Genomic DNA, 57671 nt, shown 5'->3' with positions numbered 1-57671 from the left:
ACGTTACGGTGGCAAGGTGCTTGGGATCTGCGGTGGTTATCAGATCTTAGGTCAGTCGATCGACGATCCAGATGGGATCGAAGATTACGCGGGCAGCAGTGAAGCCTTGGGTTTACTGCCATTAGTGACCGAGCTTACTAGCACAAAGGTGCTACAGCAGGTAGAGGGAAGCCTAAGCTTGCTTGGTGAAACTGCCAGTATTGTGGGTTATGAGATCCACTGCGGCCGCTCACGCCAGCTAATGCCGCTTGAGCAGCCATTAAGTCTTTGGGCTAAAAATGGTGAGCGAGTTAACCTTGAACAGCAGCATAGCCAAAGCGAGGGGATGTTATCCAGTGATGGCCAAATCATGGGGACTTATCTACACGGATTATTTGATTCGCCCGAGGCATGTCAGTTGATCCTTAAATGGGCGGGTATGGAGCAGGCCGAGGTGGTTGATGTTAATCAAGTGCGTGAACAGCAGCTCAACCGACTCGCCGATGTGCTTGAGCAGCACTTAGATCTCGAACGTCTGAATCAGATCTGGGATCCCCGTTAGGGATTGGGCTAACGTTAGGCTTAATAACGAGGTGAGTGCATACAGAGTATCGTGAATAAGTCGAAAAATGTATTTATAAGAGCTAAACAGGCCAAAAGCGCTTAATGCTGTAAAAAACCTCTTTTTGACTGAAAGTTAAACGTAACTTGTGTGCTAACTAAACAATTAAAATATGATGTGCGGGCGTCATAAATGTAATTGCTCAAAGCCTCGCCATTACTGAGTTTGGCTTGTGTTTTTAAACGTAATAAATGAATGCGCTTTTTGTTGGTGTAAGTGTTTTTTTTAGATGGTAATAGCTGAGCGTTTTTAAATAACTTAGCAAATTAGATTCGTGTTTAAGGGATAAAATAGGGATGTAATATGACGGATAATAAGTCGGCCGAGGCAGCGAAAGCGGAGCGCCATAAAGCGCGTCAGCAGCGGATTAAAGAGGGTGTGGATGCCAAGATCGATCGCGCGCAGGAAGAGAAAGGGATCTTATTAGTCCTGACCGGTAACGGTAAAGGCAAGTCAACATCAGGTTTTGGCACTGTCGTTCGCGCAGTCGGTCATGGCAAGAAAGCCGCCGTGGTGCAGTTTATTAAAGGCAACTGGGACTGTGGTGAGCGCACCTTGCTAGAAGGCGCTGGCGTCGAGTTTCATGTGATGGCAACAGGCTTTACCTGGGAAACCCAAGACCGTGAAAAAGATACCGTCGCAGCGCTGCAAGCTTGGGAGGCTGCGGAGAAGTTACTTAAAGATGACAGTATCGATCTGGTGATGCTCGATGAGCTAACGTATATGATTAGCTATCACTATCTAGAGGTAGAGCGAGTGCTTGAGGCGCTTGATAATCGCCCGCCAATGCAGCATGTGATAGTGACGGGCAGGGCGTGTCATCGAGCTATTATCGAGCTGGCCGATACGGTGAGCGAGGTGCTCCCGATCAAACACGCATTTGATAACGGTATCAAAGCCCAGCCCGGCTTCGACTACTAAATTTCGTCCTGTTTGAAATGATGACTGCATTGTCTTCGTTTTCCTACCCCATCACATACTACTCGTATGTGATGGGGCTAGGAAAACTCGACGGCTTTGTCCTGATTCCAAACAGTTTGAAATTACTTTCTTCCTGCTAGCTTTTGTCGCGTTATTGTCGGTGCAGGTTAAGTTTAGAGGAGAGTTCACTCTATCTATCGGCGCTTAGAATGAGTCGTATGCACAGGGGCAGGCTGTTACTGGAAATTTTACAGCTTAGCCATAACTTCGAATGCTGTGAAATATCGCTGGAGAGGTGGAGTTTTCACATCATCAACCAGCTTTTTCATCTTTGCTGTTGTCGGCCTTTCCGTCTTGGCTTGAGTCGTCTTAGCTCGTACCGTCTTAGATTTAACCTATTTTCAAAAAGGATTTTAATGAACAGAGTTACCCAATTATTTATGTTGCTGACGGCATGCGCCTTACCGTCGGCTTTTGCGCTTGCTGATAACGCTGCGCCCGCTAAACGTATTGTTGCGCTTTCGCCACATTCGGTTGAAATGCTGTATGCGATTGGGGCGGGTGAGTCGATTGTAGCCACTACCGACCATGCTGACTTTCCTGAGGCCGCACTGCAAATTCCACGTATTGGCGGTTATTACGGCATTCAGATCGAGCGGGTGCTGGAGTTAGAGCCTGATCTTGTAGTGGTATGGAGTGGTGGCAATAAGGCTGAAGATATTGCACGCATCAAAGAGTTGGGCTTTCGTGTGTTTGATAGCAATCCGAGTACGCTTGAGCTGGTGGCCGATGAGCTCGTCTCTCTTGGTGAGCTAACGGGTCATCAAGCTCAAGCGACAAAGGTTGCCGATGATTACCGACAGCAGCTTAGTCAGCTGCGCAGTGACAACAGTGTTAAACCTGGGGTCAGTGTGTTTTATCAGTTATGGTCTACGCCACTTATGACTGTCGCTAAGAACAGCTGGATCCAACAGATCATCGGTGTATGCCATGGTGATAATGTATTTGTCGATGCAGCTAATGATTACCCACAAGTCAGCCTAGAAACTGTGGTACTGAAACAACCTGAAGTTATTCTGCAAAGCCAAGATGAAGGCAACATCATAGGCGTGGATTGGAGCCTGTGGACAGAGATCCCAGCCGTTAAAAATGAGCACATCTACCAACTCAACGCGGATCTTTTACATCGCGCCGCGCCTAGGGCTTTGCTTGGCGTTGAAGCACTTTGTGAAGCGTTAGATAAAGTGCGTTAAACGTTAGCGACTCAGTTCGCAAGCCTGTTCGATTCAGGCTTGCTGCACCACGAAACTACTCCATGAACGCCTATAATCCACTATATTTTTTGGTAAGTACCTTTCGTAGCTAGATAATTAAAGTCATGCTTTAAACTTATTTGTGATCTTATTCACGTTTATTTTTGGAGTCTAGTTCTACCATGCTGCAACTAGGTGTATATCACTAAGATTTAGCGTATCCCCCGAGTTAAAAGCCTGCCAAGCATCACTAAGCATTAGATTACACCAAGAAATAATCACCTTAATAGGTAGTCATATTTTTATAGATGACCGATAATTGAGGTTGCATCACCAATTTGCATTATTGTATTGGTTATTGAGCAAGCTATTTCAACAGGAGTCGAACAGTTAATTCGTGACTCTGAATTCTTAATGTAAACTCAGTTTAATCACTTGATTGTTAAAGGATATAATATGGAAAACCCAGTAAATACTATGCTGACTAAAGGCTGGAAATGGTTTGTCATTGTTGGCGTGATTGTTACCCTTGCCGGCTTTTTTGCTATAAGCCTACCAGTTGCTGCGGGAATGACGATTACTACCATTATTGGCGCAATCTTTTTGGTTATTGGTCTGGTGCAGCTATATCACACCTTGAGTATCCCAAAATGGAAAGCCAAGTTTTGGTACGTCATTAGTGCTCTGTTTTATCTTATTGGTGGCATACTCATTCTCGCCGAGCCCTTTGTTGGTCTATTTACCATTACGGTAATGATGATCACTATCATGATGTTTAACGGGGTGACGAGGATGTTTTTTGGCTTCAATAGCCGTGGCCATTTAGAGGGATGGCGCTGGATTGTGTTCAGTGGTTTGTTGTCTACAGCTATTGCGGTTTACTTTTTTACTTTAATGAACAATCCTGAATTTTCACTATCTCTTTTAGGGATCTTCATGGGTGTCTCTTTCATCTTTGAAGGGATTAGTTTTATCTTCATCGGGGTACAGATGAAAAATGTTGCCGCTAAATAGTCATTTAAGCTGACGTGGCGTTAGCACAGCTAGACGTATACTAGCTGTGCTTTTTATCGCGCTATGTTTGTAACAAAAGTATTTTCCTTTCGCTGTAGCTGATACTTTTACGGCTCTCTTCGTCTTAGCTTTAATCTGCTCTTCCTAGGACCTAGGTTCTGCAATTACCCATACCTAGCATCGGTTTTCCTAGGACCTTCTATTAAACCTGCTTTTCCAGCCTTTACTTGTATCGTCCTTTCCTAATCCATTATTCTATGTTTTAGTGCTAATTCAATCTTGCAGTCAAAAATGTTACTGCTAACTAATGATTAAATAAAACAATAAGAAAGGATCCCAACTATGACCACGCTACTCATCTGCCTGCTTATCACCATGTTGCTACCTTACGCTGCAAAAGGTCCTGTCGCGGTGGCAATGGCTAAGCTTGGAGGTTATGACAATAGCCACCCCCGTGATCAGCAAGCTAAACTCACAGGCTTTGGCGCTCGAGCCGTTGCGGCACATCAAAACGCCTTCGAGTCGCTGCTGATTTTTGGGGTGTCAGTTTTGGCTGTGATAGCCACAGATAAGATCAATGGCATAGCTGAAACAGCAGCAATCGTGCATGTGATAGCAAGAGTTGCGTACCAACTGTTGTACCTGATGGATAAAGGCACGCTACGCTCACTGTCGTGGTTTGTGGCAATTATTGCCTCATTTACCGTGTTTTGGCAGGCGGTTTAAAGAAGGAGCTAGGTTTGAAAGAAGATACTAGGTTTGAAAGAAGGTACTAGGTTTGAAAGAAGGTACTAGGTTTGAAAGAAGGTACTAGGCCCTAGGAAAAGCAGGTCCTAGGAAGAGTAAAGACGGTAGAAGCTGAGACGGAAGGGCCGGAAAAGCTAAGAAAGGGCAAAGGTAGTAACTTTTTGCTTTTGTTCTTCCTAGCAGGGCGTAGTCCGTCCTCGTAGCGAAGCGTCCTAGAACCTATTTTTAAGTAGGTTAGGCTTTAGCCCATCAATGCCTAGAACGCCATTCTAGGCAAAATCGATCAAAACGGTAGAAGCAGAGACGGTAGGAGCTAAACCAAAGATTTGGAAAAGACGGAAAAGAGTGGAAGGTTAAAGCTTTTTCGTCAGGTCGAAGACCGTTCGTCTTAGCTTTTCCTACTCTTTACCGTCTTAGCCTTATTCGGCGGTAGAACCTATCGCTTCATATCTGGGTACTCAAACTCGTGACACTGGTTACAGTAAACCTTGCTCTCTTTATGCTCCATATGGCAGTAAGTACAAGGTAGGTCCGTGCCGTAGTGTAGGCTGTCGTGTGGGTTTGGCTCTACGTCATGGCCTGCATCTGCTGGGCGCTTAGTGAGTTCGGCAATGTCTTCCACACTGCCGTGGCAACTTTCACACACACTCGCATCAGGGATTGTTTTACGCTTTGCATCACCGTGGCACGCACTACATTCAACTTTACCGTTGTCACCTGTCATGATCTCTTGGTGGTGATCTTTAATTTTCATTGCGTTGGCTGCCGGAATTGACATCAGCATAACCATACAGATAGCCGTTAATACTCTTAACATCTTTAATCCTACTCTTTACTTGGGGCGATTGTGCCCGATAACTGTTGATACATAACTTTATTAATTAAAATCTTACTCTTTGAGTGACACCGCTTTCCTTAGCCTTGTGCACTCGACTTGCAGCAATAGGCGGGAGTGGTACCTATCGCTGCAAGGGAGAGCAAGTGGGGCTCATCTCTTGCAGCCCTTATGGGGTTAGAGCTGAGTAATAAAGTCGTATGACGCCTTAATGTCTGGTGTGAATGGGCGGTCAACATCAACAAATGGTACTTGCTTACGGAAAGCGTCATACATAGCTTGGGTCGCTTCGCCTTGCTTGATGTTCTTGTCTGCAAGCTTGCGAAGATCGATAGCCTGAGTCGAGTGCATCAGCTCTAAGCCGTACATCACGTTGGTGTTATCAACAATTTGGATGAGTCTGTCAGAAGCCAACTTCAAGTTAGTGAAGGTATCTTCGATGTTGCCAGCGATTTGAATACCGTCGAACGATACTGGATTTGCCAAGGCTTTATTACGTACCTGCATATCAACGAAGGTCTTTTGGATTGCACCAAATGCGTGGCCATTGTTACCCGGTGCGCTTAGGAAGCGAGGCAGACGAGTAAAGTGGTCATCCGATAGGTGGATGGTGCGCATGGCGCTGTTATGTGAAACGTGGGTCAGCGCGATGCTGAGTTGCTGCACGGCAAGAGCAACAGGTAGTGGCTCAAAGTTGGTGGTAGGGAATACGCCGCCTTTGCCCTCAACTAGATACTTAGATACCTGAGAGTTATTGCCATAGTCTTTGCCTGCACCCAAAATTACACCTGGGTTATCATCTGAGTGGTTGATTTGGATATCAATCACTTCGCCTAAGTCTGCTAGAGATTTGTACGCGCTAGCTAGGGTGTAGGCCGTGGTGCGGTAACTGAGTGGATCTTGCAGTGGACGAGCGCTGTTGGCATCCCATAAGTAGCTACCAGACAAGCTATTGATAACATCGGTCGTCGCTTCTTTAAGGTATGGGAATGGGCGAATGTCATTGGTCTGTGGCAAGAATGGCGATATGTTACCGTTTAGACCTTCAAGACTTAAGCCAAATACCGTTGGTGACACCTCTAGCAGGTGCTTAGCATCGCGATATCCCTTCATCGCATAAGAGACGCCAACAGAGTTGTTCGACAGAATCGATAATGCATCTTTACCAACAGGCGCTAGAGGCTCAATACCCGCTTTTTTCATCGCCTTGGCGCTGTTCATGCGCTCGCCCTTGTAGATAACGTCCCATTCACCAATCATGGCTAGACCGACATGAGAAGCAAGAAGGATATCAGCTTCACCAACGGTACCCTTAGATGGGATGATTGGTGAGATATCGTTATTTAGGTAAGCTTGATAAAGCTCGGCAACATAAGGCTGTACGCCAGTGTGACCCGATAAAATAGTGTTTAAGCGTACCGCTAGTGCGACACGGGTTAAACGTACAGGCATGGCTTCACCCACACCAGCACTGTGAGCACGAAGCGTGCTGTAGTTGAATGACTCTGAAGCCTTTAGTACTTCGGCGCTGAGTTCACCATTAGCATCAAATAGCTTGTGATCTTTGTTTAGGCCGACACCGACCGTTAGACCGTAAACTGGCTTACCTAGGCGCGCCGCTTCCATCAATAGCTCGTGAGCTTTTACTAGAGTGCTAGCTGATTGCGGGGCAATTTTAACTTCGGCGCCATCGGCGATAGCCCAAGCTTGGTCCTGTGTAAAGTGTTTACCATCGAGTACCACAGTGTCTGCAGCCATGGCATGAGTCGCAGTGAGTGCGAAGGCGAGTGATGTTAATACCGCATTTTTAGTTGTTTTCATCTTCATTCATTCCGTAAGTTTTTGCAGCTCAGTGCTAGGCACTAAGCAAGGCGAATTTGATTTCTATTTGAGCTAAGCGAGATTTAGTTTTATTGACTGGCTCTGTGCACAATGACGACCCGCGTTGCGTCCGGTTACGACCCCTTCCGCTACCGCGCAAGCGCCTAAACGGCTTGCACCATGAATACCGCCAGTAGCTTCACCGGCTGCATATAGTCCAGGGATTGGTTTGTTAGTGACAAGGTGCAGCACTTCCGATGCGGTGTTAACCTTAACGCCGCCCATGCAGTAGTGAACCTTTGGCCACATACGCACGCCATACCAAGGACCCTTATCAAGTAACATGGCCTTTTGCATCGGGCGACCAAACTCACTGTCGTTGCCGTTAGTGACTGATTCATTCCAGCGAGCAACCTGATCTTTTAGTGCTTTTGCTGGCATGTTGTAGATTTTTGCTAGTTCTTCTAGGCTGTCGGCTTTCTTAATGACGTTGTATTTCAGACCCCAATCCAAAGTTTGCGCGTCTTTAGCACCTTCGGCATTAGTAAAGCCGATAGGGTAAACTGGGTTACCTTCAGCATCGCGGCGAGTCATAATGGCATCGGCGCGAGCTTTACGGTCGGCAAGCTCGTTAAAGAAGCGCTCACCGGTACGTACGTCAACTACAATGCCGCTAGGGTAGGTCGCAATCGTGTTGAACTGCGACGCGGTACCGAAACCTTTCTCGTCAGGAGATGCCCATGGACCTAGTTGGATTTGGTCTAAGTGGATTGGGTTTGCACCCAGTAGCATCATCTGCTTTAGTGCTTCAGATGTTGCGCCTGCATGGTTAGTTGAATCCAACTGATTCGTGTATTCAGGCTGCTGCATTTGGCGGTACTCAATATCGTTACCAAAGCCGCCAGTTGCCATGATGATGCCTTTACGGGCACCGACTTTAACCATTTTACCGGTGCGTTCTTTCGGGAAGTAATAGCCTTGGCGCACATCGATACCGATAACGCGGCCACTGTCATCTTTAATGAAACCTTCGAGCTTGGCTTGGTTGCGCATTTCAATGCCGCTTTTCTTTGCCGCTTTAATCAGTGGGCGAATAATGCCAGCGCCTGAACTTTGTACGGTTTGTAATACACGTGGAATAGAGTGACCACCAAAATGTTGTACGAAAGGCTTCCATTCAACACCATGATCGATAAGCCATTCACAAGACTCTGCCGTGCCATTACACACAAGCTTTAGCATCTCTACATCATTCATGCCGCGGCCAGACTCAAGCATATCGGCGACCATGACGTCGACAGAATCTTCGATACCTTCTTTCTTCTGCAAAGGCGAGCCTGCAACCGCCATCGCACCACCGTTGATGGTAGAGTTGCCGCCAAAGACTGGCATCTTGTCGATAACCATGACGCTTGCGCCAGCTTCTTTTGCCTGTAGTGCGGCAGACATACCCGCAAAGCCACTGCCGACAACGATAATATCGACAACTTCGTCAAACTTTGCTTCATCTTGAGAGACACAAGCGGCATTTGCTGACAGAGCAACCGTGCTGCCTAGGCCTGCTACGGCCATCGCTGCACCGCCTTTTAGTAGTTGGCGTCGGCTAGGACTTGCCAGTTCTTTTTCGTTCATCTATCTGTTCCCCTATGTGTATTTTTAATTATCTTTTTGAGCTATTTTGCTCTAACTCATACCTATAAAGTTGCAGCGATTGTGCCAACTACCTAATTAGCGATATAAATCAAATGATTTATGAACAGGATCCTGAAATCACGAAATATCATGGTTTGCCGTCATGATATTTCGTGGTCATCCCGACATATCAACAATGAAGTAGGCTTATAATTAAACTTTAAAATAGTGTTTGGTACTGATTGTGTAAAAAGTGATGAGCAATTAACTATAATGCGGGAGTTGTGTATTCGATATAAGTAGAGTTGATTTTGGTTATTAATGGATATGTTAGCTAATTAATTTCATTAGTGGTAGGGGTAGTGCAAGTTTAAATAAAATAATCTATAAAAACATATTGGTTATTTATTGAGTGGGTTTTTGTTAGGGTGGTTTTTCCGTGTTATTATTAGTCAATGTTGAGAACGTTATTTATGCGTTATGGAACAGTAATAGGCGCGGGTTTTAAATTGGTTTTTCACTGACGCTTATAACTAGGTTATAGGTGGAATACTTACTTGTGTTGGGGGGCTGCCGTACAAAGCTCTTACTAATCACCTGATTACTGGCTGCGTTGATTGATACCGAAAAATGCTGTTGCTAAGTAACACTTTACCTTTAATGCTATGCTTAAATCATCACATGTCGCAGTGAATTTTATAAGTTTCTCACATATTAAACCCTATCGGTGAATAGCTCACACATCCGGATTTATTTTTAAATTACTCACATATCTCCCCTGTTTTGTAAAAGCATTCACATATTCCTGTTTAGTTTTATATAGCTCTCACATTCTGGAGTTGTCTTCATATTTAAATTATTTTGTTTCTAGAATTTTATGTGGCATCGACCACGGTTTTATATATACCTTCCTGGTTTACGTTCTGTGTTTGATTATTTATGAACAGGAACACAGAATCACGAAATACAATGATCTACCATCACGAAACTTCGTGGCCACCTCGACATATCAATGAAAGAACAATTTTATTATCAGGCTACCCAGTGCTTATGTAGCAGTTTGTCGCTGGAAGTCGCGCTGCAAAACTACTACGAATATGTAAAACAGTACCTGCCTATAGATGGCATTTTTCTCAACATCTATCGGCCGGAGCATGCCGATATTCAGTTTCTCGCCCATGTTAACGAACAGCAGGCCGTTGCACTCGATAAACAGGTGAAGATCTCAGCCGAAATGGAGCAGGTGCTGCAGCAGAATGACCGCCCAGCGATCCGCATTATCAATGATATTCATCTAGATAAGGTCACCAGCTTTGTGGCACCTCAGGTGATCCCTGAAATCGGCTCAGTGATCTTATTGAGGATGATCAGTGACAACACCCATTTAGGTGTTGTGGGCTTTTATGCTAAGCAAGCTGGACAGTTTAAGCCACTTCATGCCGACTTAATTGAGCCTCACAAAGATACCTTCTCCTTGATCACCGCCTTTAACTTACGTGGTAGAAATCTACTCAAAGCTAACCAAGTGTTAAGCCAAGAAAACGATAATCTTAAGCGCGCCATGTTTTCACCCGATGGTGTCGTCGGGGCCGATGGAGGCCTTAAAAAGGTGATGGTACAGGTCGATGCGATTGCAGCGCTTAATACTAGCGTGCTGATGCTAGGGGAAACGGGTTGTGGTAAAGAGGTGATCGCCAACGCGATCCATGCAAAGTCGAACCGTGCGGATAAGCCTTTTATTAAGGTGAACTGTGGTGCGATACCGGAAACCTTGCTTGATTCAGAGTTGTTTGGCTATGAAAAGGGTGCATTCACCGGGGCGGAAACTCGTAAGGCGGGATATTTTGAGCAAGCCAATGGTGGCACTATCTTCCTAGACGAAATTGGTGAGCTACCGCTGTCGGCGCAAGTGCGTTTACTGCGCGTGTTGCAAAACAGCTCAATTACCCGAGTGGGTGGCCATGAGAATGTGGATCTGAATATTCGGGTGATAGCAGCGACTCACAGAAACCTACAAGCTATGGTGCATGAGAAAACCTTTAGGGAAGATCTCTGGTATCGCTTGTCTGTTTTTCCGATAGAGATCCCAGCGCTGCGGCAACGTAGAAGCGATATTCCACTGTTAGTACAGTATTTTATCGAGACATTGGCGGCTAAGTTTAATCTAGAGCAGTTACCTAGAGTGATGCCAGAGCAGTTAGCCATGCTAAACAATTACAACTGGCCGGGTAATGTGCGCGAGCTGATTAACGTACTCGAGCGCGCCATCATCCAAAAGCCTATGGGGCCGCTTAGCTTCGATCTATTGCAAGCGCAACCTGATGAAAATACAACGATCAAAACAGGGCAAACCATCGTTGTCGATCCAAGTTACGCCAGCGATAAGTTAGTGCCACTCGATACTATGATAGGTAAGTACATCAGCCATGCGATGCGTATTACCGGTGGTAAACTCTATGGACCTGCTGGGGCGGCAGAGCTATTAGACATCAATCCTAATACCCTAAAGAGTAAGATGAAAAAGCTCGGACTGTGTTAGTGTTTGCGTTAGTGCGTTAGTGCGTTAGTCATCATTAACTAATAAAAAAACACTTCCAAGGAAGTGTTTTTTGCCGAGCGGGGGACAACAAATGTTAGGTTTACATCAGGGGGCAACGCTGGGTTTTAAACCTGCCTGACTCTAGAAGAAGTAGTGAATACCAACGGCGTAGCTATTGTCTTGTAGGTTTTCAAAGCTCTTATCGTCCATCTCGCTAAAGTCGATTTTCGCTTCGGCAAACATCACCGTATTGTTACGTGGTATATCCATAAGCTGGAATACAGAGTTGGTAAAGCCTTCTAGTGCTCGCAGTGACAAGTTGAATACGCCTTTAACAACCTGTGCAGTTTCTATAGCAACATCGGAATAAATATACCCTCGACCACGACGACCATGGTGTTCTCAGTACATCGGCAAGACTTAATCGCTTGCTCATCAATCCAGAACGCCGGAGAGCCACGATTAACAAGTGCTTTATTGTACTGAGACCAGTTGGTTATTTTATGCTTAGATTCTCCCATTTTACTGCACCCACGTTGCCATCTTGGGAGATCAGATCACGCTAATAGCAAAAGGTTCATTCGATTTAGGAAACAAGGCCACTTAGTGCTAAGTGGCCAATTTGTTAACGAACAACTTGTCTACGGCGTTTTATATAACCAAATGGAATACTCCACATATGCACTAAACGAGTGAATGGGAATATTGTGAATATGGTTAAACCAAGTACAATATGGAGTTTAAATAGAATATTAACGCTATTTAAATAATGTTCTACATGTGGTTCAAACATAAAGATCCCCTGACACCAGCTAATTAAATGCTGTAGGTCGTCTCCCGACATATGCGTCATGTCGTATGGAATAATAGCCATACCTAAACCGATTTGTATTACCAATAACACTAATATAAATTTATCTGCAAAGGTTGATGTAGCACTAATACGTGGATTAAAAAAACGACGGTACAGCAACATTAATGCGCCAATAAGTAGCATTGATCCAAAAATAGTACCAAAAAATAGTGCCAATACTTGGTGTGTATGATCTGAAACATAAGCCTCATACCATGAACGTGGGGTTAATAATCCAGCTATGTGGCCGAAAAACACTCCAATTAAACCAATATGGAATAGATTTAACGCCAGTACGGTGCCTTTTTTGTCGAGTAATTGGCTTGATCCCGTGCGCCAAGTGTATTGACCGTAATCATACCGATACCAACTACCTATTAATAATACCGCTACGGCAATATATGGATAGATACTAAATAGAAAGAAGTTGAGTGTGGACATGTTGATTACTCCCGATCTTGAACCATTGTTGGCGCGCTAATATTCACATATTGAACATTGGCATTGCCCTGATTACTACGCTGAATAGGGTTACATGAAGGGGTACTATCAAATCTAACCTCTTCATCACGCCAGAGGCGATCCATCGACTCTCGTTGTAACAATATATCGACTTCTGTCTCTGCTTGTTGGGCGGGATTTAAGCTATTCATTGCTGTTTCTATCTCCGCTTCACTAATGCCTGAGAGTTGAATTAAGCTATAAAATAGTGGTGCAAATTCAGTATGTGCTAGGTGTAAGTACAGTTGACATAAAATAGGGTTTATTTTAACCAGCCACGCACTCGCCTCTGAGGGACTTAAGCTTGATAAGTACTCAAGCAGCATTGGTAGATAATCAGGTAACTCATTGCTCAATGTGTTATATCCTGCTTGCTGGTACTCGGTCATTAAGTCGACCATGGCTTGGCCACGGTCACGTGAGTCACCCAGTGCATGCGCAAACAGGTGCAGTGATGTTTGCTGGTTATAATCAAAGCGGGCGACATATTGCGCTTGTTTATCGAGTAAATCAGCGGCTAAATATTGCTGAGTAAAATCGATAAGCTGTTGCTGTTGTGCTACTGTGAGTTCATTACATTGTGCTAGTAATTGGCAAATTTCTTCAGCAGATTGCCATAATGTTTGATCTGGGTAGTCCATCAGACGCGATATAATAATGAGACTATCCATTATTAGACTCCTCATTATCGCTGATATTTTTAACTGCAATACGATTCGTTGCACGATTACCCATAAGGTTGAAATGGCTAATATCATGGCAACTATCAAAGCTAAAGCCACAGCTATTTTTCTCAACAAAAGCTTCGTCTGTTGCACTTTTAGTGGTCATACCCGCTGGTACAACATATCTATCTTTATAATTAGCAATAGCTAATAATTGATACATATCTTCTGCTTGTTGATGGGTAAGATCGACCTCTTCAAGTAGTTGCTGATATAGCTCATGATTATTACTGTCTTGACTTAATAGACGCCGAGTTTGACGTAAGGCAATTAACTTATTAAGTGCAGCCATTACAGGTTTAGTATCACCTGCCGTTAATAGATTCGCTAAATATTCAATGGGGATACGTAGCTCATTTAAGTCTGGCAAAATACTATTTTTAGGTGCGCTCATCATGCCTGAATCTAGCGCATGTTTGATTGGTGATAGTGGTGGCACATACCAAACCATTGGTAAGGTACGGTATTCAGGATGTAATGGCAGTGCAATTTTCCACTCTTTAATTAATTTATAGATAGGAGATTGCTGCGCTGCTGCAAGTACATTGCTGTTGATACCATCTTTTTGGGCTTGTTCAATCACTTTGGGATCATTTGGATCCAAAAATATCTTTAATTGTGATTCATATAGATCCTGCTCATTACTGGTTGCAGCAGCTTCTGGAATCGCTTCTGCATCATAAAGCATGACTCCAACATAACGGATACGACCTGCACATGTTTCTGCGCATAGGGTAGGTAAGCCCGCTTCAATTCTTGGGTAGCAGAAGATACATTTTTCTGACTTACCACTTTTCCAGTTGTAGTAGATTTTTTTGTATGGGCAAGCACTGACACACATGCGCCAGCCACGACACTTATCTTGATCGATTAGTACAATGCCGTCATCTTGGCGCTTATAAATGGCACCGCTAGGACAAGATGCTGCGCATGCTGGGTTTAAACAATGCTCACATAATCGAGGTAGGTACATCATAAATGTCTGTTCAAACTGTGAGTACACCTGCGTTTGAATATTAGCAAAGTTTTGGTCTTTTGAGCGTTTAGCGAACTCTCCGCCAAGATCGTCTTCCCAGTTGGCACTACCATTAATTTTTTGCATACGTTCACCCGTAATCAGTGAGCGAGGTCTTGCAGTGGGTTGATGCTTAGCTGATTTTGCTTGATGCAAATTTTGGTAATCGAACGTAAATGGTTCGTAGTAATCATCAATCACGGGCAAGTAAGGGTTAGCAAAAATATGCGATAATATTTTAATCTTAGAACCTAATCTAAGTTGTAATTTATCATTTTTTAACTCCCAGCCACCGAACCATTTTTTCTGGTTTTCCCAATCTGTTGGGAAACCAAGACCGGGCTTAGTTTCAACGTTATTGAACCATGCATACTCAACACCTTCTCGGCTAGTCCACACATTTTTACAGGTGACCGAGCAAGTATGACAGCCAATGCACTTATCTAAATTCAGCACCATAGCAACTTGTGCGCGTATTTTCATTTTTGAGTCTCCTGTGTTGATGCTGACTCTTGATCTAACCAATCAATTTTGTTCATTTTTCTGATCATGACAAAATCATCACGGTTGCTACCGATAGTGCCGTAATAGTTATAGCCCCAAGATAGTTGTGCATACCCCCCAATCATATGGGTTGGTTTAGGGCAAATACGTGTTACTGAGTTATGAATACCACCGCGTGTACCTGTGACCTCTGAGCCTGGCATATTAATAGTACGCTCAGTAGCGTGATACATAATCGCTAAACCTTCAGGAATACGTTGACTCACAATCGCTCTTGCGGCTAAAGCACCGTTGGCATTAAATGCTTCTATCCAATCGTTGTCTTTAATACCGGCGCTTTGCGCATCAACTTCACTGACCCAAATGACCGGACCACCGCGTGCTAATGTTTGTAAAATCAGATTATCGGTAAAGGTTGAGTGAATGCCCCATTTTTGGTGAGCAGTACCAAAGTTCAACAGAATTTCTGGATTACCATTACTGGTATGACGGGTCATTGTTTTGCAAGTGTGATCCTCAATTGGTGGACGATAGCTAGTAAAGCCCTCACCAAATGCGCGCATCCAAGCATGGTCTTGGTATACTTGTTGACGCCCCGTAAGAGTACGCCACGGGATATTGCGTTGTAGGTTTAAGCTGCAAGCACTATAAGTTTGGGTATCGCAATCAATCCCGGACCAAACTGGGCTAGCAATAACACGTTGTGGTTGTGTCTGTAGACCTGTATAGGTCATTTTGATATCAGCCTTTCCTGCTGGAATATCACTTAAGCTTTGACCTGTACGTTGCTCAAGCGATTGCCATGCTTTTACTGCAACTTCGCCGTTAGTTTCTGGTGCTAAGGTTAGGATTGTGTTTACTACTTGGGTTGCTTCTTTAAGGTTAGGACAATGCTCAATATCACCAACCGTTTCAGTGCCATTAAGTTTACGTAAACTTGCAATCTCTTTGGCGGTATCCCAATGTAGACCATGACCACCGTTACCTAATTTTTCAAGGGCTGGACCTAAGTGAGTGAACTTGGCATAAGTGAGTGGATAATTACGTTCAACTTCAACAAAATTAGGCGCAGTTTTGCCTGGCACTAATTCACATTGCCCCTGCTTCCAATCTTCTACGGATAGTGCCTGAGCGAGTTCTGCTGGGGTGTCATGCATAATTGGCACAGTTACAATATCTGTTTCAATCCCTAAGTGGCCTTGGCACACTTCTGAGAATTTTTGTGAAATATTTTTAAAGATATCCCAATCAGATTTCGCTTGCCATGATGGTTCAACAGCCTTTGAAAATGGATGTATAAACGGATGCATATCTGAGCTACTTAAATCTGCTTTTTCATACCAAGTAGCGGTGGGTAAAACAATATCTGAGTAGAGGCAAGTTGTTGACATTCTAAAGTCTAATGTCACGAGTAGATCTAATTTACCTTCTACTGCCTCACGGTATTCAAGCTCTTTAGGTGGCTCAATTTTACGTTCACAAAGATCCATGTTTTGGACGCCATGGCGGGTACCTAATAGATGCTTTAAGAAATATTCATGGCCTTTGCTTGATGAACCTAATAGGTTGGAGCGCCAAACAAACATATTACGAGGATAGTTATTGCTAGCATCAGGATCTTCTGCTGCAAACTTAATATCTCCCTGTTTTAATGCCGTGACTAAATAGTCTTTACTGGTTACACCTTCTGCTTTAGCTTTTTGAGCTAATTGCAATGGGTTGATAGTTAATTGTGGTGCCGATGGGAGCCAGCCCATACGTTCGGCTTTAATATTGAAATCAATCAAGCTGGTCGGGAATTGTTCTGGTGTTGCAAGTGGCGATAATAGATCACGAGCATTCATCGGTTCATAACGCCATTGACTGGTATGGTTATAAAAAAATGAAGTACCGTTCATTAAACGTGGTGGACGTTGCCAATCAAGGGCTAATGCGATAGGAGTCCAACCAGTAACTGGGCGAAGTTTTTCTTGACCCACATAGTGAGCCCAGCCGCCGCCATTGACACCGACTGTACCACACATCAATAAGAGGTTAATTAAACCACGGTAGTTCATGTCGGTGTGATACCAGTGGTTAATACCTGCACCAACAATGATCATAGAGCGCCCGTGGGTTACTCGAGCATTATCTGCAAATTGGCGAGCAAGACGAATAATTTGCTGTTGTTCTACGCCCGTAATTGCTGCTGCCCATGCTGGCGTATAAGGCGCAATCATATCGTAGTCAGTTTCGCTATCGCGGTTAATACCGTAATGCGCAATTAATAAATCAAATACGGTTGCGACAGCCACTCGCTTGCCATTACCTAATGTGATCCAGTGAACCGGAACCTTATTAATAAGTAGAGCGTTACCAGCTTTGCCATTGAGTGGAACTGAATTAAAAGTATTGCTTTCAACACCACCAAAATATGGCTGGGCAACGTCAATAGTGTCTTGACGTGAATGGTATAAGCTCAATGATGGCTCAATTGCTTGGCCATCAATGGCGTTGATCGGTTGAGTATGCCATTTAGAAGCATCGCTCCAACGAAACCCCGCGGTACCTGTTGGTACTGCGATTGTTTCAGTTAACTGATCAAATACGAGTGTTTTCCACAGCTCTTGTTCTTCTGTTGATAGTTCAGCTGATAGATCTGATGCGCGCAAAAAACGACCGCTTTGATAAGTGCTAGGTTGATCTTCTAGTTGCTCTAGCATCACCAACATAGGAAAGTCGGTATAACGACGTGCATATGCCTCAAAATAATCACAAGGATTTTTTAGATAGAACTCATTTAAGATAACTTGTCCCATTGCCATCGCAAGCGCAGCGTCAGTACCTTGTTTAGGTGCCATCCATTCATCTGCAAACTTACACACTTCAGCATAATCTGGGGTAATCGCCACGACTTTAGCGCCTTTATAACGTGCTGCTGTCATAAAGTGGGCATCAGGAGTACGGGTTTGTGGAATATTTGAACCCCAAGCAATAATGAATTCAGAGTTATACCAATCAGCAGACTCCGGTACATCTGTTTGCTCACCCCATGTTTGTGGTGATGATGGTGGCAAATCGCAATACCAGTCGTAAAAACTAAGGTTAGCCGCACCAATTAACGATAAATAGCGTGTACCTGCAGCAAATGAGACCATTGATTGAGCAGGGATTGGTGAGAAGCCCGCAATACGATCTGGACCAAACTCTTTAATGGTAGCCACGTTTGCTGCGGCGATGATTTCGTTAACTTCATCCCATTCCGCTCTGACTAAACCACCCATACCCCGCGCTTGTTTATAAGCTTGGTTGATATTTTTATCGTGAATAATAGCTTGCCATGCGGTAACCGGATCTTGATGAATCGAACGTTGGTCACGCCATGCTTCAAGTAATTCTCGGCGGATCATTGGATGTTTTATACGGTTAGCACTATATAAATACCATGAATAACTGGCGCCACGAGGACAGCCTCTTGGTTCATGGTTAGGTATACCTTCAGGAGTCGGAGGGTAGTCGGTAAATTGAGTTTCCCAAGTCACTAGTCCATTTTTAACATAAATTTTCCAACTACAAGAACCTGTACAGTTTACGCCGTGAGTAGAACGTACAATCTTGTCATATTGCCAACGGTCACGGTAACTTTGTTCCCATTCACGACTATCTTGCTGCACGATCTCATTGTTGTTTGCAGGTGTTTTTTCAATACGAGTAAGATAACGAAACTTATCTAAAAAATGGCTCATATCGTAATGCCTCCTGTACCTAAACAGCCCAGAGTCTTGGCTGCGGTACATAAATTGATTGGATTAAGAAAGTTGTTGACTACCTTTACGCATATAGACAAACCAAGTGAGTGCAATACAAATAAGGTAAAAAATAGCGAAACTAATTAATGCTGATGAGGGTGAACCTGTCATTTGGATTGAGCTACCAAATGCTTTAGGAATAATAAATCCACCGACAGCACCAATTGCTGAAGCAAAGCCGAGCGCGGCAGAGCTTAGAATACTGGCGTATTCATCTGCTTTATGGCTATCCATGCCTTGTGCTTTGCCTTCAATAACTGACTTTGTATGAAATAGAGCAGCGATCATTTGGAAGGATGAGCCACTACCTAAGTTGGTGCAGGCAAAAAGACCCATAAATACTAAATAGAATAATGCAAATGATCCTGAGCTATGTTCACTTGGTAAGGTTGGAAATACCAATAGCACTAAGATAAACATGGCAAAAAAGTTCCATAAAGTGACTTTTAAACCAGTAAATTTGTCAGATAACCAACCACCAATTGGACGTGCGATGGCACCTAATAAAGGGCCTAAGAAAGCATAATGAAGTATGTTAATGTCTGGGAATTGAATTTTGGTTAATAGTGCAAAACCTGCTGAAAAACCGATAAATGAACCAAATGTTGCTAGATATAGCAAGCTGGTTACCCACATATCTTTTTTCTTTAATACAACAAGCTGACCGCTAAGACTGGCTTTAATACCCGCTATATCATTCATTAAGAACCAAGCAAGTATTGAGGCTAAAATAATAAATGGTACCCAAATAAAGGCTGCGTTTTGTAGCCATATTGAAGTATGCAGATCAGTCTGTTGTGGATCACCACCAAAAATACTTAAACCAATGACTAGTGGTACACATAGCTGCACAACACTGACACCGCCATCACCTAAGCCACCATTTAAGCCTAGTCCGTAACCTTGTAGACGTTTTGGATAGAAGAAGCTGATATTTGCCATACTTGAAGCAAAGTTACCACCACCGAGACCGCATAAAATGGCAATAATGGCAAAGCTGGTAAATGAAGTTGTAGGATCTTGAACTGCAAAACCTAACCAGATACTTGGAATAATTAAGACTAATGTACTGATAGTGGTCCAACGACGGCCACCAACAATAGGAATAACGAAAGAGAATGGTACTCGAAGTAGTGCGCCTGAAATGGAGGGAAGAGCGGCTAACCAAAATAGTTGGTTATTTGAAAAATGAAAACCTACATGATTGAGTTTTAGCACAACAGCACTAAACACCATCCATATACAAAACGCTAATGTTAAACAAAAAACTGAAACCCATAAGTTTCGACGAGCAATTTTAGAACCAGTTGTTTGCCATAATTGTACATTTTCTGGATCCCAATTATCTAAAATCCTATTATTTGTATTCATCTAACAGTACCCCAATTGCTTATTTATAATATAAGCGAACAATAGAAGGCGGTTTACTTAAGTCGCTATGAATAGATAATCTCAGTACAAATTCAATTCTGAAAAAGCTCTGTGACTAAATATCAACTCCGCCTCACCAACAACCAGAAAGATGCGATCCTAGAACGATAGGGTTTAAGCACGTTATGCCACCCCACCACGTGAAACGCAACACTTCATACCTTGCAACGCATTTAAATACAGCATGAATATGCCGTAAAGGGGATGATATGCCTCTTGTTCTACCTAGTAAATAGCTCTTAGGGAACTAATCAACTTATATCAGTGTAGTTGTAAAATTTAAAAGGGATTAAAAAGAAATTATGGCTCTACGCATCTTTTTTAATTTCACTAAAAATGATGCAAGATTATCAGTTTAGTCGTCAACTCAGTGGGATATTTGATAGTCATATGCCCTCCGAAGTTGCCAAGGAAAAGATGGCCGAATGGGTGGATAGAGTGATGGTGTTGAAACGACGATGCTATGGTTTATCAGATCCAACGAAACTATTTCAACGATTACTCGTGGATACCACGGGTATGATCCAGTTTGCTCTAGGTGCGGCTACTTTTTAAGCATTTCACGCAAAGACGCGTAGAGCCCAAAAATTGCTGTAATTGATTGTTCTGTTTTTTTAATATTGTGGTGGTTGGCTTTAGAATAGGTATAACCAATCGAGAAAATAGGCGAACCTATTCTCTCGATGGTTGCGTTCGCACTAAACAGTTTGCTTTAAGTGTTAGAACAAACCGTTATAGAAAACTCTAGAAGAAATAGCGAATACCAACGGCGTAGCTATTGTCTTGTAGGTTTTCGAAGCTCTTATCGTCCATCTCGCTGAAGTCGATTTTCGCTTCGGCAAACATCACAGTGTCGTTGCTGTAACGGTAGTGCAGACCTACTACGGCAAATTGACGCGTCCAGTCACCTTGAATCCTTGTCGATGCATCGGTATCTAGATCTTGGTAAGACAATAAAAAGGTCGGTACGAAGCCGTTATCATACTGGTAGGCAACTAAGAATTCGCCGCCTGTCGAGTCATATAGTTCACCCGCGACTAGCTCATTTTGCTTACTCTTGTGGGCGTTAAAGCCAACATAGAAACCATCTGCATCTCTGTTAGGCGCATATTGGTAAAAAGAGCCGTACTGGGCGCCAATACCGATGATCTCGTTAGTATCATCCACGCTTTCACCTGCAAGTTCGCCCGTAAAGTCACCACGGTTAATGGCTGCAAGCACCTTAAATTTATTGGTGAAGTGATAGGTTAAGCTAGCGCCATAGCTAGTATCGAACTCAACGTGTGAACCGTCGTTAATTGGCATGCCATCTTTGTCATAAAGTGCGACATCACCATTTTGCTTAGCCGCATATTGAAGTCCGATGCTTAAGTTGCCAAATGAGTTGCGGTAAACAAAGGCTGAATCGGCACGACCCGCACCGGTTAGGCCGCCGTCACCAAAGGTGTAAGCACCTACAGAGTAACCTGTGTACACATTTAGTACATCGGTGGTGTATGCCACATCATAGTACACGCCCCACTGCTTACCGAAGGTTAAGCTACCCCATTTGTCGTTAGCTAAACCCACATAGCCTAAACGATTGAATAAGAAGTCAGAGTTTCTCTCTGCACCTAGTTGGCCGCCTGAGTAGCTTAGCGAGTCATCGCTGGTAACCATGTTAATGCCCCACTCGGTATGGGCAAAGCTACGCCAGCCGTTCTTCTCTTGGCGGTCAAAACGAAAGCCCACGCGTGAGAAGTTGTCGACCACTGCAGTGTCGTGGGTGTCATTAATCGCTGCAAAGCCTAGCCAACCCATCATTTTGATACTGTTAGTTTGGTCATTGTAGATCTCAACGGCCTGCGCAGAACCCGCCATCAAAATTGACGGAATTAAAAGCGCCAACAATTTCTTATTCATATCATTTTCCCTATTTTTTTATTTTGTTAAAGCTAATCAATATTGGTTTTTACCAATTACGCCTAACAGAGCAGCTAATGTGCCAAAGGGGGAAAATTGGAGGTTATCGGTAATAAGTTGGAGCAAGATCCATGAACCACGAAATATCGTTAAAGGGGATCGTTAAATATCGTGCCGAAAGTGAAATATCGTTGTTAAGCGGTTAAAAGAAAGTTCTAGGTTAAAAGAAGGTCCTAGGTTCTAGGGAAAGCTAAGACGATGAAAGCTGAGACGAACGGCCTGCGGCCTTGCGAACGTGACTGCGTCACTTACGGAAAGATAAAGGGCCTAGGATAGGCAAACTGCAAAGACGATGAAAGCAAAGAGGGGGTAAGCTGAGATAGAAAAAGCCGGAAAACATATTCTCTTCTGTAGATCGGGCTTTAGTCCGTCAGGCTTTTGATTTTCCTAGCAGGGCGAAGCCCGTCCTTGAAGCGAAGCGCCCTAGAACCTGGGACCTTCTTTCAAATCGGACACTTTCCCCATATCGGACATTTCTGCTAATTAATCGGACACTTTCGAGCTGTGTCCGCGGACACTTATAACATTGCACACTTTCTTGTTTAACTTAACTTGTTGTTTATTTGTGATTTATTGTTTTTGGCATGGTGCTTGTATTAATAGATCTATCGAAAGCGAAAATGCTTAGAACGGACACTTTAGGGACTGCAGATGATTTCGGATACAAGCGGACAAGACACTATCAAGCAACCAAGTAAGGCGAGCAAGTTTAAGCATCCAGCGATGTTTGGTATCGCTGCATTACTGGTTTCTTGTCTAGTTTGGTCAAGCATGGATAGCGACTCAATTGCAACATCGATTAAACGCTCAGAGCTTCGTTTTGCCACATTAGAGCGCGGTACGCTTGTTCGCGATATTCCGACAACAGGCAAGATTGTTGCTGCTAATGCCCCCGTTCTGTATAGCCCAGAGCAGGGGGCTGTGACTTTAATCGCCAGACCCGGTGACAGGGTCGCTCAAGGTGATGTTGTGGCCACCATTGAGAGCCATAAGTTAACGAATGGTTTAAAGCAGCAACAAGCCTTACTAGAGGGAATGAAAAGCTCGCTTGAGCGTGCTCGTCTCAATGCGCGTCGAGCGCAACTTAAAGCGCAGCAAACGCTAGATATGGCTAAGGTCGATATGGCGGCGGCCGAGCGCGAGAGTCGCCGTGGCGATCAGCTAATCGAGTCAAAGCTAATTAGCAAAATCGACTTTGAAAAGAGTAAAGACGACCTGCATAAGGCCAAATTGCTATTTGCCCATGCGGGTCAAGAAGCGCTGCTGATGAAAGACACCTTAACCTTTGAGCTTAAGAACACCGCGCTGGAAGTTGACCGTCAGGCGCTGGTGGTCAAAGAGCTCGAACGCCAAGTGGCGGCACTGAATATCATCGCGCCCGTTGCTGGCATTATTGGTAATTGGCTTACGGAACAAAAGGCGCGTATTAGCCAGAGCCAACCGATTCTTACGGTTGTCGATCTCAGTGCTTTTGAAGCAGAACTCGCGGTACCTGAGTCCTACGCCGATGAGCTAGGCATAGGTATGACGGTAGAGCTGAGTTTTGGCTCGGTGAGAGTGATGGGCGAGCTATCTTCTATTTCTCCCGAGGTGCGTAACCGGGAAGTGAGCGCAAGGGTGCGATTTGAGCAAAATGACCATCTGCCGCTACGCCAGAACCAGCGTCTTTCAGCGCGAGTATTACTGGAGCACAGAGCCGATGTGTTGATGGTTAAGCGCGGCGCCTTTGTTAATAGCGGTGGTGGCCAAGAGGTTTACGTCATGCACGATGATATTGCCGAGCAAACATCGATCCAATTAGGAGCGCGTAGCATGAGTCATATCGAAGTGATCCAAGGTGGACAGGTGGGCGATGTTTGGGTCACCTCAAGCGTCGAGCCATTTAACAAAGCCGTACAAGTATTGGTCCGCTAGTCAGGTAAGGAAGCAGACGATGAATAAGGCAATGAATAAATTTAGACAAGTTAATAAGCAGCAAATAGCTACAGTAGCAGTATTAATGCTGCTGGTTGTTGCAGTGCAAGTCTCTACCGATAGGGCGGGTGACTGGATATTTATCGGCTTAAATCTGATTGAGATGGGCAGTGGTACTCAGTCGAATTTAACAGACTTCTCAGATGTAGCGGCAGATGTCACCTTAGGTGATACAGAGCTTGTGCTGCAGATAGTGACTAGGACGCTGGAATGCTTCATTACATGGCTTACCCAGTAGACGGCTCAGATTACAGAAGAATTCAGATAAATTTTACTCAGATTGATAAATAGAATTAAAGGAATATGAACCATGTTATCGATGAACAACATTAGCAAGGTATTTAAAACGGATTTAGTTGAAACCCATGCTTTGCGCGATTTCAATCTAGAAGTTAGCGAAGGTGAGTTTGTTGCGGTTACGGGACCATCGGGGTCAGGCAAAACCACTTTCCTTAATATTGCCGGACTGCTCGAAGGCTTTACCCATGGCGATTACTTTCTCGATGGTGTCAATATCTCTAACTTGAGTGATAACCGGAGCGCTGCAATCCGTAATGAGAAAATTGGGTTTATCTTTCAGGGATTTAATCTTATCCCTGATCTGAACTTGGTCGAAAACGTCGAGGTACCGCTACGCTACCGCGGCTTCAATGCGAAAGAGCGTAAAATTCGGGTCGAACGGGCGCTCGAACAAGTGGGGCTCGCATCGAGGATGAAGCACCTTCCCTCTCAGTTATCGGGTGGCCAGCAGCAAAGGGTAGCGATAGCCCGAGCACTGGCGGGGGAGCCAAGGTTTTTACTCGCCGATGAACCAACAGGCAACTTAGACAGCCTAATGGCTCGCCAGGTGATGGAGCTGCTAGAAGATATTAATAAGGCGGGCACCACGATTATCATGGTGACTCACGACGCCGAATTAGCCCGTCGGGCGCAGCGTAATATTCAGATTATCGATGGCCAAGTATGTGATTTTACAATGTATCAAGCAGGGATGGAGCCACAAGGCCGATCGGCACAAGCTAGAGTTCAGTCAGTATCTGATGCGGCTTCGGTTGCTTAAGCTACTACTAAGGAGAGTACGATGTTTTTTTATTATCTGGATCTAGCTTGGCGTAGCATTAAGAAGACGCCATTTTTATCGCTACTAATGGTACTGGCTATCTCAATCGGCATCGGTATTACCATCACCAGCTTAAATATCTACAAGATGGCCTCGGTTAACCCTGCAGGAGAGCGTTCATCTCAGTTATTTGCTGTGCAGTTAATGAGTCAAGATGTGGATACTTGGGAGAAGATTAATCAGCAGATCACTTATCAGGATGGATATAACCTGAGAAAAAGTGACCTGCCTGTTCGCCAAACCGCCATGTATCTAACTGGGATGGCGGTACAAACAGAAGATGTGAACTTTTCGCCTATTTTGGAAGGGGTTCGTGTAGCCGATGCTGATTTCTTTGCATTGTTTAATGTGCCTTTTTTGTATGGTGGACCATGGGATAAGCAGGTTGATGAAGAAGGAGGCTACAAAGTTGTTATTAATGAAAGTATCAACCAAAAAGCTTTTGGTGGCGGCAATAGTGTGGGTAAAACATTGTTGTTAGACCGTAAGCCCTATCAAGTTGTGGGCGTGACGAAAAACTGGAATCCAAGTCCTAAGTATTACGATGTCAATAATGGCGCCTTTGATGACGCTGAGCAAATCTATGTGCCTTTTTCTCTAGCGCCTATCGAGGAGTTTGAAAGCCGGGGAAATAACAACTCTTGGCGCCACGAAAAGATACGCAACTACAGCGACAGAATTGCATCTGAGATGCATTGGGTTCAGTACTGGGTTGAGCTTGATACGCCAGACAAACAGCAGCAATATCAAGAGTGGTTAGCACGTTATGTTGAGCAGCAAAAGCAGCTCGGCCGTTTTAAGCGCCCCGATGCCCGCGGTGAAATAAAGGATGTGGCGCAGTGGTTGAGCTTTAATAATGTTGTACCAGAAGACAACAAGGTGCTTGTGGGGCTGAGTGTGCTTTTTTTGATTGTGTGTTTAATCAATATGCTGGGCTTACTATTGGCGAAGTTCTTAAAGCGTGCACCTGAGGTGGGAGTCAGGCGTGCGATTGGTGCAAGTAGGATACAGATTTTTTCACAGCACCTTGTTGAAGTGGGTTTGATTGGATTGTGTGGCGGAGCGCTTGGATTACTCTGGGCTTGGGTAGCACTGTATTTCTTATCTTCTAAGTTTGAGCTTGAAGACTCGCTTGCCCAGCTTGACCAAAGCATGTGGGTTATAGCCCCACTGATCGCGGTATCGGCAGCCATTATTGCCGGAATTTATCCTGCATGGCGAATATGTAGCACCAATCCCAGTGTCTATCTCAAGAGCCAATGATTTACAGAGTGAGAAAGGAACTTACTATGTTGCAAGTTAAACCCATTATGAGCATGTTGATGCGTAATAAAAGTGGCCCTCTATTGCTGCTTATTCAGATAATTTTATCGGTGGCGATAGTCGCAAATGCGAGTTTCATTATTAGCGAGCGTATCGGCCTAATGAGCCGCGAGTCGGGGATCGCAGAGTCCGAAGTGTTTGACTTAACCATATATAACTTTGACGAGGAGATAGATCTCGCTAAGCAAAACCTATTAGATCTGGAGATCGTACGTAACCTCGATGGGGTCAAGTCGGCGACGTCAACCAGCATGACTCCCTTGAGCGGTGGTGGTTGGTCCTCTAACTTCTCCCACGGTAGTAATGAAGAAGATCGTAAAGACACCCCTAATGCTGCCATCTATTATGGTGATGAGCAGATGATCTCGACATTAGGGATAAAACTGATAGCGGGACGTAACTTCTATCCCGATGAAGTCAGTAGTGGTGGTCCGGAACTCGCGAGTTTAGCCATAGTGACTGCAGACTTTGCCAAAGAGACCTTTGGTGATGAGTCGGCACTTGGAAAAATCTTGTATCAGGGTAATATTGGCGACCAGCCGATGAAAATTATCGGCGTTGTAGAGCGTTTGCAGGGCGCTTGGGTCAATAACTCCAACCTAAACAATAGCATTATTCTCAATGTGGAGCTGGGCTGGGCCTTTACCCGTTTTTTAGTGCGCGCCGATGAGTCTGCCATTGTTGGGCTTAAAGAGGCCATACCTGCAGCGCTGCATAAAGAGCATCCTAATCGCGTAGTACAAGGATTTACGACGATTAGTGAGTACAGAAAAAGTGTATATCGTGACCATGAATTGATGGCAACTGTATTGTCTATGATGGTGGTACTACTGCTACTCATTACTTCATTAGGTCTTGCTGGTATGGTGATGTTTAATATCGAGCGCCGGACTAAACAGATAGGTACACGCCGCGCCCTTGGGGCTAAGAAACGTGACATTATTAGTTTCTTTTTGGTGGAGAATTACTTGTTGTGCCTAACTGGCGGCTTACTCGGAAGCTTAGTGGCCGTGCAGCTTGGTCAGCAGCTGATGACGTTTTATAGTTTGCCTAAACTTGAGCTTATCTATCCGTTAGTGACGGTGGCAGGTTTATTTGTATTAACCACTATTGCAGTGATATTTCCTGCACAAAAAGCGGCAAAGATTTCACCCGCAATAGCCACTCGCAGTGTGTAACCCGCTACTGCCAATACCAAAAAATGATATCTAAATGAAAGCCAAATGTGAGCAGAGCTTTAACTCTGTTTGGCTTTGAGTTAGTTTTATAATTAGTCAACTAACATAATAAATACTAAAGAGTTTATGGATACAGTCCTAATTGTCGACGATAATCAAGCCGTGTGTAATGCACTGGCTTTAATGTTAGAGCTTAACGGTTATCAAACGCTCACCTGTTTATCCCCTGATGTGGCCCTTGAGTTAGTGCTACTGCACGATGTGGCGCTGGTGCTGCAAGATATGAACTTTAGCCAAGATACGACCTCGGGCGGTGAGGGGGTAACGCTATTTTATGCCCTGCGCCAACTGCAGCCACAACTGCCAATAATCTTGCTAACCGCCTGGACTCAATTGGAAGTGGCGGTAGAGCTGGTGAAGGAGGGCGGAGCCGATTACATGGGTAAACCTTGGGATGATGCCAAGTTACTCAACAGCATCAGCAATTTGATTTCACTGCATCGTCTGTCTAAGGAAAATGCTCAGCTGAGCCGAGTTGAAAGCCAGCGTATGGTGGCCATAAAAGATGCCGACCTTTGTGGAATGGTGTTTAACAGTGGCGCGATGCAGCGCTGTGTCGACTTGGCCCTGCAGATTGCTCGCTCCGATGTATCGGTACTGATCACCGGCCCTAATGGTGCGGGCAAAGATAAGCTTGCCGACATCATTCATGCTAACTCTCCTTTAAAGCATAAGCCGTTTATTAAGGTCAACATTGGCGCCTTGCCGATGGATCTTTTAGAAGCGGAGCTTTTTGGCGCTGAGGCGGGGGCATTTACCGGAGCCACCAAGGCACGTATCGGACGATTCGAAGCGGCCGACGGTGGCACACTGTTTTTAGATGAGATAGGTAATCTGCCATTGTCTGGCCAAGTTAAGTTGCTCAGGGTGCTGCAAACCGGAGAGTTTGAACGTTTAGGCAGCCACCAGACACGTAAGGTCAAGGTGCGGGTGATTAGTGCCACTAACGCGAATTTAGCCGAAGAGATCCAAACCGGGCGTTTTCGTGAAGACCTGTTTTACCGACTCAATGTGATTGAGCTAGCCTTGCCGACCTTAAATGATCGCGTAGATGATATTCAGCCTTTGGTTGAGCACTTTATTGGTGCAGGCTTCTCCCTTAATCACCAAGCCTTGCAAGTGTTGCTGGCGCATCATTGGCCCGGTAATGTGCGTGAGCTGGAAAATGCCTGTAAGCGGGCGGTTATCTTGGCGCAAAGCAGCGTATTAAGCGTCGATGATTTTGGCTTAGTGCAGGGCCAAGTTAGCCTTGAGGCTAAGTCTTGCATAAGTGAAGTGGTGTGGCCTGCAAATAGTCAGGCAAAGATAAAGGTTGCGTCAGTTGACTCATCTGCTCAGTCTTCTATAGCGTCAAGGCCTGCAGGGAAAGAGACGCTTGAGAAATATACTGATGAAAAATCTGATATTCAAGCGGCATTAGATAGCCACAACGGCGTGATCGCAAGAGTCGCTAAATCTTTAGGCTTAAGCAGGCAGGCCTTGTATCGGCGCATGGATAAGTATGGGATTGATAAATAGCTTTATTTCAAGCTTTCTCTTTAACTTTCGGCAAGAGTGCCCCTATGAGCCAGATTAGTCATATTTCATTAAGAGTCAAACTGATCGCTAGCTGCGTATCGTCGGTGGCCATGGGGTTGTTACTGGCTTTCGCATTACAGCTTTGGCTCGCAAGAACCGCCGTAATAACTAAGGCGTTTTTTGAGCCGCAGTCGCTCTATCTGGTGATCTTTATCTGCTGCTTACTGCTGGTGGCATGGTTAAGTTTCTTGGCGACTAGGCGTTTAGATACCAGCTTGCAGGCACTCGAGCTTGGGCTACTTAACTTTAAGGATAACGATTTTAGCGTCAGTATTCCTGTCTCGGGGAACGGTCAGCTTAGGGCGCTAGCCGAACTCTTTAATGAGTCTGCGCAAACATTGCGCAAAGAGCGGCAATACATTTACCAGCGCGAATTGCTGCTCGATAAAGTCATTCAAAGCTCCCCTAACGTGATGCTGCTACTCGATGATGAACAGCGGATCATCTATGCCAATGATGCGGCGAGGCATCTGTTTAATAACGGCTTGCGTATCGAAGGAATGAGCTTAGAAAAGCTGTTACAAGAAGTTCCTCAAGAGCTGGTCAGCGCGCTGAATAACCCCAAAGATGGGCTGTTTTCACTGAGTAATGACGCTGATAACAGTGATATTGAGACCTGGCACCTGTCTCGTGGACAGTTTTTGCTGAACGGACAATTTCATCATTTAGTGCTCTTAAAACAGATGACCCGAGAGCTCAATCGCCAAGAAGTGGCGGTATGGAAGAAGGTGATCCGCATCATCAGTCATGAACTGAATAACTCGGTTGCGCCAATAGCTTCTATGGTCAACTCAGGACGAGTGATTACCAAAGAGCTCAACGACCCAAAACTGAAGCTTATCTTCGATACCATCGAAGATAGAAGCAGTCATCTGAGCCAGTTTATCTTCAACTATGCTCGTTTTGCTAAATTGCCATTACCGAACAAGACCTGCGTCGATTGGCAAACCTTAACTGAGCAGCTTAAACAGCACTATCAGTTTGAACTACTTGGTGAGTTTCCGCAAAGACCCGTTAGTTTTGACGTGATTCAGATGGAGCAGGTGCTGCTAAACCTGCTTAAAAACGCCCATGAGTCTGGCTCTGATCTCGATAGAATTAGCCTAGAGATCAGAGAGTCGAGCTTGTCAGATCCCACTCAAGGGTTATGCATCGAAGTTAAGGATGCAGGCGTTGGGATGTCAGCCGATGTATTAAGTCAAGCGCTACTGCCTTTTTACTCAACCAAGCAGTCGGGTACCGGCTTAGGCTTACCTTTATGCCGAGAGATAATAGAAGCTCATGATGGACGAATTAGTTTACATAATCGCGATGAAAAAGGTCTGTGTGTGAGCCTTTGGTTACCTAGCACTTAGGGCTGTATGGTTGCTGTAATATGAGCTGTTTACTGAGTGGTAAATTGAGCAATAAGCTGAGCGGTAAAGAGTGAACTGTAGAGAAAGTGTTGTACTGTTCTCAACTATTCCGGTGCAAATCTTCAGTGTCAATGTTTGGTAAAAATAGGGTCTTGAATGCTAGCAGGAGTTCGCCAAATTAAGGTTTTTTAATTTCGCTATAGGCACTTTAAAAGGTTTAATTAGCCTTGGGGGTCTAAGTACTAGCGCGCCTTGACAGTTTTTGCATTTAAAGTGCAATTTCTCGCTACAACTTTTGCAAAAAGTGCACTCGAATGAGCAGATATAAGCGACGTCTTTACGTGCCAGTTTGGTTTGGCATTGCTCACACTTAGTCTTCATTCTCAACATATTCACTCCTTTGAATAAATCACCCATAACCCGATAACTGCAGCAAGGCTAACGTATAAATCTGTTATCGTGTATCTGGCCTCGCTAGGCTTTCATTGCGTTCCTTCATTTCGTCATAAAAAACCGCAAAGCTTGAGCGTTTATGCTCTTCATCTTTCCATGATTCAGGGTTATTTCGCTAGTTAGGCTTTCATAGCATTCCTTCACTCTGTCATAAAAAACCGCAAAGCTTGAGCGTTTATACGCTTCATCTTTCCATGATTCAGGGTTATTTCGCTAGTTAGGCTTTCATAGCATTCCTTCACTCTGTCATAAAAAAACCGCAAAGCTTGAGCGTTTATACGCTTCATCTTTCCATGATTCAGGGTTATTTCGCTAGTTAGGCTTTCATAGCATTCCAAAACATCGCAAAGCTTGACCGTTTATATTCTTCATCCTTCCATGATTCTGGATTATCTATAAAGTATCGTGTGGCCGCGATATATTGGCCATGACAACTCTCTAGCATCAAGGATAGCGGATAATCTGCTAGAACACCCGCTTTTTGCCCCTGCTCAATGAGCTCTCCCATAAAGCCTAAAATACCGTTCATTGCCTGTAGTCTTACCTCCGATGATATCGACGGAGACATAGAGTATTGCTGGAAAAACTCCTGTTTTAGCGGGTTGTCCATCGCCCAATTTATGGCGACTTGCCACAGATGCTGGGCATCTAATTTTAAGTCACCCTTTTGACTGATTTGTGACTGAATCGCATCGGCAAACTCCTGCTTGATGGACAGGAATAGGTGATTCATCAGCGCCTCTTTTGAAGCAAAATGATGAAATAGGGTGCCAGTAGCAACTCTGGCTTGTTTTGCAATAGAAGCGGTAGAAGTTGCATAGACCCCTTGGCTGACAAAGAGTGTTAGCGCCGTGTCTAATATGGCTTGTTTTTTATCGATACGACTCATTAAATTGGTTACCTACTTAAAAGCCTAACGTAAGAAAAACTTCATCAGTATGCGCTGAATAAACCCACCGTAGGGAGGGTGCACCAACTTACCTGTATTGAGATACTTACCGCGGCTAAGGACTGTTTTAGCGTGACTCAAGGTTAAGAAGCCCTCTTTGCCATGGTAGTGGCCCATACCCGATGGGCCAATTCCGCCAAAGGGCGCATCATCAGCTGCTACGTGAAAAACGGTCTCGTTAATGCACACTCCACCAGAGTGGGTGTTTGCCAGTACACGTTGCTGAATATCTTTGTCAAAGCTCATCAGGTACAAGGCCAGTGGGCGAGGGCGTTGATTGATGTAGGCGATGGCCTCTTCTAGGTTGTCATATGGGATCACTGGCAGCAGAGGGCCAAAGATCTCCTCTTGCAGCAGCAACATATCATCTGAACTGTTTTGAATAAGTTGCGTCGGCACCTTACGTTTATCAGTATTAATCGCTTCATCGTTTGCGCTAGTTATTGTGGCGCCCTTGGCTTTAGCATCTTCGAGTACATGCATAATCCGGTCAAATTGACGTTGATTAATCACACTGCCGTAATCTTTATTATCGCTGACCTTACCGTACATGCGGCTGAATTTTTTCTTATAAGCTTGGATAAAACTATCCACTTTGGCGCGCGGTAGCAGTACATAGTCTGGTGCGACACAAATTTGCCCTGCATTTAAGCATTTACCATAGATCATACGCTCAACGGCGGTAGCCATATCGATATCATCGGCAATGATAACCGGAGACTTGCCACCAAGTTCGAGGGTCACGGGAGTGAGATTGTCAGCAGCAGCACGCATGACATGGCGGCCAACAGTGGTTGAACCGGTAAACAGCAGATGGTCGAACGGCAAAGCAGAGAATTCTGCTGCAACCTCAGCCTCTCCCTCGATGCACACAACGTGAGTGTCATCAAAGATACTGCTGAGCATGGTCTTAATGACTTGGTTGGTCTCAGGGGTAAACTCAGACAACTTGATCATCGCGCGGTTACCCGCAGCAAGGGCGGTAATGAGCGGCCCCACCGAGAGCATGACGGGGAAGTTCCATGGCACGATTATGCCGACAACCCCTAATGGCTGGTAATGGACTTTGATTTTAGCTGGCGCTAATAATAAACCCGCATGACGAGAGCTAGGTTTCATCCACTTCTTAAGATGCTTTAGGCTGTAATTAATGTTGTTAATGCAGGGCATGATATCGGAGATCATGCTGTCATCAACAGAGCGGTTACCGTAGTCGCGATTAAGAGCTGCTACAAGTTGCTCTTGATGGCTGAGTATGGCGGCTTTAAGACTCTTAAGGTACTCAACTCTGGCGTCATAAGCTGGTGCTGGCTCATTTAAATAACAACTGCGCTGCTTGATTAGCACTTGCGAGAGTGGTTGTGCTGTCTGACTGTCGATATGCATATTCATTAGCTGAGCTCCAGAGCTGGTTTTTAAATGACCGACTGATTAGTCGGTCTGATATTAATTAAGTTTTGATTAAAGATCAAATATCGCTTCGAATTGTGACTGAGATCAAATTCAATAATCCTCAGAGATCTAGAATAAAATTAAGAATAGGTTCGACTTTCAGCCAACTAAGGAACATGAAATGAGTAATGATAGACATGGCATATCTGTAGGAATAGAGCGTAGTGGTAGCAAGTTTTACATGACGTTTGTTGCTGTTGGTAAGTTAACCCATGAAGATTATGAATATATGGTTCCTATGCTGGAGTCTGCGATTGCTGGGGTCGAAGCTCCTGAAATCAATGTGCTAGCCGACATCTCTGAACTTGATGGTTGGGAGTTACGCGCGGCGTGGGATGACCTAAAGTTGGGCATTGCTCACGGCAAAGCATTTGAGAAAATAGCCATTGTCGGAGAAGGGCGTATACAAGAGTGGATGGCGAAAATGGCAGACTGGTTTACCCCCTATGATGCTAAGTTTTTTGAGAGTAAAAAAGAGGCACGAGAGTGGCTTAATGACTAACCTTAATATGAGGAATAGCATTAAGCCACAGCGCTAAGCATAGCGCCGAGTCATAGTATTAAGTAATAGTATTAAGTCTTTGCCATAAAGCGGTATTTACCATGGCGATAGTAAGCGAATAATATTTGGAGGAAATAGTCATGCGTAGTCGTCAAATCTTATGTCCAACGGATTTTTCTGATACTGCTTCTCATGCACTAAAGTATGCGATTGAAATGGCAAATCTATACCATGTTGGCCTACGCATTGTGCATGTCATTGAGCAGCCTATGGGGGTCGATAATTATCAAATTCTTACCGTGACGCCCGAAGAGCTCGCACAGAGCATGGAAGACAATGCTGCTGAGAATATGAAACAGCTATTGACCGAACTCAAGAGTGAGCTTTCGGTTGAATCGGTTATTCGCCATGGTAGCGCTGCAGAGCAGATCCTTAAAGAGGCTGAGGGCTCAGAGGCGGGGATGATTGTCATTGCTAGCCATGGTCGCACCGGGCTGTCGCATTTTTTGCATTCTAACGTTGCAGAAGCGGTCGCTAACCGCGCTCAGTGCCCCGTGCTGGTCGTGAAATAGCGAACGAGTTAGTTTTAGGTAGTTAGTTTTAGAGAGTTAGTTATAGAGATAGCTATAGGATAGCTATAGGATAGCTATAGGATAGCTATAGAGAGTTATCTGCAAATTGCTCGCTGTTGTCTTAATCCAGTGAACGCTTTGCGGTAAAAGCAATCAAGCCACTTAAGGCTAGATTGAGGAGAGGTTATGCGTACTCGACAGATTTTATGCCCAACTGATTTTTCATTGACGGCATCACATGCACAAGGCTATGCGATAGAGATGGCTAATTTATACGGCGTGAGTTTACGCTTGGTGCATGTTATGAGTGAGCCGTTCAGTGAGCATCATTACGGTATTGCAGTAGAATCGGCGGAGCAGCTCGATAGACAAATTGAGGTTGCTGCAAATGAAAACCTTGAGAAACATCAATTGCAGATCCAACAGGAGTTAAACCATGGTTTGACGGTGAAGACTGTGCTGCGTAAGGGTGATGTCTTAGATGAGCTACTTGAAGAGGCCGAGGTTGGAGAGGTTGGCATGATCGTTATTGCTAGCCATGGTCGAAAGGGAATTTCACATCTATTAAATCCTAATATCGCTGAGGCGTTAGCGAACAAGGCTAAATGTCCAGTGCTGGTGGTGAAGTAAAGTGGGTTACTTATGGCTGTTATCTAGGGTTTAGTTAACAATGAGACAGAAAACAGCAGTCACACTTTAATTTTTAGCCCTAAACCACTTACTTCAGAAGGTGGTTATCATTAATTAGGCTTTGCCTGAAATAAAATGAATGAAAGTTATGGAGTAGGCTATGTTTAATGACTTATTAGCTCATTTAAACATATCCACGTTAGACTCAGCTATACAGTAAAGCTTTGCTAGAAGCGCTGTGCAAGCTTCTAAATCAGGGATGATTTAGCAGAGCCTATAGGGATATATTTATGGCGTCTTGCGAAAGCACGATAGGAAAGCCCCCTTCTAGGGAGCCCGTTTTACAACAGATAGGCAAAGCCATCGACTTCAGAAGGTGGATTCTTTACTAGCGTAGCGATTCTGTATTGGCTCGGGAGTGTGCGGCTAAAAGCTTGAGCCCGGCTGCTGCAAAAAGGCGATTTCCTCAGGAGTAGACTCTCGACTCAAAATTGCATTTCGGTGAGGGTAGCGGCCAAATTGGTCGATAATAGCTTTATGCCTAAGCTCGAAATCTAAATTGTCCTGAGCCGCTTCTCGGCCAAATAGTCGTAGTGCCACCTCATGCACGACGGATGATTCGCTGTGCATATAGGGCATAAATAAAAAGGGCACTTGTTTAGTCTTCAGTTTTGAGTCGGTATTGAGTGCTACCGCTTCTTGTGCAAGCACGAGTGCGATGGGATCGGCGGCAAAAGACTGTGGGGTATCGCGATAGATGTTGCGGGAAAACTGATCTAGGACGATGATCTCGGCCAGTCGCCCCTCTGGTGTGGCGCGCCAATGATATAATTCACCTTGTACGGCCGTCGCTAATAAGCCTGCATACCGCTGCTTAATCAAGGCATCAAATTCATTATCTTTAATCCACCACTGCTTAGGTTCAATCTCTTCAAACCAAAAATGAATAATCATGTCTGGGGTTATGGGATGAGCTGAACTCTGGGCTGATACAGGTTTATTCATGGCTATATCCAGTTTCGGTGATCGTTATGAATAAGCGCAAGTGATCGCTCTGCAATGTCTCGCGCCGCAATGATGGAAATATAAGGCAGTTTTACTGTACCACTCGCGAGACCAATTTCAAGATTAGCTAATCCACCACGCTTTTGATTGGGTGATTGGGTTATCGCGACATGTTGTACCTTAGTGAGTGCGATTAGCTGCCAGCTTCTCCCTAGTAGCCCTGAGTGAAACCACAGATTATTGCCCTCAAGTACATAGCCGTATTGGCGATATCGTAAATAAATACCTATGCAAAATAGGCTAGCGGCAATCCAAAGGATGTCGGTAAATAGGTTTAAGCCTAAAAAGTAAGTGTTAATCGCAGGCACGAGTAACGGCAATAACCCTCTACGCCAGAACCAGCCTAAATGGATCCGCAGGTAATGCTTAGGAAGCTGTAGCGAGCTGGCTTCTATGCCGTGAAGTTCTGGCAATAGTTGAGCAATGTCTTTACGTGTCATGCAGGGGATCAGCATATTTGTACTACCTCGCTGTTCAACTTCATGGCCTTGGACTTGTTTAAAGTACACCGTCCATAACTTAAGTAAGCGGCCAACTAGCGGCTGATAGAACTTGATAACCTGTATGCGCTTAATGGCGAGAGCATCATTTTGTTTAGCAATAATCCCCCCAGTACGGTGCAGGGTATTGCCACTGCGACTCAAACGATAAGGTGAGTACTTAAGCACCGCAGAGGTGATCGACAATAATGAAAATAGCAGATAAAACAGTACTAAAGTCATTGAAATAAAGAGTATTTGTAGCACAATGCTGATGCCAATGTTGACCTCGTACCAGACCGACAATGACTGCACTAATTGCAGGTTTTCCATCGATTCCCAATCAAGTTGTCCCAAAATAGGCCCTAAAATGACGGCTAACCAAATGGCATTATTCTGATAAAAGCCAAAGGTAACCAGCTGTTTTAAGCTTTTGCGGCTGAGAATATAGGCTTGCTTGGGGCGACGGTGTTGTTGAGGTGATTGCTGAGGCGAATGAAAGGCTTGATGTGAGTGTAAGTCGTGCTCAGCCATTAACTGCTTCTTAAGGTTGAGGGCATCTTTATAATCAAGGGCTGATAGCTCTGCTTCATTGTTTTTCGAGCCCGCCGTTTCGACAATTAAGCGATAGAGTCCCATCGGGCGAAAATAAAGTGGCTGCTCTAAACGCACGTTTTGAATTTTACTAAAGGGGAGCTCATCGGCTTTTTTAAAAATGATCCCATGTCTGATAATGAGCTTATCAGCCTCGACTCTAAAGCGAAATTTCAACCACTGCAGCACACTAAAAATGAAGATGGCGCTGATCACCGCTGCAATCGCGACGATCACCCAAGGACTACTAAATCCTTGCTGCCATCCGGTATACACCACGGGAATGAGAGCATAGCCACTGCTGAGTAATTGCCGAGTGGCAAATAAGGTAAAACTGATGATTGACCACGCTGATAGCGATGACCACTGAGAGAATTTATGCGCCATCGCTAGACACTCCCTCTGTGATCTCTTGTTGAGACAAGTTCTGTGCATGCTTGGGTAAATTAGCTTGCAAGTTAGCCTTAGCCGCCTGCGATAACAGATGCTGGCGTAAGTGCTCTGCGGTTTCTTGCTCTATACCCGGAAGTTCTATTTCTGCTGAGCCACTGCCTGCGCTGAAACATTTTATCGTGGATAGATTAAAGTGACGTTCTAGTGGGCCGTGAGATACACTCACATGCTGCAATCTTGAGTAAGGTAAAGAGGTTCGCTTAACCCACCAAAAGCCCTGCTGCATTAATAATTCATGCTCACAAGTGGCATAACCTAACGATTTAGCATGGCGATGTCTTAAGTAGCCAATGATACATATTATCAGTAGTAAACCAGTAAGAATGGCAATCACCAGTGGCAAGCTCAATGCGCCTGGGATAATGACCGCCAAGGATGCGCCGATAAATACGAGTCCGCCAAATATCAGGCTTTCGGTCAGTACTTGGGTGTAGTGGCTGTCGTTTACCGATTGTAATGCAACACGATCGAAGCTTTGCCAGTCACTAGAGTCAACAGTAACGTGCGAAGCTGTTAGCTCCAGCTCCTTTACCGTGGGTGTGATGCTCTCTTGTTCTGTTAGCACTTGTTGCACATTAGTAGGCTTTACTTGGCTATGAGCCATTTGCTCTGGCATCACAGGAGATGAGGGCGCTGACTCTGAGACTGCTTGTTCACAAGCAAGTTGTTTAGCGTTAGCCTGTTTCGAATTATCCGTTTCACTATTCATGTCACTCTTTATTTCACTCTTTGTTTCACTTTTTATTTCACAATCCATGTCACAGCCCATCTACGACTCAATATCTTAATCGACTATATCAGGATGGTAGGCTTTATCGCTATAGGGAGACATATTTGGCAACATATTGCAGTTAAGTGAGTTGTGATAGCCGATTGCGACTTGTTATTTATTGCCAATAACGTACTTTATCGGCAATGCCCTTAATAATAAGAACCCTATGAGCCTCAATTTTACCGCCTCAAAACAGCAAAACGCTTTTTTTAGAAAGCTCTATATTGCTTACCTTATCGATAGTGAAAGGCATAATTTACTGTCGCTGCACAAGCTAACGGAAATGCCACGTCGAACCTTACAGGATGCAATAGCAGCACTGGGGGACCTAACTATTGAGTGCGAGTTTGTGCAAGAGGGGGAGCGCCATAATGCTGGCTTTTATCAAATTAATCATTGGGGGGCGATTGACCGTAATTGGGTGGAGGCGAATCTTAACGAGATCGTATCTCAACTTAACTAATTATTACTGATGTTCTCGGGGATCGTTCTCGCTCCCCGTCACACTTTTCAGCCTTCGATTTAACACCAAATTAAGCCTTGCTCATTACACTGCGCGATCCTTTGGCGAACGCGGCTTTGGCTCGCGTCGTCTAGACTGATTTATATTCCATTTTAAATAGGAGCGCAGCGTGCTTGCGAATGTTTCTGGCTTACAGTCAAAACTCAAAATAATTGATAATAGTAATTTTTTCCAAGGTTTTATCATCTTTGTTATTGTGGTCTCAGCGCTGTCCATTGGCGCGCATACTTACCACTTGCCGAGCTGGATGGAGAGTAGTCTCGTGGTGCTCGATATCGGTATTACCGTGTTCTTCGCCATCGAAATTATTATCCGCTTTCTTGCCAGCGACGGGCCTAAGCGTTTCTTTAGCAATGGCTGGAATGTATTTGACACCATTATTGTTATAGGAAGCCTTATTCCTGCTGGTGGCTCGGCAATATTGTTGGCTCGTCTACTACGTATCTTCAGAGTGCTGCGTCTAGTCTCGATGATCCCTGAGCTACGGATGCTGGTTAATGCGCTGCTTAAGGCCATTCCGCGCATGGGCTATATCGCGCTGTTGATGTTCGTCATCTTCTATATTTACGGTGCCATCGGCAGCATGTTCTTTGCCCATATTAATGATTTTCTATGGGGCGATGTTTCAGTTGCTATGCTTACGTTATTTAGGATCTCAACTTTTGAGTCATGGACATCAATCATGTACGAGACGATGGCGGTGTACCCACTGAGTTGGCTTTATTATTTAAGCTTTATCTTTTTAACTGCGTTTGTATTTTTAAATATGATGGTGGGGGCGGTACTGGATGTGATGACCCAAGAGACTGCAGCCATGCGCGGTGAACAAGATCCTCAAGAGCCAATGGAAAAGCCTGCAAGCTCAGCAGATGTCGCCGAGCTTAAAGTGCAAATTGAGGAGCTTAAGGGCTTACTGCTGAAGAAAGCGAGCTAATCAGAATTTGACCTCGTTAAGTCATATTGTTCATATTTTTTCATAATGTTGGGTTTTTAATTCATATCTACTCCCAAGGTCGTTAATAACTTGAGAGTAAGATTTACTCCAAGTTCAGATTAACAATCTTAGATTTAAAGCTTGATTAAAAACTTAGATCGACAACATATTGGGATGATGATTATGAAATTTGCACATGTGATGATGCTTGGTAGCTTAGCAATGGCGAGTATGGGCTCCGCTGTTGCCGCCGATGACAACGAACTATTTGGTGGTCAAATTAGCGGTAATGTTAAGTTTGCAACTGACTATGTCTTCCGTGGTGAGTCAGAGACTATGGATGGTGACGTTCCCGTTGTGCAGGGTACCTTGGGTTGGGGCAATGACGATGGCTGGTACACAGGTGTATTCGCATCAAACATAAAATTTGCCGATCCAAACCTTGAAATCGTCACCGCGCCATACATTGGTAAAGCGGGTGCATTGGGTGACAGCGGCCTTACTTACGATGTGATGGTATTTTCATATCTTTATCCAGGAGCTTCATATTCAAATTACACCGAATTATGGATCCGTGTGGCTAAGCAGTTTGGTCAGGCAAATGTTCAACTTGAAGTTACGCCAACGCTAGACGATTGGTTTGGTGTTGATGGCTGGCATGGCGTGAACTACGCCGTTCACCCAAGCTATGATTTCAACAACGGTGTAAAGCTATCGGGTTCACTCGGTTACCAAGATCTTGATGGTGAAGGCGCTGAAGGTTGGACTCACTGGAACTTAGGTGTGGAAGCTAACTATGTGGGTTTAACTTTCGACCTTAGATACCACGGTAGCTCTGTTGGTGACTCCCACTTAGTTTATGGTACGCAGACTGAAATTTTCGACGATCGCGTCGTATTTGGTGTTAGCAAAAGCTTCTAAGTTAATAATCTAAAAGTTATTTTTAAAAGCCAGCTCAAATTGAGCTGGCTTTTTTAGTTCAAGCAACCTTTTCAATTTGTCACCAAGCTCCTCAACCGCTCGCTTTACGTGCTAACTTGTGTATATTATGTGGCGCAATTTTGTAGACACTTCTGTCTATAGAGGTGGTTTAGGGTTGAGGTGGTATATGGGTTACCGAGTACTAGTTGTCGATGATGAAGCGGTCATCAGAGCTAGGTTAAAAGGTTATTTTGAGAAAGAGGGCTATGAAGTGCTCGAAGCTCAAGATGGCGACCAGATGTGGTACGAATTTGAGCGTCAACATATCGACTTGGTTATGCTCGATATTAACTTACCCGGTGTCGACGGTTTGAGTCTTGCACGCGAGCTTCGCGGCAAGAGTCATGTGGGTATTATCTTGGTCACAGGCCGCGATGAAACCATAGATAAAATTGTCGGTTTAGAGATGGGCGCCGATGATTATGTCACAAAGCCTTTCGAGCTCAGGGAGTTACTCGTTAGGGTCAAGAACCTACTTTGGCGCATGTCGCTGGTCAAGAAAGCCGTAGCCGATAGCGCCGAGCATGTCGATCCCGATGATAATATTATCGCTTTCGATGATTACCTTTTAGAGCTTAATAGTCGCCAACTAACCCATAATGGCGAGCCCATTAAGCTGACTAAAGCAGAGTTTGAACTGCTCACCGCTTTTTCTCTACACCCTCAACAGGTGCTATCTCGCGAGCGTTTAATGATGCAAACCAGCCACAGAGATCAAGATGTCAATGATCGCACGATTGATGTGATTATTCGTCGTTTACGCAATAAATTATCTACAGACCTATTTGTCACAGTCCACGGTGAAGGCTACCTGTTTGCCGCGAAAGTGAAAGACTAAACTAGAACATTACTTGATTGGGTTTAGTTCTTTCATTGTGGAACGGTAAAGTTTCAAAGCCTATCTTGCTATTTAATATTCAGTATTAACCCGGTAAATCGGATAATAATCCGCAGGAGGAAGACTAGTCTTGAGCACTTCGTTGCTGATATGCCCTGAATAAAGGCTTTGGATTTTCGGGCCAATATCACCAAAGGCTTTAGCGCCTTCTAGTTCTCTCACCGTAATATCAATGGCGAGTTTTCCCTGCAATACCACCTGATCATCGTTACTAAACTCAACCTTTCCACGATAGATCCCTCGCAATACCGCTGGGGAGAGATAGCTGCTAATCAGCTTTACTTTATCTGTAAGCTGGTGCTGACGTAGCATACTGACACCGGCCTCTATGGCCACGGCACTGCCAAGAATGTAATCGGGGATCTGTTCGTTGAGAAGGCTCTCTAACTCGTCTCGATAGAGGTTGCGATTATTATCGGCATGGTGCACCGCACTAACGGTCACTAAGCTGTCTTTTAGCGCAGTTGACAGTCCTTGCTCGACGAGATCGCTGCCACCCAACTTGTCTGGTCCCGTGAGTAACGCTAAATTCACGGGGTGTTTGGCTTGCAGCTTTATATATTTACCAGCGATATAACCCATCTGGTACCAATTAACCCCAATGCGAGTATTCACCTTAGGGTGGTTTAGTCGATTAACCAGTGCGATAACAGGCTTAGTGATAGGGGCCTGATATAGGTCTAACAGATCGGGACGCACGCTACCGAGTAGAATTGCATCGAAGCTATGTTTCATGCAGTTATCTAGCTGTCTGAGCTGATTCTGGACGCTGTAATAGCTCCCCGCTTCAAACAGCTCAAACTTTAGATTTAATTGTTTAGCGTGTTGCGCTAACCCGTAGTCTATGCCTGTCCAGTAGGTGTCTTTCAGATGGGGCACGAGGGCGCAAATTCGCCAGCTCTTTTTTGCCGAAGTCAGTGGCGTAAGTTGCAGCGCTGAAGTTTGTTGTTGTATTTCATTATAAGGCGTTCTCTGCTCTATAAGCCAAGGTGATACTATGTCTGTCGCGCTTGCAAATGGGCTTAACAAGCTGAAGCCAACAAGGAGTAGCAAACGCAACTGCACAATTTTAATCATGGTTAACGTCCCTATGAATCGAGTGAGTAAACGATTAATACCAATTGATTAAATATTTAATTCAATTGGTATAATATTATACCAGCTTAACAGATAACAGTGAGTGTGTTGTTTTTGCCTAAATCACCTTTGCCAAAATTGTCATTATCGAGAAAAAGCTTAATTGGCCGCCTAATGCTGGCTTTTGGCTTGCTCGCCTTATTGCTACTACTGTTAGTTAGTTTAGGTAGCGTGAGTTTACGTTGGGTTCAAGAGGCTGATAAGTATCTATATAACAAGGCATTACCAGCATCTGAGGCTGCGAGTCAACTGGCACTGTCGAGTAGCGCCTTGGCTGAAAATGCCAAGCAACTTGGGTTGACTCAGGAGGAGGGCCAGCGTCAGTTTGTGGGGCGTAAGTTGTCGATAGAAAGTGCCACGATGCTCAGTGCGATTAAAGTGCTTAAAGCACTCGAAGTTAATTTTGACTTGAGCTTAGAGCAGAGTGCTTCTGACATTTTAGTGGATCTGTCTATGCTCGGGGAGCTGGTCGGCCAGCGCATTCAGGTCGCCCACAGTTTAAGGGGGCAAGGTAAAGCATTAGTCGATGCCGCGAACGTGAGTACTGAGCTGTTGCTAGCGGAGCTCGCTATCGTCGATTCAGGGATTTTATCTAAGCTCAGCTTGGCTTACCCCGATGCGGTTGGCGCTGATAAAACGGCTCAGTTGCTAGACACCCTTATCGAGCAAGACTTAGATACTCAAGAGCGACTCAATCGCGCCCTTAAAATCGTTCATAATATCGCTTTAATGGGGCAGATGTTTCAGTCTCCAGAGCTGGAACCGGGGCTCTATACCCTGCTAGGGGATACAGCTAGCCGTGCAACGCCTTTGGTGGGGCAGGCTAACAATCCTCTGGAGTCGGCGTCACCACAGCCAACAGAGCAAGACACTGTCAACGCCGATATTGAGAGCCGTTACCTTGCCTCGCTAACTAGCCTTACCCGAATTATTCGCGACCCGAACCGAGCCGCAACGCTTGCGGAGCAGTTTACTCAACTGCAAACCTTGCCACGGAGCCTCTCTTTGCAAAAAGAGTATGCTCATTATAATCAGGCGCAAGAGTTACAGTTGCAGGCCATTACAGATAAACTCGATGGGCTTAATGAAGTGGTTGCCAATGCGATGCTGCAGCAACGTCTAGAAGCTGACAATGCTCGAAGTAACTACCTCAAACAGCTCAGCTGGGCAAAGCTGGGGTTATGGATGACGGGCTTGTTGATGTTTTTAGTGATTTTCTTGGTTGTTTATAAAGTCATCTATAAGGGGATCGCCCTTAAACTCGATGCGGCAACTAAGGCGTTGGCACAGTTAAGCTTAGGTAATACTGCCGTCACCATCGATACCCAAGGCGATGATGAACTTGCCGCCATGGCGAGTGCCATTAAAGCCTTTAAACAAAAGACAGATCATAACCAAAAGCTGCAGGCGGAGCTGCGCGAAACGGCTGCCGAGCTGTTTGAGCATAAACAGGCATTGGAAGCGAAAGTTGAAGCCAGAACACTAGAGCTTGCCGAGGCCAATATTCAGCTCGATAGAGAGGCCAAAGGCCATGTGCATGCCCGTGATATGGCAGAGCAAGCCAACCAAGCTAAGTCATTATTCTTGGCAACCATGAGTCATGAGATCCGCACGCCACTCAACGGTCTTTTAGGTACCTTAACCCTGTTGGGCCACTCTAAGCTGCCTCCTGCGCAGATGCAACTTCTAGCACTGTCGCAATATAGCGGCACGCTATTGCAGACGGTATTGAACGATATTCTAGACTTTTCTCGCCTAGAACAGAGAAAGCTCGCCAATGAGCCCCGCGCCGTCGATATCAATGAGTTGCTCGAGCAGGTGGTGGCGATCATGTTAGCGGGGGCTGGACTTGCCGGATTAACCCTGCGTTCTCACCATAGCAACCTGCCTAAGTGGATCTATATCGATGGGCCTAAACTGCGTCAGGTATTGTTAAACCTATTGGGCAACGCAATTAAGTTTACCCCTCAGGGGCGAGTCGACTTGATTGCCGAAGTTAAAGACGGCTTGCTGCAATTTAAGGTGCAAGATACGGGCGTCGGTATCGATCCAGAAGCGATGACAAAACTGTTTAAAGCCTACAGTAATGAGCCAAGTCAAGGGCGAGATCGCGGTACGGGACTCGGGCTCGCTATTAGTAAGCAACTAGTTGAGCTGATGAATAGCGATGCGAATACTTATATTTGTGGCGCAAGCGCAGCAGTCGAGGAGCGTGCTTTAAGTAAGGCTGGAGTATGGGTGAAGAGTGGGGTGGGCAAGGGAAGTTGCTTTGGTTTTTCACTGCCGCTGGTTATCTGTGACAGACCCGATATAGAGCTGCAACAGCAGGTGATCCATACCCAAACTAAAAACCTTTTGGTTATCGAAGATAATAAGATTAATGCCATGGTGGCTCAAGGCTTCCTCGCTCATCTAGGGCACACATCGGTGTTAGCCAACAGCTGCGAAGCCGCGAGAAAAGCCTATACGGTACAAAGTGCAAAGCAGTTTGATGCCATCATGCTCGATATTCAACTCGGTGATGGTTCGGGGGTTGAGTTGCTGGAAGAGCTTCAGGAGGTGAACAGACAAGCCGAGCATCAAATCGAGATTGCCGCCTTTACCGCTCAGCTGCAAGCCGACGATATGGATAACTATCATGCTAAGGGTTTTAACTTAGTCTTGATGAAACCGCTGGATATGCAAGCCTTATCAAACTGGCTCGGCAACGCCGAGCCACTACAAGATCTCGAAAGCCCAGTTGAAACAGCCTTGAGCGGGAAAATAGCCTTGAGTGGGCAAACAGTCGTGAGCCAGAAGAAAGCCTTGAGCCAGAAAACCCCCGAGGATGGAGCCCTAAGGGAGGGGAGTAACCCATTAGCCAGCAATAACACCGATACCGCACTGCTCGATGACGCCCAGCTAAACCAAGACCTAACTTATCTTGGGCTAGAGACGGTGATAGAGCTGGCTCAGCTTTACCAACAAACCAGTGAGGTGCATTTTGAAGGCTTACTTAAAGACGATGCCGATATTGGTCATATTTTGCATGCCTTAAAAGGCAGCAGCGCTAACATGGGATTAGAGGCATTATCGAGTCAATGTAAGCTGCTGGAAAAGTCTGACTTGAGTCAAAGCCAGTACCAAGCTGTTGAACATGAGGCACTTAAGGCATTATGGCTGGCGTCAATAGCGGCATTGCAGGCATGGATAGCGCTGAAAAAAGATGAATAAGGTATAAACAGCCTCTTAGATAATAGAAGCAGACATAAAAAAGCGTGAGAGAACTTAAAGTTCACTCACGCTTTTTTAAACGAGTAATTTGTCTGTTAGCTTAACTCTGACGCTAACCACTCAACATCTGACTTAACCCAAGCATGGGTGAGTCTTGCCAAAGCTTGATAGAAGTTACCGCTATCTACCTCGGTAACTTTCGCCACGAAGTTGTTTAACCAGTTAGCTAAGTTTGCTTCAATGAAGCTGAGTTGCTCAGCATCATTGTTATGGATACAAAGATGAGCGACATAAGCCAAGATCACTGCAAGGTGATCGGCAGGCTCTGGAAACTCACTCTGTACCTGCAGTTGACTCTGTTTTAAAAACTGGGTCATCTGCTGATGTTGTTCACCAAAGAGTAACGGCTCCTCACCTTTTGCAGTTGGCTTGCTATCGAGATACAAGCTGGCATAGGGCGATGCACTGTATTTAGTGCCGACCAAGAACAGACCGCAGTAATCGGCGGCGAGTTCCAGTAAGGCCTTGTCGCTATTAAGCTTGGCGAGTTCGGCAACCAAGATATCGACATCAGCCTTAAAAGCGGCTTCACTGCTCAGCTGCGCCCAAAAATGCTTGGCTTGCTCGCTGGTTAAATCATGCAGTGTCTTATGATCAATTTCTTTGGCAAATAGTGACGAAAGTAATTGATAAATAGTGCTTCTAACCTGATCGACCGGGTTAATCTCTACTGACTCAGTGTTTACTGCATCTGTACTCATAGTGCTATCTCAATCGGACCGCTAAATGAACTGACTGTCGGTACTTTACCTTGATACTTTTCGTAGTCAACAAGGCAAGTATAAGCAGAACAAGCTTGTGCAAGCTTAGAGGTACCGATATCTAGCGTTAGAGTATTTGGATCGCCATAACTATCTAGGGCACCAATTTCATTACCACCGACTTTGCTACCATCTTTACCAACAGGACCATACCAAGCACCCTCTTGAATACGGATAACGCCCTCTGGGAATTTATCCGATACGACGGCACCGGCAATCAGTTGACCACGGTCGTTAAATACACGCACTATATCGCCAGATTTAATGCCGCGTTTCTTGGCATCTTCTGGGTTTAAGTACACAGGCTCACGCCCTTTGACTGTGTAGGTTTCACGGAACTCTGTAGACTCACACATCTGTGAATGTAGGCGTTTGTCCGGGTGGCAAGACTGTAACCAAATTGGGTGTTTCTTAGAACCAGGACCGCCATGACTACGCTCAACTTTTTCCATCCATGTTGGGTGGCCAGGGCAGTCATCGTACTCATAGTGGGCAATCTTACGGCTGAAGATCTCAATCAAGCCCGATGGCGTACCCAATGGGTTAATCTCAGGATCGTCTCTAAATGCTGCATGGCGTGTCCAAGGCTTACCTTCACCGAAGTTCACATAGCCAGCTTTCCAGAACTCTTCGAACGATGGCATTGCAAACTTACCCTCATTCGACGCTTTACAATCGTTGTACAGCATCTCTAACCACTGATGCTCGTTCATGCCTCGAGTGTACTCTTGCGCTTTGCCTTCGCCTAAAAGTGCGGCAAATCGAGTGAAAATCTCGAAATCAGAAAGACTCTCGTAAAGTGGCTCAACCATTTTCTGCATGGCTAATAATCCACGGTTAGCATAAGAGCCGTAGACGTCGATATCGTTTCGTTCGAACGTCGTACAAGCAGGCAGTACGATATCAGAGAAGCGACAAGCCGCAGTCCAGTTCATATCGATAGACACAATGCACTCAAGCTTGAAGAAAGCTTCTTTCATGCGGTTACGATCTTGGTGGTGGTTCCATGGGTTGTTACCAGAGAACACCATCATCTTAATGTCTGGATAGGTGACCTTAGAGCCATTAGCATCGATGGTCTTGCCTGGCTCGAGGATTGAGTCAATCCAACGTGCAACAGGAATAACGCTACTTGCACCTTTAAAGTCAGTGCTGTCAAAAATCTGCTTTTGGCCATCGTCTAGGTTACGTGGGAACGCACCTGGCGCCGCTGCTCCAGAAGAGGGTACGCCAATACCGGAGTAATGGTGACCATAGCTAATACCGCCGCCTGGTAAACCAATTTGGCCAATCATGGTTGCTAGTACCGCTGACATCCAGTATGGCTGCTCACCATGCTGCTGACGCTGAACACACCAGCCCATCAATATTTGGGTGCGGGCTTTGGTCATGACTTTTGCAAGATCACGGATAATCTCAGGTGAAACACCACAGATTTTTGATGCCCATTCAGGTGTTTTTTCGACACCATCAGTTTGACCTTGTAGGTAAGGCAGGAATTGGTCAAAGCCTAAGCTATAGCCTTCGATAAACTCATTATCTAGTAGGTTTTTATCGACCATTTCATGAGCAATAGCGAGCATGAATGGCACGTCGGTTTGTGGGTTAATGTACAGATGCTCACAACCTAGGTATTCCTGAGTTTTGGAAACAACAGGGTCGATACTAATAACACGGATCTCACCTTTAGCAACCTTCTCTTTTAACTGAGCAAGGTAAGCATAAGACTCGTGTGTTTCAGCATTCCAGCCGACCTGTAAGTTCTTGTAAGGATCATTTGACCACAAAATAATGGTCTTAGAGTGCTCAAGAATTAACGACCAAGAGGTACCTTGAGCATACACTTCGGTAGAACCTAAGACGTAAGGCAAAATTGTTTGCCCTGCACCTGTTGAGTAGTCGCCGACTTTTTTAACAAAGTTACCGTGCATGGCTACAGCGCGCTGCATGTGGCTAGTACATGAGTGCAATTGACCCGTTGCACGCCAACCTGTTTGTCCAGCGTGCAGGCCAGATGGACCATATTTTGTTTGAATTAGGTCGAGTGAGTCTTTAAACAAACCCAGTGCCTTGTCCCAAGTCACACGAACAAAGCGGAAGTCACCGCGTTGTGTGGTGTCGCTTTGGTGACCTTTCAATAGATAGTCTAAGCGCACCATTGGGTAACGAATACGAGATTCGTTATACACTAAGCCTTTAATACCGTTGATCATATCGGTTGGATACATATCAGTATCGAATGGAATAACCTCAGAGATCACGCCATTTTTGCGCTTCATCTTGAACGCACCCATGTGCGAACCTGTTGTTAGCCAGCCGTCACTTGCATCGGCACCTGACGCCGCTAAAGCATTGAGAGGTGCAAGTACTGATGATCCGCTAAGTATGACATAAGATGTTCCTACTAAGCCTTTTAGAAAGTCTCTTCTGTTCATTGCATTATGTCCTATTAATGAGCCGACTTATCGAAAGTTGATGAATGCTCTTGTAAATACTTCTGTACCAAAGCTTGTGTATCTTGATCCATATTGACGAATGCGATCATGCCTTGGAACATACCAGGCCAAGTGTTGGCATCGAAATGTGCTGGCGCTGGCTGAGTGTGACAAACACTACAGCTAGTGTTATATGTACCACGAGCGTAATCCCATAGTGGTTGAAGATCCGATAGTAAGTAGTCAGCTTCAATCCAAAGGTCAGCCTCTACACGTTGCCATATAAGGCCCGTCATCGGATCCTCTTTCTCTTCGAAGGTATTAATCACACCTTTTTCTAGCGCAGCGTCTTTAGTGAGCTGAGCAGACAGGATATTCAAGCCAAAGTCGTAGTAGATCACACGGCCTGCACCGATTTTCTTTCTCCAACCTTCGATACCTATTTGGGCGCGGTTGCCTTTCATTTCTAAGATTTTCACCTTAGTCGCGATGTTTAACGTACCGGCTTCAACATCTGTATTTTCATTTAAAAATAGTGGCTTAGTTAATGAGCTGAAGTAGCTTTGTCCAACTTTCAGGTTGGTAACACCTAAACCGACTTCGGCAATTAGCTCTGGTGCTCGAGCCGTACCCATATTGGGTAGGGTGTGAGCAATACCTTTGTGGCAATCGATACAGCTTTGATCCGTCTCTGCTGCCCGTTTCATCTGCTTTTGTGCAAGCTTAGACATGCTATCCCACTTCATTGACTTGTAGTCATGACAGTTTTTACAAGCCAAAGATTTATTTTGATCGAAACGCTTCCACTCTCGGCTCGCCATCTCTAGGCGTTTTTCATCATACTTCTCTGGGGTATTGATAGTATTGAATAACCAACCATAGACGTCGTGAGATGCTTCAAGTTTACGCGCCATCTTAGGGCCAAATTCGTGTGGTACATGGCAGTCGGGGCAGGTAGCGCGTACACCAGAATGGTTAGACCAATGCACCGTTTTCTGTAGTTCTTGATATGGCATGCTTTCCATACCATGACAGCTAATACAGAACTCTTCAGTGTTGGTTGCTTGTAGTGCGGTATTGAAACCACCCCAGAAGATAATCCCCATTAAGAAAGCTGAAAGGCTAACTGCGCCTAAAGTTAGGTATTTAGCGGGCTTGGTCAGTGTACGCCAGATGTTAAGTAACCATCTCATAACGGCATCCTCTTAATAAATTATAATAAATTGTTGATGTTTAGTGAGATGGAATGCCAGTAAGCGTTAGCGATATCCATGTGATTAACCCGTATGCGCTGATTAGAGTTGCACTAAGCACTGGGAATAGAAGGAAGATGATAAAGCAGAGTGCTCTTATTTCATCTCTCTTGGTGTTAACTTTATTTTTTTGGGTAGATTGCTCAGTCATGACCGTGTGCTCCAGCTATCCATATTTTTTGATTGTCTAAGTATAGTTATAGATTGTGAATAGCGATGGGGGGAACAATGAATAGAATAAGACAAGTTATGACAAATTATGAATGGATTTGACGTCACCTTCACTACAAGTACCGACTTAAGCTTAAGTAACGCCTAAACAATGATTTATAAGTCGATACTAAGTTAAAGTCGAAAGGAATAGCACTAATGGCTAATCATTAGTGCTGCTTTAAGAGGCGATATCGTGAGAGGTTGAGCTTATTTATTTAGCTATAAATAAATAAGCGATAAATCCAACCCAACTGAGCGTGAGTAACCCCCACGGTAGGTACGGGCTGGCTGCGCGGTCCTCTATATTACTGTGATCGAGTTCATGTTCGCTGGCTTCGCGAGCCTTGACCTTAACCTCTTGTTTACGCACTTTGTCCCGTTCTCTTGCTTTGCCTTTTTGAAGTTTCTTATATTCGGCAATGCCTTTTTCAATCCCTTGGGCGATAAGTTTAGTGTGCTCCTTGGATTGCCCCGGCTTTTGGGTCGCCTTGGCAACTTTCATTGCTTCAGCTTTGGTTTCACTTGAAATAGACTGTTTTGAGGCTGATGCTTTTGAGTTAGCTTGCTTTGAGCTTGATACTGCCATAGATGAATGAATGCTTAGCTAAGAATAAGCGCACTATATCAGCTCTGTAGCGAGATGTGCAGTGCGCTCAGAATATGTGCTTAACTTGTTATCCCTTGTGGTTGTTGGATCTCGGAGCCGTTTAGCTCTCCATTGAGTGGGTTTTCAGCAAGATATTGAAATAGCCCTGTCTGCATATTCACATTCCAAAAGCGTCCCGCAAGCGTAAGTTTTAGTGCATTTTGACTCAATATTGCAAGACCATTCTTTTGCCACTCGACAAACAGTGGCGTTAAGTGTACGACCATCTCTTTGGTGAGCAAAGCCAGGTTTAACTCGCCGCTATCAAGGCCTCGCTTAAATATGGCATCTAAGCTGGCCGATGGATTAGGGCTCATCAGCATCCCCGGAACTTGAATCGGAGCTGTTCGCACTAGGGGATTAGATAGCGATAGGGTTTCATCATGGGCCAGATGCCATTTCTTAAGATCTCTGCCGTTCATGCAGCCGTGACCATGAATACTGCCACCAGCACCCGCACCGAAGGGTAATATTTCAATGCCACTCTTAGCTAGGCTGTTGTAAACGCTACGCTCTCTTGGGGCGCATCGCCAGTGACAACTCGATAAGCGTTGCCAGTTTTGTGTCTCAAAATAGTTGGCGCCACTAGCATACATATTGGCCCGCATTTGGCTGTCAGCCTGAAACTCACTGGCAGCGGTGCCTAATACTTTACCTTTTTCTCGGGCGTTTTCGATACGGGTGCCACTTAAACCAATTAATTGATACAGATCGACACCATGTACACCGCTATCAATAACCGCTTGCAAGTCTTGCTGCCAAATATCCATGGTTTGACCGGGGAGACCAAAGATCAGATCGATGACGATACTGCCACTTGGATGCTGGCTTAACTGCTGTAATCGATTTAATAGAAAGTCTTTATCATCGAAACGGCCTGCGGCTTGGCGAACTTGAGTATCGAAGCTTTGCACCCCAAAAGAGAAACGATTAAAGCTGTTTGCAGTAGCGTTATGCCACTTGTCATCATCGAAGCCATTGAGTCGGCCTTCCAATGTGACTTCAGCATCGTCAATCAGAGGAAAACGCTGAATCGCTTCACCCAGTTGTTTCACTTCGTCGCTACTGATGTCGGTAGGAGTACCGCCGCCCACATAAACGGTATTAAATGGTCGGCTTTGTGCTAGCGGTGTATCGGCCGCAATCTTAAGTTGCTCGGTGAGATTTTTAATGTAGCGGCTAATCCGTTCAGGGTTGGTACCGTTTTCGAAAAAGTTGCAGAAGGTGCAGCGCTTACGACAAAAAGGAATATGAATATATAACGCCCGTTCAGTTGCTTGACTAGGTTGCTGCCACCATTGTTGCCATTGCTCAGGCTCAAGGAAAACGGGACGACTGCCACCACGGCCTGCATGAGGCGCACTTTTTACCTTAAAAGCGTGTTGCAGTGGTTCTGGACTAGCAATCCCTGTCATGGTGGGCGTTAAGATCATGGTTACTCTCAATTTGAAAAATGGTTGATGCGGAAATGATAATCATTATCAAATGCGGGTTTGATGAAGTAGATCAACTATTACACCTTTGCAATGTAAACGTTGGCGACGCAGATGGGGAGAATGGCAAAGAAAGTGTCGCCATATAAGAGCGGATGTAACTCCGCTCTATATGGCTATCGGATGCTCTTAACGCTTAATTAAATGTTTTAAGTTGCGTTATAGCCCTCTGGTTTACTCGCGTTAGTAAGCAAGTGTCCGATTGCGGACGATAAAGGCTCTTGTGTGGTCGTAGATGAGGTTATACATGAAAGCGTAAATGGTGATGAATACGGTCACGCCTAAGTCCATTATGAGGGCTTCTAGAATACCTATTTTTAAAATGTATGCCATAACCGGTACCGTAAAAAAGAGTAACCCCACTTCAAATAAAGTGACATGTAGCACGCGCATTTTTAGCGGACGCTTTTCTTTATCGCCAGTGACAATACGATCGAAGCTCCAGTTGAAGATAAAGTTCCAAATCATGGCGATGGTAGCAACAACTATCATCATTCCTGATAGTGATTTGACTTCAAAATCGGTAAAAATGGCTAAGCCAATAATTGAAAATGTGACTGCTAATATTTCAAACAACACTGAATGAAACACTCGCTCTAATATACTCATTAAGACTCCAATAAATCGATTCATTACATAATTCAAAGCGCTAACAGCTTTTAAGTGGCGCCGATTATTGCAGGAATAAGAAGAAGTGAAAGTTAACAGCTATCACAGTTAGTGATAGGCTGTGAATGACGGAGTCCCTTGGGTGATGAGCATGTATAGTTTTGAACAGTTGAAAATCTTTGTCACGGTATGTGAAACCGGCTCTTTTTCTGCTGCCGCGCGAAAATTAAAGCGAGCACAGTCTGGTGTTAGTCAGGCGATTGCCAACCTTGAAATTACGATCAATCAAGAGCTGTTTAATCGTGATAAAAATACGCCAATATTGACCGATAACGGTAAAGCATTGCTGCCGATAGCCCAGTCGATATTGCATCAACAGCAATATTTTGAACAAAAAATTGAATCATTAGCGAAAGCATCTGAGCATGAATTAATTATTGCGGTGGATGAAAGTTTAATAAACGATGACTTGTTAGGGATCCTTGTCCCCTTAGCCGAAAAGTTTCCTATTACGCATTTTGAAATCATCGCGGCATCTACCTTTGATGTCGAAGAGTTAGTGCGTAAAGGGAAAGCTCAGATAGGGATCATCTATGCCGACGGTGAGCTTAAGGTCGATATGGACTTTTTTATTCTTGGCCAAGCTCGTTTTCTAACCATTGCTTCTTCAAAGCATGAGTTAGCACAGTTACCTGTGGTTCAGGACTCAGATTTAAAGTCTTATCGCCAATGTGTCCATCGCAGTGCGAAACAAAAAGAACTTTGGTTCAGTTACGCCATTAGCACTATGGTTTGGTATACCAACACACACCAAAACTTAGTCACCTTAGTCGAAAAAGGCGTGGGTTGGGCTGTCGTGCCTGAATGGTTGGTAAAATCGAATATTGAACGAGGTGAGATTGTCGCTTTGCCTGTGGCACATGAATACAATGGCTGGTTAACTACGGTTGGCTGCTTAGTGTCGAGAAGTCATGGTTCAGGACCTGTGCTAGAAAACGTAATCGATAGCTTAAAGAACCACTTCTTTAGTCATGAGTATAAGACTATGTGGGAGTAGCGCTTAAAGTTGATTAAAGCTAACAATAAAAGCGCTTAGCTAAAGTACTGGGCCAGATTCTCTCGCTCTCTATCCATAACCGACAGTTCATGGGCTTCAAGCTGCTGCAGCTTTTCGGCAGACACTGGCGTTTGAGCGGCGTAATAGTTAAAGCTGATGTTAGGGAATAGTTCGCTGAAGATGAGTTTGGCACGCTGCATATGAAACTCTGATGTCACCAAGGTGATTTCATTAAATCTATGCTGCTCAATGATAGGTTTGGCGAGCGTTGCATCTTCGAAGGTAAAGCGGCTTAAGGCTATATCGGTAAAGGCATCAGCCAGCACGCCGTGCTTAATTAAATAGCGCTGGCAATATAAAGCATGTGGCGTCGTCGTTTGATTAAAGTGCGCGCCAAAACCACCAGTTAGTAGTAGCTTGCTCTGGGGCTGCTTTTGATAAGTGGCAAGGGCGGCTTGGCAGCGAGATAAGGCAATATCCGATAGCTTGCCTTGGTCATCGTTAGGTGAGCCGAGTACTATGATGACTCGACTCATTGATGGACTCCATTTATTCGCGTTAGCTGCATTTTTCACTCGCCCTCATTAACTTGGTAGAATGGCGCTCATCTTTGTCTAATAAAACTATTTTGCACCAAATGGTCGATCAAACGCTCGGCCTTTACATGCTTAAATTTAAGCGGTGCAGCCAGTTCGCCAAACAAAGGAATACCACCTCCTAGCAGCACGGGTATTGTGGTGATAATCAGCTCATCAATTAAGTCACGCTGTAAGAAACCTTGAATCGTTTTACCGCCGTCAATATAGAGGTTTTGGTAACCTTTGCTGTTTAGCTGCTGCACAATATGTTCAAGTTCGCCATTAATGATAAATGCCTTGCCCTCTAATTCCGCAGGCACCTCAGTTAGGGTATTCGATAGTACGAAAACCGGTTTGTTATAGGGCCAGTCTATGCCAAAACTGAGTACGATTTCTAAGGTGTTACGTCCCATAATTAAGGCGTCAATGCGCGCCATAAAATCACTAAAGCCAAGATCTGAACCCTCAGGGTTAGGAATATCGTGTAACCAATCGACCTTATTGTGTTTGTCGGCAATAAAACCATCAAGGCTAGTCGCAATATAAACAATATTTGGCATAGTTATTTCTCGCTTAAACATAGGCTAGTTTGCGAGTGATAAGTTTAGATGCTGCCTTCATGGCTTGTTAATCAAATCACTTACAGATAATATATTCTACACTGTAGAATAAGTGTGATTTTAACGAGACTCTTTTATGACTGTCAAGCATAAGAAGCGCGGTAGACCAGCGAGTCAGGCAAGTCAATTAAGCAAAGAGGCGATAGTTATACAAGCTAAGGCCTTGATGTTAAGCGATGGAAAAATACCTAGTATTCGTCATCTAGCGGGTAAATTATCTGTCGATGCGATGGCGATATATCACTACTTTAAAAACAAAGATGCCTTACTTGAAGCAATAACAACCTCCCTAGTGAGTGAGATTTGTCAGCCAGAAGCGGGTGATAAATGGCAGCAGGCCTTGACTGAGCTAAGTCTAAGTTACTTAAATTTACTCAAGCAGTATTCTGGGTTATTAGAAACCTTGTTATCGATGCAATCGAGTGGGCCTGCGGATATCTTTATTGCACGTTTTAAACTGATTTTAGCGCCATTAGCGTTAGAGGAGACTCAACTTAACAACGCATTATGTTTACTGGTGGATTATCTGCATGGCTTTGCTTTAGCCTGCCGTTGTAATAGTAGTGAGCAAGAATTGGAATTGCAGGCAATTTTAGGCCCATTGTCATTAATTTTTAACATGCTAGAAACCCAATCTGCAGATGAGTTTATGATCTAATACCAATTAGTATTAGATTGAAAAAGCGAGCACCAATGGCACTCACTTCGATATTAGTTTTAGAACAGTAGAGGTGTTTGCTTACTGGGTTCCATCACGACTATTGGGTCGTAGTGCCACACCTGTTTGATGATCTCAGGAGTTAAGGTTTCACTTGGCGCGCCATCACTGACAATACAGCCGTTTTCGAGCACCACTAATCTGTCGGCATAGCGTGAAGCTTGGTTCAAGTCATGTAACACCACGATTACGGCATAGTTGTGCTCATGGGCTAGGGTTTTGGCTAAACCTAGCACGCGATGTTGCTGGGCTAAATCCAGTGCCGATGTGGGCTCATCGAGTAACAAAATTGGTGGTCTTTCTGATTGCGCTAATTGGGTTAATACGCGTGCTAACTGCACTCTCTGCTTCTCACCGCCAGAAAGAGTGGGGTAGCTGCGTTCTTTTAAGTGAATAAGGGCAACTTGTTCGAGCTGCTCATCGACTAAGACTTTGCCTTGCTGTTGGTTAAGTGATAATGGGTACAAGCCCATCGCGACCACTTCATGCACTTTAAACGGAAAAGTGAGTGAGGCATGCTGCGGCAGTACCGCCAATGACTTAGCAAGCTTTTGTCTATCCCAACTATCAATCGCTTGGTCGTAAACATTTATATTGCCTGAGTCAATCTCAACGTCCTGAGAGAAGCTTTTAAGTAGGGTTGATTTACCTGCGCCATTAGGGCCTAGTAGTGCAGTGACTTGGCCTGCTTGAATCTCTAGGTTGATATCAGTTAGCACCGGTTTGTGACCAATGCGTACAGATAACTGGTTTACCTGCAAAACGGTTTCTTGCGCGACGTTAGTCGCAAACGGATCTTGTTTTGTCATCATGCTTATACCAATCTATGACGTTGCTTTAATAGCAATAGAATAAAGAAGGGCGCGCCGAGTAGTGCGGTCACTAAGCCAA

Annotated in this window: 51 protein-coding genes and 1 pseudogene (2 of these 52 running past the window's edge); 24 read left to right on the top strand and 28 right to left on the bottom strand. The window is 44.7% G+C overall.

The genetic code is table 11. The features are described 5' to 3' along the window. The 5 genes from SHAL_RS17890 to SHAL_RS17870 all read left to right on the top strand — a co-directional run. Window positions 1-541, top strand: partial view of a cobyric acid synthase gene (locus SHAL_RS17890; protein ID WP_083758345.1) — the 3' portion only. Its footprint begins 1001 nt before the window's first position; only the last 541 of its 1542 coding nucleotides appear in the window; its start codon lies off the left edge, out of view; the stop codon is at window positions 539-541. 363 nt (window positions 542-904) lie between these two features. Beyond that, window positions 905-1522 carry a cob(I)yrinic acid a,c-diamide adenosyltransferase gene (gene cobO / locus SHAL_RS17885; protein ID WP_012278519.1) on the top strand — a complete coding sequence of 206 codons (618 nt, stop codon included), beginning with the start codon at window positions 905-907 and terminating at the stop codon, window positions 1520-1522. A 440-nt stretch (window positions 1523-1962) separates the two neighbouring features. Next, window positions 1963-2775 (top strand): cobalamin-binding protein, encoded by an 813-nt coding sequence (locus SHAL_RS17880; RefSeq protein ID WP_049763933.1) that lies wholly within the window; start codon window positions 1963-1965, stop codon window positions 2773-2775. A gap of 456 nt (window positions 2776-3231) precedes the next feature. Next, window positions 3232-3789 carry an HdeD family acid-resistance protein gene (locus SHAL_RS17875; RefSeq protein ID WP_012278517.1) on the top strand — a complete coding sequence of 186 codons (558 nt, stop codon included), beginning with the start codon at window positions 3232-3234 and terminating at the stop codon, window positions 3787-3789. 342 nt (window positions 3790-4131) lie between these two features. Beyond that, window positions 4132-4515: an MAPEG family protein gene (locus SHAL_RS17870; RefSeq protein ID WP_012278516.1), complete on the top strand. Its 384-nt coding sequence runs from the start codon at window positions 4132-4134 to the stop codon at window positions 4513-4515. Window positions 4516-4972: 457 nt separating this feature from the next. Here the strand turns inward: SHAL_RS17870 and SHAL_RS17865 are convergent, their stop codons facing one another. The 3 genes from SHAL_RS17865 to SHAL_RS17855 all read right to left on the bottom strand — a co-directional run bounded on the left by SHAL_RS17865 (window position 4973) and on the right by SHAL_RS17855 (window position 8824). Then, complete coding sequence (locus tag SHAL_RS17865) at window positions 4973-5353, bottom strand: cytochrome c3 family protein (RefSeq protein WP_012278515.1); 381 nt, start codon at window positions 5351-5353, stop codon at window positions 4973-4975. 195 nt (window positions 5354-5548) lie between these two features. Continuing rightward, window positions 5549-7198 carry an HAL/PAL/TAL family ammonia-lyase gene (locus tag SHAL_RS17860; RefSeq protein ID WP_012278514.1) on the bottom strand — a complete coding sequence of 550 codons (1650 nt, stop codon included), beginning with the start codon at window positions 7196-7198 and terminating at the stop codon, window positions 5549-5551. 66 nt (window positions 7199-7264) lie between these two features. Then, a complete protein-coding gene (locus tag SHAL_RS17855; protein ID WP_012278513.1) occupies window positions 7265-8824 on the bottom strand; it encodes a flavocytochrome c in 1560 nt (519 codons plus the stop codon). A 1012-nt stretch (window positions 8825-9836) separates the two neighbouring features. Here SHAL_RS17855 and SHAL_RS17850 point away from each other — a divergent pair. Next, window positions 9837-11363, top strand: coding sequence for a sigma-54-dependent Fis family transcriptional regulator (locus SHAL_RS17850; protein ID WP_012278512.1), 1527 nt, complete (start codon window positions 9837-9839; stop codon window positions 11361-11363). Between the two features lie 258 nt (window positions 11364-11621). On the opposite strand, the pseudogene SHAL_RS23315 reads toward SHAL_RS17850, so the two are convergent. From SHAL_RS23315 to SHAL_RS17820, 6 genes and pseudogenes are all read right to left on the bottom strand, one after another. After that, a pseudogene (locus tag SHAL_RS23315) lies at window positions 11622-11884 on the bottom strand (transposase); the annotation flags it as partial. 104 nt (window positions 11885-11988) lie between these two features. Then, on the bottom strand, window positions 11989-12657 hold the full coding sequence (gene narI, locus SHAL_RS17840; RefSeq protein WP_012278509.1) for a respiratory nitrate reductase subunit gamma: 669 nt from the start codon (window positions 12655-12657) through the stop codon (window positions 11989-11991). Window positions 12658-12662: 5 nt separating this feature from the next. Beyond that, complete coding sequence (gene narJ / locus SHAL_RS17835) at window positions 12663-13388, bottom strand: nitrate reductase molybdenum cofactor assembly chaperone (protein WP_012278508.1); 726 nt, start codon at window positions 13386-13388, stop codon at window positions 12663-12665. Next, complete coding sequence (narH, locus tag SHAL_RS17830) at window positions 13381-14940, bottom strand: nitrate reductase subunit beta (protein WP_012278507.1); 1560 nt, start codon at window positions 14938-14940, stop codon at window positions 13381-13383. Before narH ends, narJ begins: the two co-directional genes overlap by 8 nt. After that, the gene (locus SHAL_RS17825; RefSeq protein WP_012278506.1) at window positions 14937-18686 is read right to left on the bottom strand and encodes a nitrate reductase subunit alpha; all 3750 of its coding nucleotides are present in this window, start codon (window positions 18684-18686) and stop codon (window positions 14937-14939) included. The genes narH and SHAL_RS17825 overlap by 4 nt, the downstream gene beginning before the upstream one ends. Window positions 18687-18749: 63 nt before the next feature. Continuing rightward, window positions 18750-20120 (bottom strand): NarK family nitrate/nitrite MFS transporter, encoded by a 1371-nt coding sequence (locus SHAL_RS17820; protein WP_012278505.1) that lies wholly within the window; start codon window positions 20118-20120, stop codon window positions 18750-18752. Between the two features lie 396 nt (window positions 20121-20516). On the opposite strand from SHAL_RS17820, the gene SHAL_RS17815 reads away from it, so the two are divergent. Further along, window positions 20517-20735 (top strand): hypothetical protein, encoded by a 219-nt coding sequence (locus SHAL_RS17815; RefSeq protein WP_041416097.1) that lies wholly within the window; start codon window positions 20517-20519, stop codon window positions 20733-20735. A gap of 189 nt (window positions 20736-20924) precedes the next feature. Here SHAL_RS17815 and SHAL_RS17810 read toward each other — a convergent pair whose 3' ends face one another. Next, window positions 20925-22082, bottom strand: a complete 1158-nt coding sequence (locus tag SHAL_RS17810) for a porin (RefSeq protein ID WP_012278504.1) — start codon at window positions 22080-22082, stop codon at window positions 20925-20927. Window positions 22083-22793: 711 nt separating this feature from the next. Here SHAL_RS17810 and SHAL_RS17805 point away from each other — a divergent pair. The 7 genes from SHAL_RS17805 (at window position 22794) to SHAL_RS17775 (ending at window position 30730) form a co-directional block, all read left to right on the top strand. Further along, window positions 22794-24056: an efflux RND transporter periplasmic adaptor subunit gene (locus SHAL_RS17805; protein ID WP_012278503.1), complete on the top strand. Its 1263-nt coding sequence runs from the start codon at window positions 22794-22796 to the stop codon at window positions 24054-24056. A gap of 19 nt (window positions 24057-24075) precedes the next feature. Continuing rightward, window positions 24076-24354 (top strand): hypothetical protein, encoded by a 279-nt coding sequence (locus SHAL_RS17800; RefSeq protein WP_012278502.1) that lies wholly within the window; start codon window positions 24076-24078, stop codon window positions 24352-24354. A 72-nt stretch (window positions 24355-24426) separates the two neighbouring features. Then, window positions 24427-25176, top strand: a complete 750-nt coding sequence (locus SHAL_RS17795; protein WP_012278501.1) for an ABC transporter ATP-binding protein — start codon at window positions 24427-24429, stop codon at window positions 25174-25176. 21 nt (window positions 25177-25197) lie between these two features. Beyond that, entirely contained in the window at window positions 25198-26499 is a 1302-nt protein-coding gene (locus SHAL_RS17790) for an ABC transporter permease (RefSeq protein WP_012278500.1), read from the top strand. Between the two features lie 26 nt (window positions 26500-26525). Beyond that, a complete protein-coding gene (locus tag SHAL_RS17785) occupies window positions 26526-27737 on the top strand; it encodes an ABC transporter permease (RefSeq protein WP_012278499.1) in 1212 nt (403 codons plus the stop codon). Window positions 27738-27863: 126 nt separating this feature from the next. Then, entirely contained in the window at window positions 27864-29315 is a 1452-nt protein-coding gene (locus SHAL_RS17780) for a sigma-54-dependent transcriptional regulator (protein ID WP_012278498.1), read from the top strand. 44 nt (window positions 29316-29359) lie between these two features. Then, window positions 29360-30730, top strand: coding sequence for a sensor histidine kinase (locus tag SHAL_RS17775; protein WP_012278497.1), 1371 nt, complete (start codon window positions 29360-29362; stop codon window positions 30728-30730). A 159-nt stretch (window positions 30731-30889) separates the two neighbouring features. On the opposite strand, the gene SHAL_RS17770 is transcribed toward SHAL_RS17775, so the two are convergent. The 3 genes from SHAL_RS17770 to SHAL_RS17760 form a co-directional block, all read right to left on the bottom strand. Further along, window positions 30890-31111 (bottom strand): DUF1272 domain-containing protein, encoded by a 222-nt coding sequence (locus SHAL_RS17770; protein WP_223296296.1) that lies wholly within the window; start codon window positions 31109-31111, stop codon window positions 30890-30892. Window positions 31112-31499: 388 nt separating this feature from the next. Next, on the bottom strand, window positions 31500-32072 hold the full coding sequence (locus SHAL_RS17765) for a TetR/AcrR family transcriptional regulator (RefSeq protein ID WP_012278496.1): 573 nt from the start codon (window positions 32070-32072) through the stop codon (window positions 31500-31502). A gap of 24 nt (window positions 32073-32096) precedes the next feature. Further along, the gene (locus SHAL_RS17760) at window positions 32097-33524 is read right to left on the bottom strand and encodes a coniferyl aldehyde dehydrogenase (protein ID WP_012278495.1); all 1428 of its coding nucleotides are present in this window, start codon (window positions 33522-33524) and stop codon (window positions 32097-32099) included. 181 nt (window positions 33525-33705) lie between these two features. On the opposite strand from SHAL_RS17760, the gene SHAL_RS17755 reads away from it, so the two are divergent. The 3 genes from SHAL_RS17755 (at window position 33706) to SHAL_RS17745 (ending at window position 35288) form a co-directional block, all read left to right on the top strand. Next, window positions 33706-34086: a SpoIIAA family protein gene (locus SHAL_RS17755; protein WP_012278494.1), complete on the top strand. Its 381-nt coding sequence runs from the start codon at window positions 33706-33708 to the stop codon at window positions 34084-34086. Window positions 34087-34226: 140 nt separating this feature from the next. Beyond that, a complete protein-coding gene (locus tag SHAL_RS17750) occupies window positions 34227-34658 on the top strand; it encodes a universal stress protein (protein WP_012278493.1) in 432 nt (143 codons plus the stop codon). A 186-nt stretch (window positions 34659-34844) separates the two neighbouring features. Further along, window positions 34845-35288: a universal stress protein gene (locus SHAL_RS17745; protein WP_012278492.1), complete on the top strand. Its 444-nt coding sequence runs from the start codon at window positions 34845-34847 to the stop codon at window positions 35286-35288. Window positions 35289-35714: 426 nt separating this feature from the next. Here the strand turns inward: SHAL_RS17745 and SHAL_RS17740 are convergent, their stop codons facing one another. The 3 genes from SHAL_RS17740 to SHAL_RS17730 are packed head-to-tail and all read right to left on the bottom strand — an operon-like array spanning window position 35715 to window position 38588. Next, window positions 35715-36293 carry a DUF924 family protein gene (locus SHAL_RS17740; RefSeq protein WP_012278491.1) on the bottom strand — a complete coding sequence of 193 codons (579 nt, stop codon included), beginning with the start codon at window positions 36291-36293 and terminating at the stop codon, window positions 35715-35717. A 2-nt stretch (window positions 36294-36295) separates the two neighbouring features. Next, entirely contained in the window at window positions 36296-37813 is a 1518-nt protein-coding gene (locus SHAL_RS17735; protein ID WP_012278490.1) for a PH domain-containing protein, read from the bottom strand. Next, window positions 37803-38588 carry a PH domain-containing protein gene (locus SHAL_RS17730; protein ID WP_012278489.1) on the bottom strand — a complete coding sequence of 262 codons (786 nt, stop codon included), beginning with the start codon at window positions 38586-38588 and terminating at the stop codon, window positions 37803-37805. The genes SHAL_RS17735 and SHAL_RS17730 overlap by 11 nt, the downstream gene beginning before the upstream one ends. Window positions 38589-38817: 229 nt before the next feature. On the opposite strand from SHAL_RS17730, the gene SHAL_RS17725 reads away from it, so the two are divergent. From SHAL_RS17725 to torR, 4 genes are all read left to right on the top strand, one after another. After that, window positions 38818-39114 (top strand): winged helix-turn-helix domain-containing protein, encoded by a 297-nt coding sequence (locus SHAL_RS17725; protein ID WP_012278488.1) that lies wholly within the window; start codon window positions 38818-38820, stop codon window positions 39112-39114. Between the two features lie 169 nt (window positions 39115-39283). Then, window positions 39284-40108 (top strand): ion transporter, encoded by an 825-nt coding sequence (locus SHAL_RS17720; protein WP_012278487.1) that lies wholly within the window; start codon window positions 39284-39286, stop codon window positions 40106-40108. A gap of 183 nt (window positions 40109-40291) precedes the next feature. Next, on the top strand, window positions 40292-41029 hold the full coding sequence (locus SHAL_RS17715; protein ID WP_012278486.1) for a TorF family putative porin: 738 nt from the start codon (window positions 40292-40294) through the stop codon (window positions 41027-41029). A 187-nt stretch (window positions 41030-41216) separates the two neighbouring features. Further along, window positions 41217-41927, top strand: coding sequence for a two-component system response regulator TorR (gene torR, locus SHAL_RS17710; protein ID WP_012278485.1), 711 nt, complete (start codon window positions 41217-41219; stop codon window positions 41925-41927). Between the two features lie 72 nt (window positions 41928-41999). Here torR and torT read toward each other — a convergent pair whose 3' ends face one another. Continuing rightward, window positions 42000-43064, bottom strand: a complete 1065-nt coding sequence (torT, locus tag SHAL_RS17705) for a TMAO reductase system periplasmic protein TorT (RefSeq protein ID WP_012278484.1) — start codon at window positions 43062-43064, stop codon at window positions 42000-42002. A 108-nt stretch (window positions 43065-43172) separates the two neighbouring features. Between torT and torS the strand changes: the two genes are divergently transcribed. Continuing rightward, the gene (gene torS / locus SHAL_RS17700) at window positions 43173-46337 is read left to right on the top strand and encodes a TMAO reductase system sensor histidine kinase/response regulator TorS (protein WP_012278483.1); all 3165 of its coding nucleotides are present in this window, start codon (window positions 43173-43175) and stop codon (window positions 46335-46337) included. 95 nt (window positions 46338-46432) lie between these two features. Here torS and torD read toward each other — a convergent pair whose 3' ends face one another. The 7 genes from torD to SHAL_RS17670 form a co-directional block, all read right to left on the bottom strand. Then, window positions 46433-47098, bottom strand: coding sequence for a molecular chaperone TorD (gene torD, locus SHAL_RS17695; RefSeq protein ID WP_012278482.1), 666 nt, complete (start codon window positions 47096-47098; stop codon window positions 46433-46435). Further along, entirely contained in the window at window positions 47095-49593 is a 2499-nt protein-coding gene (gene torA, locus SHAL_RS17690) for a trimethylamine-N-oxide reductase TorA (RefSeq protein WP_012278481.1), read from the bottom strand. The genes torD and torA overlap by 4 nt, the downstream gene beginning before the upstream one ends. A 14-nt stretch (window positions 49594-49607) precedes the next feature. Beyond that, window positions 49608-50786: a pentaheme c-type cytochrome TorC gene (torC, locus tag SHAL_RS17685; RefSeq protein WP_012278480.1), complete on the bottom strand. Its 1179-nt coding sequence runs from the start codon at window positions 50784-50786 to the stop codon at window positions 49608-49610. A gap of 40 nt (window positions 50787-50826) precedes the next feature. Then, window positions 50827-50997 (bottom strand): periplasmic nitrate reductase, NapE protein, encoded by a 171-nt coding sequence (locus SHAL_RS22735; RefSeq protein ID WP_012278479.1) that lies wholly within the window; start codon window positions 50995-50997, stop codon window positions 50827-50829. Window positions 50998-51270: 273 nt separating this feature from the next. Beyond that, on the bottom strand, window positions 51271-51645 hold the full coding sequence (locus SHAL_RS17680) for a DUF2956 domain-containing protein (protein WP_012278478.1): 375 nt from the start codon (window positions 51643-51645) through the stop codon (window positions 51271-51273). 80 nt (window positions 51646-51725) lie between these two features. After that, entirely contained in the window at window positions 51726-53138 is a 1413-nt protein-coding gene (hutW, locus tag SHAL_RS17675) for a heme anaerobic degradation radical SAM methyltransferase ChuW/HutW (RefSeq protein ID WP_012278477.1), read from the bottom strand. Window positions 53139-53381: 243 nt separating this feature from the next. Further along, entirely contained in the window at window positions 53382-53807 is a 426-nt protein-coding gene (locus SHAL_RS17670; protein WP_012278476.1) for a PACE efflux transporter, read from the bottom strand. Between the two features lie 151 nt (window positions 53808-53958). Here SHAL_RS17670 and SHAL_RS17665 point away from each other — a divergent pair, with 151 nt between their 5' ends. Beyond that, window positions 53959-54864, top strand: coding sequence for a LysR family transcriptional regulator (locus SHAL_RS17665; RefSeq protein WP_041416551.1), 906 nt, complete (start codon window positions 53959-53961; stop codon window positions 54862-54864). A 35-nt stretch (window positions 54865-54899) separates the two neighbouring features. Here SHAL_RS17665 and SHAL_RS17660 read toward each other — a convergent pair whose 3' ends face one another. Together SHAL_RS17660 and SHAL_RS17655 are read right to left on the bottom strand one after the other, a co-directional pair. Beyond that, the gene (locus tag SHAL_RS17660) at window positions 54900-55400 is read right to left on the bottom strand and encodes a YdcF family protein (protein ID WP_012278474.1); all 501 of its coding nucleotides are present in this window, start codon (window positions 55398-55400) and stop codon (window positions 54900-54902) included. Between the two features lie 68 nt (window positions 55401-55468). Next, a complete protein-coding gene (locus tag SHAL_RS17655; RefSeq protein WP_041416094.1) occupies window positions 55469-56002 on the bottom strand; it encodes a dihydrofolate reductase family protein in 534 nt (177 codons plus the stop codon). A 136-nt stretch (window positions 56003-56138) separates the two neighbouring features. On the opposite strand from SHAL_RS17655, the gene SHAL_RS17650 reads away from it, so the two are divergent. Continuing rightward, window positions 56139-56720, top strand: coding sequence for a TetR/AcrR family transcriptional regulator (locus SHAL_RS17650; RefSeq protein WP_012278472.1), 582 nt, complete (start codon window positions 56139-56141; stop codon window positions 56718-56720). A 59-nt stretch (window positions 56721-56779) separates the two neighbouring features. Here SHAL_RS17650 and SHAL_RS17645 read toward each other — a convergent pair whose 3' ends face one another. Both SHAL_RS17645 and SHAL_RS17640 read right to left on the bottom strand, forming a co-directional pair. After that, complete coding sequence (locus SHAL_RS17645) at window positions 56780-57592, bottom strand: heme ABC transporter ATP-binding protein (RefSeq protein WP_012278471.1); 813 nt, start codon at window positions 57590-57592, stop codon at window positions 56780-56782. A gap of 2 nt (window positions 57593-57594) precedes the next feature. After that, a protein-coding gene (locus tag SHAL_RS17640) for a FecCD family ABC transporter permease (protein WP_012278470.1) crosses the window boundary here: on the bottom strand, window positions 57595-57671 show its 3' end. 940 nt of this gene lie beyond the right edge of the window; 77 of the gene's 1017 nt are visible here — the last part of the coding sequence; its start codon lies beyond the right edge, outside the window; the stop codon is at window positions 57595-57597.

It is taken from the genome of Shewanella halifaxensis HAW-EB4 (assembly GCF_000019185.1).
GTDB classification, from domain to species: Bacteria; Pseudomonadota; Gammaproteobacteria; order Enterobacterales; family Shewanellaceae; genus Shewanella; species Shewanella halifaxensis.
This window is presented reverse-complemented; position numbering and strand designations above follow the sequence as displayed.

Coding starts and splice junctions, on each gene's coding strand:
- torC (WP_012278480.1), bottom strand. CDS start 50,786: ATGAGATGGTTACTTAACATCTGGCGTACACTGACCAAGCCCGCTAAA.
- SHAL_RS17795 (WP_012278501.1), top strand. CDS start 24,427: ATGTTATCGATGAACAACATTAGCAAGGTATTTAAAACGGATTTAGTT.
- SHAL_RS17655 (WP_041416094.1), bottom strand. CDS start 56,002: ATGCCAAATATTGTTTATATTGCGACTAGCCTTGATGGTTTTATTGCC.
- narJ (WP_012278508.1), bottom strand. CDS start 13,388: ATGGATAGTCTCATTATTATATCGCGTCTGATGGACTACCCAGATCAA.
- cobO (WP_012278519.1), top strand. CDS start 905: ATGACGGATAATAAGTCGGCCGAGGCAGCGAAAGCGGAGCGCCATAAA.
- SHAL_RS17660 (WP_012278474.1), bottom strand. CDS start 55,400: ATGAGTCGAGTCATCATAGTACTCGGCTCACCTAACGATGACCAAGGC.
- SHAL_RS17850 (WP_012278512.1), top strand. CDS start 9,837: ATGAAAGAACAATTTTATTATCAGGCTACCCAGTGCTTATGTAGCAGT.
- torT (WP_012278484.1), bottom strand. CDS start 43,064: ATGATTAAAATTGTGCAGTTGCGTTTGCTACTCCTTGTTGGCTTCAGC.
- SHAL_RS22735 (WP_012278479.1), bottom strand. CDS start 50,997: ATGACTGAGCAATCTACCCAAAAAAATAAAGTTAACACCAAGAGAGAT.
- SHAL_RS17715 (WP_012278486.1), top strand. CDS start 40,292: ATGAAATTTGCACATGTGATGATGCTTGGTAGCTTAGCAATGGCGAGT.
- SHAL_RS17775 (WP_012278497.1), top strand. CDS start 29,360: ATGAGCCAGATTAGTCATATTTCATTAAGAGTCAAACTGATCGCTAGC.
- SHAL_RS17860 (WP_012278514.1), bottom strand. CDS start 7,198: ATGAAGATGAAAACAACTAAAAATGCGGTATTAACATCACTCGCCTTC.
- SHAL_RS17825 (WP_012278506.1), bottom strand. CDS start 18,686: ATGAGCCATTTTTTAGATAAGTTTCGTTATCTTACTCGTATTGAAAAA.
- torR (WP_012278485.1), top strand. CDS start 41,217: ATGGGTTACCGAGTACTAGTTGTCGATGATGAAGCGGTCATCAGAGCT.
- SHAL_RS17760 (WP_012278495.1), bottom strand. CDS start 33,524: ATGAATATGCATATCGACAGTCAGACAGCACAACCACTCTCGCAAGTG.
- SHAL_RS17730 (WP_012278489.1), bottom strand. CDS start 38,588: ATGAATAGTGAAACGGATAATTCGAAACAGGCTAACGCTAAACAACTT.
- SHAL_RS17785 (WP_012278499.1), top strand. CDS start 26,526: ATGTTGCAAGTTAAACCCATTATGAGCATGTTGATGCGTAATAAAAGT.
- torD (WP_012278482.1), bottom strand. CDS start 47,098: ATGAGTACAGATGCAGTAAACACTGAGTCAGTAGAGATTAACCCGGTC.
- SHAL_RS17780 (WP_012278498.1), top strand. CDS start 27,864: ATGGATACAGTCCTAATTGTCGACGATAATCAAGCCGTGTGTAATGCA.
- SHAL_RS17755 (WP_012278494.1), top strand. CDS start 33,706: ATGAGTAATGATAGACATGGCATATCTGTAGGAATAGAGCGTAGTGGT.
- SHAL_RS17855 (WP_012278513.1), bottom strand. CDS start 8,824: ATGAACGAAAAAGAACTGGCAAGTCCTAGCCGACGCCAACTACTAAAA.
- SHAL_RS17870 (WP_012278516.1), top strand. CDS start 4,132: ATGACCACGCTACTCATCTGCCTGCTTATCACCATGTTGCTACCTTAC.
- narH (WP_012278507.1), bottom strand. CDS start 14,940: ATGAAAATACGCGCACAAGTTGCTATGGTGCTGAATTTAGATAAGTGC.
- SHAL_RS17805 (WP_012278503.1), top strand. CDS start 22,794: ATGATTTCGGATACAAGCGGACAAGACACTATCAAGCAACCAAGTAAG.
- SHAL_RS17740 (WP_012278491.1), bottom strand. CDS start 36,293: ATGAATAAACCTGTATCAGCCCAGAGTTCAGCTCATCCCATAACCCCA.
- SHAL_RS17810 (WP_012278504.1), bottom strand. CDS start 22,082: ATGAATAAGAAATTGTTGGCGCTTTTAATTCCGTCAATTTTGATGGCG.
- SHAL_RS17800 (WP_012278502.1), top strand. CDS start 24,076: ATGAATAAGGCAATGAATAAATTTAGACAAGTTAATAAGCAGCAAATA.
- SHAL_RS17815 (WP_041416097.1), top strand. CDS start 20,517: ATGATGCAAGATTATCAGTTTAGTCGTCAACTCAGTGGGATATTTGAT.
- hutW (WP_012278477.1), bottom strand. CDS start 53,138: ATGATCTTAACGCCCACCATGACAGGGATTGCTAGTCCAGAACCACTG.
- SHAL_RS17875 (WP_012278517.1), top strand. CDS start 3,232: ATGGAAAACCCAGTAAATACTATGCTGACTAAAGGCTGGAAATGGTTT.
- SHAL_RS17645 (WP_012278471.1), bottom strand. CDS start 57,592: ATGATGACAAAACAAGATCCGTTTGCGACTAACGTCGCGCAAGAAACC.
- SHAL_RS17665 (WP_041416551.1), top strand. CDS start 53,959: ATGTATAGTTTTGAACAGTTGAAAATCTTTGTCACGGTATGTGAAACC.
- SHAL_RS17725 (WP_012278488.1), top strand. CDS start 38,818: ATGAGCCTCAATTTTACCGCCTCAAAACAGCAAAACGCTTTTTTTAGA.
- SHAL_RS17820 (WP_012278505.1), bottom strand. CDS start 20,120: ATGAATACAAATAATAGGATTTTAGATAATTGGGATCCAGAAAATGTA.
- SHAL_RS17865 (WP_012278515.1), bottom strand. CDS start 5,353: ATGTTAAGAGTATTAACGGCTATCTGTATGGTTATGCTGATGTCAATT.
- SHAL_RS17880 (WP_049763933.1), top strand. CDS start 1,963: ATGTTGCTGACGGCATGCGCCTTACCGTCGGCTTTTGCGCTTGCTGAT.
- SHAL_RS17735 (WP_012278490.1), bottom strand. CDS start 37,813: ATGGCGCATAAATTCTCTCAGTGGTCATCGCTATCAGCGTGGTCAATC.
- SHAL_RS17765 (WP_012278496.1), bottom strand. CDS start 32,072: ATGAGTCGTATCGATAAAAAACAAGCCATATTAGACACGGCGCTAACA.
- SHAL_RS17680 (WP_012278478.1), bottom strand. CDS start 51,645: ATGGCAGTATCAAGCTCAAAGCAAGCTAACTCAAAAGCATCAGCCTCA.
- SHAL_RS17770 (WP_223296296.1), bottom strand. CDS start 31,111: ATGAAGACTAAGTGTGAGCAATGCCAAACCAAACTGGCACGTAAAGAC.
- SHAL_RS17790 (WP_012278500.1), top strand. CDS start 25,198: ATGTTTTTTTATTATCTGGATCTAGCTTGGCGTAGCATTAAGAAGACG.
- narI (WP_012278509.1), bottom strand. CDS start 12,657: ATGTCCACACTCAACTTCTTTCTATTTAGTATCTATCCATATATTGCC.
- torA (WP_012278481.1), bottom strand. CDS start 49,593: ATGAACAGAAGAGACTTTCTAAAAGGCTTAGTAGGAACATCTTATGTC.
- SHAL_RS17650 (WP_012278472.1), top strand. CDS start 56,139: ATGACTGTCAAGCATAAGAAGCGCGGTAGACCAGCGAGTCAGGCAAGT.
- SHAL_RS17750 (WP_012278493.1), top strand. CDS start 34,227: ATGCGTAGTCGTCAAATCTTATGTCCAACGGATTTTTCTGATACTGCT.
- SHAL_RS17745 (WP_012278492.1), top strand. CDS start 34,845: ATGCGTACTCGACAGATTTTATGCCCAACTGATTTTTCATTGACGGCA.
- SHAL_RS17670 (WP_012278476.1), bottom strand. CDS start 53,807: ATGAGTATATTAGAGCGAGTGTTTCATTCAGTGTTGTTTGAAATATTA.